General features: G+C 71.3%; 48 protein-coding genes, 2 pseudogenes and 1 riboswitch. Of the genes and pseudogenes, 30 read left to right on the top strand and 20 right to left on the bottom strand.

All coding sequences use genetic code 11. The features are described from left to right. Positions 1 to 299 precede the first annotated feature (299 nt). Entirely contained in the window at positions 300 to 1607 is a 1308-nt protein-coding gene (locus ACWD3I_RS39250) for an ABC transporter substrate-binding protein (RefSeq protein WP_365409702.1), read from the bottom strand. A gap of 135 nt (positions 1608 to 1742) precedes the next feature. Continuing rightward, entirely contained in the window at positions 1743 to 2834 is a 1092-nt protein-coding gene (locus ACWD3I_RS39245) for a substrate-binding domain-containing protein (RefSeq protein WP_365409705.1), read from the bottom strand. Positions 2835 to 3031: 197 nt separating this feature from the next. Here ACWD3I_RS39245 and ACWD3I_RS39240 point away from each other — a divergent pair, with 197 nt between their 5' ends. Together ACWD3I_RS39240 and ACWD3I_RS39235 are read left to right on the top strand one after the other, a co-directional pair. Then, complete coding sequence (locus ACWD3I_RS39240; RefSeq protein ID WP_451084308.1) at positions 3032 to 3733, top strand: TetR family transcriptional regulator; 702 nt, start codon at positions 3032 to 3034, stop codon at positions 3731 to 3733. 152 nt (positions 3734 to 3885) lie between these two features. Then, complete coding sequence (locus ACWD3I_RS39235; protein ID WP_365409708.1) at positions 3886 to 4299, top strand: Zn-ribbon domain-containing OB-fold protein; 414 nt, start codon at positions 3886 to 3888, stop codon at positions 4297 to 4299. A gap of 67 nt (positions 4300 to 4366) precedes the next feature. Here ACWD3I_RS39235 and ACWD3I_RS39230 read toward each other — a convergent pair. Continuing rightward, a pseudogene (locus tag ACWD3I_RS39230) lies at positions 4367 to 5711 on the bottom strand (Gfo/Idh/MocA family oxidoreductase). A gap of 188 nt (positions 5712 to 5899) precedes the next feature. On the opposite strand from ACWD3I_RS39230, the gene ACWD3I_RS39225 reads away from it, so the two are divergent. Then, positions 5900 to 8668, top strand: a complete 2769-nt coding sequence (locus ACWD3I_RS39225) for an alpha/beta hydrolase (protein WP_365409711.1) — start codon at positions 5900 to 5902, stop codon at positions 8666 to 8668. A gap of 69 nt (positions 8669 to 8737) precedes the next feature. Here the strand turns inward: ACWD3I_RS39225 and ACWD3I_RS39220 are convergent, their stop codons facing one another. After that, on the bottom strand, positions 8738 to 9118 hold the full coding sequence (locus ACWD3I_RS39220; protein WP_266884437.1) for a PPOX class F420-dependent oxidoreductase: 381 nt from the start codon (positions 9116 to 9118) through the stop codon (positions 8738 to 8740). Positions 9119 to 9238: 120 nt separating this feature from the next. Here ACWD3I_RS39220 and ACWD3I_RS39215 point away from each other — a divergent pair, with 120 nt between their 5' ends. The 3 genes from ACWD3I_RS39215 (at position 9239) to ACWD3I_RS39205 (ending at position 12608) form a co-directional block, all read left to right on the top strand. Then, positions 9239 to 10249, top strand: a complete 1011-nt coding sequence (locus tag ACWD3I_RS39215) for a hypothetical protein (RefSeq protein ID WP_365409714.1) — start codon at positions 9239 to 9241, stop codon at positions 10247 to 10249. 60 nt (positions 10250 to 10309) lie between these two features. Further along, a complete protein-coding gene (locus ACWD3I_RS39210) occupies positions 10310 to 11128 on the top strand; it encodes an SAM-dependent methyltransferase (RefSeq protein WP_451084307.1) in 819 nt (272 codons plus the stop codon). 97 nt (positions 11129 to 11225) lie between these two features. Then, on the top strand, positions 11226 to 12608 hold the full coding sequence (locus ACWD3I_RS39205; protein ID WP_365413363.1) for a S1 family peptidase: 1383 nt from the start codon (positions 11226 to 11228) through the stop codon (positions 12606 to 12608). Positions 12609 to 12704: 96 nt separating this feature from the next. Here ACWD3I_RS39205 and ACWD3I_RS39200 read toward each other — a convergent pair whose 3' ends face one another. Together ACWD3I_RS39200 and ACWD3I_RS39195 are read right to left on the bottom strand one after the other, a co-directional pair. Next, complete coding sequence (locus tag ACWD3I_RS39200; RefSeq protein ID WP_365413365.1) at positions 12705 to 12869, bottom strand: hypothetical protein; 165 nt, start codon at positions 12867 to 12869, stop codon at positions 12705 to 12707. Positions 12870 to 13006: 137 nt separating this feature from the next. Next, on the bottom strand, positions 13007 to 14170 hold the full coding sequence (locus ACWD3I_RS39195) for an ROK family transcriptional regulator (RefSeq protein ID WP_365413361.1): 1164 nt from the start codon (positions 14168 to 14170) through the stop codon (positions 13007 to 13009). A gap of 170 nt (positions 14171 to 14340) precedes the next feature. On the opposite strand from ACWD3I_RS39195, the gene ACWD3I_RS39190 reads away from it, so the two are divergent. From ACWD3I_RS39190 to ACWD3I_RS39175, 4 genes are read left to right on the top strand one after another with little or no spacing between them, the layout of a single operon-like run. Further along, complete coding sequence (locus ACWD3I_RS39190) at positions 14341 to 15306, top strand: carbohydrate ABC transporter permease (RefSeq protein WP_365413359.1); 966 nt, start codon at positions 14341 to 14343, stop codon at positions 15304 to 15306. 16 nt (positions 15307 to 15322) lie between these two features. Beyond that, positions 15323 to 16255 carry a carbohydrate ABC transporter permease gene (locus ACWD3I_RS39185; protein ID WP_365413357.1) on the top strand — a complete coding sequence of 311 codons (933 nt, stop codon included), beginning with the start codon at positions 15323 to 15325 and terminating at the stop codon, positions 16253 to 16255. 10 nt (positions 16256 to 16265) lie between these two features. After that, positions 16266 to 17609, top strand: a complete 1344-nt coding sequence (locus ACWD3I_RS39180) for an ABC transporter substrate-binding protein (RefSeq protein WP_365413355.1) — start codon at positions 16266 to 16268, stop codon at positions 17607 to 17609. 14 nt (positions 17610 to 17623) lie between these two features. Then, complete coding sequence (locus ACWD3I_RS39175) at positions 17624 to 18826, top strand: Gfo/Idh/MocA family protein (RefSeq protein ID WP_365413353.1); 1203 nt, start codon at positions 17624 to 17626, stop codon at positions 18824 to 18826. A gap of 69 nt (positions 18827 to 18895) precedes the next feature. Here the strand turns inward: ACWD3I_RS39175 and ACWD3I_RS39170 are convergent, their stop codons facing one another. Both ACWD3I_RS39170 and ACWD3I_RS39165 read right to left on the bottom strand, forming a co-directional pair. Next, positions 18896 to 19594, bottom strand: coding sequence for a L,D-transpeptidase family protein (locus ACWD3I_RS39170; protein ID WP_365413351.1), 699 nt, complete (start codon positions 19592 to 19594; stop codon positions 18896 to 18898). An 82-nt stretch (positions 19595 to 19676) separates the two neighbouring features. Continuing rightward, positions 19677 to 21074, bottom strand: a complete 1398-nt coding sequence (locus tag ACWD3I_RS39165) for an aminotransferase-like domain-containing protein (protein ID WP_451084306.1) — start codon at positions 21072 to 21074, stop codon at positions 19677 to 19679. 62 nt (positions 21075 to 21136) lie between these two features. Between ACWD3I_RS39165 and ACWD3I_RS39160 the strand changes: the two genes are divergently transcribed. Further along, on the top strand, positions 21137 to 22522 hold the full coding sequence (locus tag ACWD3I_RS39160) for a pyridoxal phosphate-dependent decarboxylase family protein (protein WP_365413851.1): 1386 nt from the start codon (positions 21137 to 21139) through the stop codon (positions 22520 to 22522). On the opposite strand, the gene ACWD3I_RS39155 is transcribed toward ACWD3I_RS39160, so the two are convergent. Further along, positions 22494 to 23777 carry an MFS transporter gene (locus ACWD3I_RS39155; protein WP_365413853.1) on the bottom strand — a complete coding sequence of 428 codons (1284 nt, stop codon included), beginning with the start codon at positions 23775 to 23777 and terminating at the stop codon, positions 22494 to 22496. The genes ACWD3I_RS39160 and ACWD3I_RS39155 overlap by 29 nt on opposite strands. Before the next feature lie 58 nt (positions 23778 to 23835). Beyond that, the gene (locus ACWD3I_RS39150) at positions 23836 to 24624 is read right to left on the bottom strand and encodes an SDR family NAD(P)-dependent oxidoreductase (protein ID WP_365413855.1); all 789 of its coding nucleotides are present in this window, start codon (positions 24622 to 24624) and stop codon (positions 23836 to 23838) included. Between the two features lie 51 nt (positions 24625 to 24675). Between ACWD3I_RS39150 and ACWD3I_RS39145 the strand changes: the two genes are divergently transcribed. Then, positions 24676 to 25212 (top strand): hypothetical protein, encoded by a 537-nt coding sequence (locus tag ACWD3I_RS39145; protein WP_365413857.1) that lies wholly within the window; start codon positions 24676 to 24678, stop codon positions 25210 to 25212. A 2-nt stretch (positions 25213 to 25214) separates the two neighbouring features. On the opposite strand, the gene ACWD3I_RS39140 is transcribed toward ACWD3I_RS39145, so the two are convergent. The 4 genes from ACWD3I_RS39140 to ACWD3I_RS39125 all read right to left on the bottom strand — a co-directional run bounded on the left by ACWD3I_RS39140 (position 25215) and on the right by ACWD3I_RS39125 (position 28656). Then, positions 25215 to 26129: an SDR family oxidoreductase gene (locus ACWD3I_RS39140; RefSeq protein WP_365413859.1), complete on the bottom strand. Its 915-nt coding sequence runs from the start codon at positions 26127 to 26129 to the stop codon at positions 25215 to 25217. 148 nt (positions 26130 to 26277) lie between these two features. Continuing rightward, on the bottom strand, positions 26278 to 26907 hold the full coding sequence (locus ACWD3I_RS39135) for an MBL fold metallo-hydrolase (protein WP_266884467.1): 630 nt from the start codon (positions 26905 to 26907) through the stop codon (positions 26278 to 26280). Further along, positions 26907 to 27995 (bottom strand): S-(hydroxymethyl)mycothiol dehydrogenase, encoded by a 1089-nt coding sequence (locus ACWD3I_RS39130; RefSeq protein ID WP_451084305.1) that lies wholly within the window; start codon positions 27993 to 27995, stop codon positions 26907 to 26909. The genes ACWD3I_RS39135 and ACWD3I_RS39130 overlap by 1 nt, the downstream gene beginning before the upstream one ends. An 82-nt stretch (positions 27996 to 28077) precedes the next feature. Next, positions 28078 to 28656 (bottom strand): transketolase, encoded by a 579-nt coding sequence (locus ACWD3I_RS39125; protein WP_365411791.1) that lies wholly within the window; start codon positions 28654 to 28656, stop codon positions 28078 to 28080. Between the two features lie 259 nt (positions 28657 to 28915). Here ACWD3I_RS39125 and ACWD3I_RS39120 point away from each other — a divergent pair, with 259 nt between their 5' ends. Genes ACWD3I_RS39120 through ACWD3I_RS39100 form a run of 5 tightly spaced genes read left to right on the top strand, consistent with a single transcriptional unit; the run spans position 28916 to position 35064 of the window. Continuing rightward, positions 28916 to 29695 (top strand): isopentenyl transferase family protein, encoded by a 780-nt coding sequence (locus tag ACWD3I_RS39120; RefSeq protein ID WP_365411788.1) that lies wholly within the window; start codon positions 28916 to 28918, stop codon positions 29693 to 29695. Continuing rightward, positions 29692 to 31026: an FAD-binding protein gene (locus ACWD3I_RS39115; protein ID WP_365411785.1), complete on the top strand. Its 1335-nt coding sequence runs from the start codon at positions 29692 to 29694 to the stop codon at positions 31024 to 31026. Before ACWD3I_RS39120 ends, ACWD3I_RS39115 begins: the two co-directional genes overlap by 4 nt. Continuing rightward, a complete protein-coding gene (locus ACWD3I_RS39110; RefSeq protein WP_365411782.1) occupies positions 31023 to 32525 on the top strand; it encodes a TIGR00730 family Rossman fold protein in 1503 nt (500 codons plus the stop codon). Before ACWD3I_RS39115 ends, ACWD3I_RS39110 begins: the two co-directional genes overlap by 4 nt. A gap of 28 nt (positions 32526 to 32553) precedes the next feature. Beyond that, positions 32554 to 34308, top strand: coding sequence for an ABC transporter ATP-binding protein (locus ACWD3I_RS39105; RefSeq protein ID WP_365411779.1), 1755 nt, complete (start codon positions 32554 to 32556; stop codon positions 34306 to 34308). 39 nt (positions 34309 to 34347) lie between these two features. Then, a complete protein-coding gene (locus ACWD3I_RS39100) occupies positions 34348 to 35064 on the top strand; it encodes an HAD family hydrolase (protein ID WP_365411776.1) in 717 nt (238 codons plus the stop codon). Between the two features lie 25 nt (positions 35065 to 35089). Here the strand turns inward: ACWD3I_RS39100 and ACWD3I_RS39095 are convergent, their stop codons facing one another. Continuing rightward, positions 35090 to 35926 (bottom strand): (2Fe-2S)-binding protein, encoded by an 837-nt coding sequence (locus tag ACWD3I_RS39095; RefSeq protein ID WP_365411773.1) that lies wholly within the window; start codon positions 35924 to 35926, stop codon positions 35090 to 35092. Positions 35927 to 36075: 149 nt separating this feature from the next. Between ACWD3I_RS39095 and ACWD3I_RS39090 the strand changes: the two genes are divergently transcribed. The 9 genes from ACWD3I_RS39090 (at position 36076) to ACWD3I_RS39050 (ending at position 47129) form a co-directional block, all read left to right on the top strand. Further along, positions 36076 to 37107, top strand: a complete 1032-nt coding sequence (locus ACWD3I_RS39090; RefSeq protein WP_451084304.1) for a FecCD family ABC transporter permease — start codon at positions 36076 to 36078, stop codon at positions 37105 to 37107. Further along, positions 37104 to 38117: a FecCD family ABC transporter permease gene (locus ACWD3I_RS39085; RefSeq protein WP_365411770.1), complete on the top strand. Its 1014-nt coding sequence runs from the start codon at positions 37104 to 37106 to the stop codon at positions 38115 to 38117. Before ACWD3I_RS39090 ends, ACWD3I_RS39085 begins: the two co-directional genes overlap by 4 nt. Positions 38118 to 38245: 128 nt before the next feature. After that, a complete protein-coding gene (locus ACWD3I_RS39080; protein WP_365411796.1) occupies positions 38246 to 39061 on the top strand; it encodes an ABC transporter ATP-binding protein in 816 nt (271 codons plus the stop codon). Between the two features lie 30 nt (positions 39062 to 39091). After that, positions 39092 to 40108 carry an ABC transporter substrate-binding protein gene (locus ACWD3I_RS39075; protein WP_365411767.1) on the top strand — a complete coding sequence of 339 codons (1017 nt, stop codon included), beginning with the start codon at positions 39092 to 39094 and terminating at the stop codon, positions 40106 to 40108. An 86-nt stretch (positions 40109 to 40194) separates the two neighbouring features. Next, on the top strand, positions 40195 to 41370 hold the full coding sequence (locus tag ACWD3I_RS39070) for an ATP-grasp domain-containing protein (protein WP_365411764.1): 1176 nt from the start codon (positions 40195 to 40197) through the stop codon (positions 41368 to 41370). Beyond that, a complete protein-coding gene (locus ACWD3I_RS39065; RefSeq protein ID WP_365411761.1) occupies positions 41367 to 43043 on the top strand; it encodes an IucA/IucC family protein in 1677 nt (558 codons plus the stop codon). Before ACWD3I_RS39070 ends, ACWD3I_RS39065 begins: the two co-directional genes overlap by 4 nt. After that, entirely contained in the window at positions 43040 to 44230 is a 1191-nt protein-coding gene (locus ACWD3I_RS39060) for an MFS transporter (RefSeq protein WP_365411758.1), read from the top strand. The genes ACWD3I_RS39065 and ACWD3I_RS39060 overlap by 4 nt, the downstream gene beginning before the upstream one ends. Next, positions 44230 to 45930: an IucA/IucC family protein gene (locus tag ACWD3I_RS39055; protein WP_365411755.1), complete on the top strand. Its 1701-nt coding sequence runs from the start codon at positions 44230 to 44232 to the stop codon at positions 45928 to 45930. Before ACWD3I_RS39060 ends, ACWD3I_RS39055 begins: the two co-directional genes overlap by 1 nt. Continuing rightward, the gene (locus tag ACWD3I_RS39050; protein ID WP_451084303.1) at positions 45927 to 47129 is read left to right on the top strand and encodes a type III PLP-dependent enzyme; all 1203 of its coding nucleotides are present in this window, start codon (positions 45927 to 45929) and stop codon (positions 47127 to 47129) included. Before ACWD3I_RS39055 ends, ACWD3I_RS39050 begins: the two co-directional genes overlap by 4 nt. Here ACWD3I_RS39050 and ACWD3I_RS39045 read toward each other — a convergent pair. Both ACWD3I_RS39045 and ACWD3I_RS39040 read right to left on the bottom strand, forming a co-directional pair. Further along, complete coding sequence (locus tag ACWD3I_RS39045; RefSeq protein WP_365413775.1) at positions 47126 to 48586, bottom strand: aldehyde dehydrogenase family protein; 1461 nt, start codon at positions 48584 to 48586, stop codon at positions 47126 to 47128. The two genes, ACWD3I_RS39050 and ACWD3I_RS39045, sit on opposite strands and share 4 nt — an antisense overlap. 128 nt (positions 48587 to 48714) lie before the next feature. After that, positions 48715 to 49005, bottom strand: coding sequence for a hypothetical protein (locus ACWD3I_RS39040; protein WP_365413777.1), 291 nt, complete (start codon positions 49003 to 49005; stop codon positions 48715 to 48717). 172 nt (positions 49006 to 49177) lie between these two features. On the opposite strand from ACWD3I_RS39040, the gene ACWD3I_RS39035 reads away from it, so the two are divergent. Further along, positions 49178 to 49531 carry a nuclear transport factor 2 family protein gene (locus tag ACWD3I_RS39035; RefSeq protein WP_365413779.1) on the top strand — a complete coding sequence of 118 codons (354 nt, stop codon included), beginning with the start codon at positions 49178 to 49180 and terminating at the stop codon, positions 49529 to 49531. Positions 49532 to 49558: 27 nt separating this feature from the next. On the opposite strand, the gene ACWD3I_RS39030 is transcribed toward ACWD3I_RS39035, so the two are convergent. Next, positions 49559 to 50131, bottom strand: coding sequence for a MarR family winged helix-turn-helix transcriptional regulator (locus tag ACWD3I_RS39030; protein ID WP_365413781.1), 573 nt, complete (start codon positions 50129 to 50131; stop codon positions 49559 to 49561). A 19-nt stretch (positions 50132 to 50150) separates the two neighbouring features. Here ACWD3I_RS39030 and ACWD3I_RS39025 point away from each other — a divergent pair, with 19 nt between their 5' ends. Together ACWD3I_RS39025 and ACWD3I_RS39020 are read left to right on the top strand one after the other, a co-directional pair. Beyond that, positions 50151 to 50987 carry a hypothetical protein gene (locus ACWD3I_RS39025; RefSeq protein ID WP_365413783.1) on the top strand — a complete coding sequence of 279 codons (837 nt, stop codon included), beginning with the start codon at positions 50151 to 50153 and terminating at the stop codon, positions 50985 to 50987. A gap of 51 nt (positions 50988 to 51038) precedes the next feature. Continuing rightward, positions 51039 to 51122, top strand: a riboswitch (ZMP/ZTP riboswitch). A 21-nt stretch (positions 51123 to 51143) separates the two neighbouring features. Beyond that, entirely contained in the window at positions 51144 to 51992 is an 849-nt protein-coding gene (locus tag ACWD3I_RS39020; protein ID WP_365413785.1) for a bifunctional 5,10-methylenetetrahydrofolate dehydrogenase/5,10-methenyltetrahydrofolate cyclohydrolase, read from the top strand. 1 nt (position 51993) lies between these two features. Here ACWD3I_RS39020 and ACWD3I_RS39015 read toward each other — a convergent pair whose 3' ends face one another. Continuing rightward, complete coding sequence (locus tag ACWD3I_RS39015) at positions 51994 to 52884, bottom strand: CU044_5270 family protein (protein WP_365413787.1); 891 nt, start codon at positions 52882 to 52884, stop codon at positions 51994 to 51996. Further along, a complete protein-coding gene (locus tag ACWD3I_RS39010) occupies positions 52877 to 53416 on the bottom strand; it encodes an RNA polymerase sigma factor (RefSeq protein WP_365413789.1) in 540 nt (179 codons plus the stop codon). The genes ACWD3I_RS39015 and ACWD3I_RS39010 overlap by 8 nt, the downstream gene beginning before the upstream one ends. A 9-nt stretch (positions 53417 to 53425) precedes the next feature. On the opposite strand from ACWD3I_RS39010, the pseudogene ACWD3I_RS39005 reads away from it, so the two are divergent. After that, positions 53426 to 53649: pseudogene (locus tag ACWD3I_RS39005) on the top strand (cytochrome ubiquinol oxidase subunit I); the annotation flags it as partial.

Below are 53649 nucleotides of genomic sequence, written 5' to 3'. Positions count from 1 at the left end.
GGGCCAGTGGCCGGAAGGTGAAGCCGGGGCCGGAGACGGCCGGGCCGGTGGCCGGAGTGTTCAGTCGTAATCGGAGGCGGCGGGCCGGTGCAGCCCGTACCTGAAGTGGCCGGGCCGGTGGCCGGAGGCGGCGGGGCCGTGTCGTCGGTGGGGCAGGGCCCCATGCCCGACGGAGGTGCGTGAGGTGGGGAGGGGCGGGTGTATCGGTCCTGGTGCGGATCCGGCCCGTCGCGCGGCGCGTCCGGTGGGTCCGGCCCGTGCGGGACGGCTTCGGGTGCGGCCGCGGTCGCCCCGGTCCGCTACTTCGCGAGCTTGAGGCCGCGCTCCGTGATGCCGGACTCCGCCTTCTCCTGGCCCGCGTCGACGCCCGCCGTGAAGCCGGACCCGGCGGTGGCGTCCTGGACGGCGGTGTAGACGTCCATCTGGTTCGGGCCCCAGGTCCAGCCGGGCACGATGGTGTCGACCTGCTCGGAGGCGAGCGCGTAGAGGTCCTGGCCGTTCAGGTACGCGGTGTCGAACTTGGCGGCCGCCACCTCACGCATCTCCGGGTTGGCCGGCAGGGCGCTGCTGGGCGACTCCAGGTCGGCGAGCCGGGCCTCGACGCCGGCCTTGTCCGTGGTGAGCCAGGTGATGAACTCGGCCGCGGCCTCGGCGTGGTCGCTGCCCTTGAGGACACCGTAGGAGGTGCCGCCGTAGTTGCCGCTGGCGGCGATTCCCCAGTTGGGCATCGGGGCGGCGGCCCACTTGCCGGAGAGATCGGGCATCGAGGTCTTCATGCCGCCCGCGGACCAGGAGGCGCCGAGGAAGGAGAGGGTCCTGCCGGAGGCGCGGGCCTTGGTCTCCTCGGGGCTCCAGCCGGTGAAGGTCTGGACGAGGTCGTCCTTGACCAGACCGTCCCAGTAGGCGGCGACCTTCTTGGTGTCGGCGTCGTTCACGCCGGCCTTCCACGCGTCGCCCTCGGTGCCGAACCACTTGCCGCCGGCCTGCCAGGACAGCGCGGCCAGCAGTGCCGGGTCGCTCTTGGGCATGGAGGCCAGGCGGACGTTCTTGTCCTCCTTCTTGACCTTCTCAGCGACCGTCTTGAACTCGTCCCAGGTCTTGGGAACTTCGATGCCGTACTTCTCGAAGAGGTCGGTGCGGTAGTAGTACAGCTGCGGCGCGGCGTCGTACGGGACGGTCCAGGTCTTGCCGCCGAAGGTCACGAGGCTCTGGATGGACTCCGGGAACTTCGACTTGACCGTTTCACCGGCGTATTCGGTCAGATCGATCAGGTTCCCCTGGCTCGCGAACTCGGGGACCATCTGGTACTCGATCGTGGCCACGTCGGGCGCGTTGCCCGCCTTCACCGCGTTGGCCATCTTGCTGTAGCCCTCGGTGCCGCTCGGTATCTCGGTGAACTTGACCTGGATGTCCTTGTGGGTCCTGTTGAACGCCTCGACGGTCGACTTGGCGCCGAGTGTCCAGGTCCAGTAGTTCAGGGTGACCGGCTTGCCGTCGGACGCGGAGTCGGACGTGTCACCGTCGCCGCCGCAGGCGGTGGCGAACAGGCCCAGGGCTGCGACGGCGGCTACGGCTGCGGTGCGGAACGAACGTGAAGTGCGCGTCATGTACGGCTCCTACGAGACCTCGTACGGAAAGAGGCGGTCGAAGGACATCTTTTGTGCGCACACGATCGGAGTCAAGAGCGTTCGCGCAAGACAATCAAAACGATCGAACAACGCTCATCGATCGATCATTCAGCTTCAACTCGCCGAGGGATCGCCACCGCAGGAGGAGCGGATCCTCAACTCCGGGAGCAGGTCCAGGTGTTGACGCGGACCCGGCCGCTGACCACTCCTGCGCTCCGCGAGCCGCTGGAGCAGCAGCTGAGCGGCGAGTTCCCCGACCGAGCGCTTGGGCGGTGCGACGGCGGTGAGCGGCACGTCGGAGAGGCCGGCCACCTCGTCGTCGTAGGCGATCAGCGCCAGATCGCCCGGCACGCGGATGCCGCACGCCTGGAGTCGGGGCACGAGCACGATCGCGTCCTCGTCGCTGTGCACCAGTGCCGCGGTGACGCCGCGCTTCTTCACCGCTTCGACCAGGTAGTCGACGCTCGCCTCATAGTCGCCGTGCTCACGCACGCTCGGGGCGGCCGTGTCGACGTCGAGCCCCAGGGATTGCACCGCCGCCTGGAATCCCGCCGAGATCTGCACTGCGTGCGGGCCGTCCTGCAGCACGGCGGTGATCTTGCGGTGTCCGAGCGAGGCGAAGTGACTCACGGCGACCGCGGCCCCGTGCGCCCGGTCGGTGCGCACCCGGTCGAGTACCGCCGCCGGGTTCGCGGGCGGCGCGGAGCGCTCCACCAGAACGGCCGGCACATCGCGCTCCAGCAGCCACTTCTCCTGGCCGTCGACGGGGACGCCGCCGAACCAGCTGGGTGCGACCAGCAGCCCCTCGGCTCCGCCCGCCACCAGGTGCTCGGCCTGCACCGCGTCCTCGGCGTCGACATATCCGGTCACCCCGAGCACGAGCCGTGCTCCCTGCGCGGCGACGGCCTCCCGGGCGCCGCGGACGATGTCGGCGAAGATGTAGTTCGTGGTCGGCACGATCATTCCGATCACGACGCCCTCGGAGTCCTCCGCCCGCTCCCGCACCTCGACCGCCCCCTCCCCCGGCCACACCACCGCGCCATGCAGCCGCTGCACCCGCCCCTGCGCCGCCAGCGCCTCCACATCGCGCCGCAGGGTGACCGCGGAGACCCCGAGTTCGGCGGCGAGTTCGGCGACCCGCAGGCTGCCCCGCTGCCGGACAAGTTCGAGTACCCGCTCGTGGCGCTGGTCGACGTGCAGTCGCATGGAATCCCCCTGGGGCGAGGCCGGACGGACGATCTACGGGCCGACGCGGAGCGTGATCCCGAATCGCTCACTCTACGCCCACAATCATATCGATCACTTTCGATCAATACGATCGACCATTACAGCGTGCGGCACTCAGTTCCCCATGAGAGCGCACCGAGTGCTGCCCATGCCGCTCCGGTGCTACGTTCCCGTCCATGAGCGAGAAGACGGAAGCGGCCCCCACCAAGCCGCCCATGCGGGACGCCCTGATCGGAGCGGCTTTCCAGCTGTTCACGGAGCGGGGGTACGAGCAGACCACGGTCGACGACATCGTGTCGCTCGCCGGGGTCGGGCGACGCTCGTTCTTCCGCTACTTCCCCTCCAAGGAGGACGTGGTCTTCCCCGACCACGAGGGCTGCCTGGCCGACGTGACGGCCTTCCTCGCCGCCGGCGACGACGCGGACGAGCCGGTGCAGCGGGTCTGCGACGCGGTCCGGCTGGTGCTGCGGATGTACACGGAGAACCCGGCCTTCTCGGTGCAGCGCTATCGGCTCACCAAGCAGGTCCCCGGGCTGCGCGCGTACGAGCTCTCCGTGGTGTGGCGCTACGAGCGCGCCTTCGCCGACTACCTCCGTGGACGGCTCGCCGGGCGGCGCGACGGGGCCCTGCAGGCCGACGTGGCCGCGGCGGCCGTCGCCGCGGCGCACAACAACGCGCTGCGCTCCTGGCTGCGCTCGGACGGTGAGGGCGATGTGGGTACGGAGATGGACCACGCGCTCGGGTACGTCAGGTCCGCGTTCGGCGCGCCGCCCTCCGACGCCGAGCGCACCGAGGACGTGGTGGTCCTCGTCTCCCGGCGCGGGGCGCCCCTGTGGCGGGTCGTCCAGGAGATCGAGGCGACGCTCGGCGAGGACTGATCCCCCGACCGATCCCCCGACGGGACCGCCGAGAAATTCAGGGTACGCAGTACCTTTACTGGTGGCACTCAGTGCCATACATTGATGGCGTGCACGGTGGCACAGCGAACCGGGCATGTGGGATTCCGCCCGAGCGCAGGGAGTTGACCAGCGTGTACCACCACTCAGCCAGCGTTGCCCGTCAGGGATTCGGCTCCGCAGCGGGCCTGCTCGAACCGTCGGCCCCGGTGTCCGACGCCATGCTCTTCCAGCGCTGCACCTGGTGCGGCACCGCGATGTACCACCGGCTGCTGTGTCCAGTCTGCCAGGGCAGCGACCTGCGCACGGAGCGCAGCGAGGGCATGGGGATCGTCCGTCACTCCTCGGTGGTGCACCGCAACACCCCCGCCGCGCGCAATGTGTCGATGATCGAGATGACCGAGGGGTTCGTCGTGCGCGGCCGCGTCATGGGCCCGCTCATCGGCATCCACAGCGGGGACCGGGTGCGGCTGTCCGCGGCCAAGGACCCGGTGCGCGGCGAGCCCGTCTTCCAGCTGCTCGACGAGCCCTACCGCGCCTGGAGCTGACGGGGCCGGGCCGCTCCACCGCTCCCGGTCGGATCTCCTGGTCACCCGACCCACCCCGCGCATCGGCTCAGTCGTCCCACACCCCACGGATCAGCGCCCGCACGGCCACGGGCCGCCCCGTCTCGAAGCACCGGTTGGCGGCGAGCCCGACGGCCAGTGCGCGGGCGCCGTCGCGCTCCGTGGGGTGTGGGATGTGCCCCCTCCTCCGTCACCACGCCCGCGTCCACGGGCCCGAACAGCGCGTCCAGCATCCGCGGGTCTCCCCCACCGTGCGCCTCGTGCGCGGTGACGAGCGGCACCTCCACCGGCGGCTCCCACAGCGGCCGCAGTACGAGCCGCGCGCCCCCGGCGTGCTCCGCGGCCGTGTCCCCGTGCAGCGCTCCGGTGCCCGAGGTGATCCGCGTCGCCGGCCGCTGCCAGCGGCTCTCCTCGACCTCGAGCTCCAGCCGCCCGGCGCTGCCGTTGAACATGACCCGGTAGCCCTCCCACGGGGAGTAGGCGGTGAGGTGGTACGTCATCGTCGCGCCCCGCGTGTAGCGCACCAGGACCGCCATGTCGTCCTCGATGGTGACGGGCTCGCCGAAGACGTTGCGGTCCCTGACGTATCCGTCGTCCTGCTCGGCGTCCAGGTACAGGGCGCGCAGTGTGTCGTCGGCCGCCAGGTCCAGGGCGAAGGGGTCGTCGGCGGCCGGCTCGGCGCCGTGCGCCCGCTCGTAGTCGCGGCGCAGCCCGTGGCGCTCGCCCGCCGCACTGCCGTAGAAGGCGAGTCGTCCGTAGCCGAAGACCTCGTGCGGTACGTCGGCGAGCCACCAGTTGACCAGGTCGAAGTGGTGGCTCGACTTGTGCACCATCAGCCCGCCGCTGCTGAGCTTGTCGCGGTGCCAGCGGCGGAAGTAGTCGGCGCCGTGGCGGGTGTCGAGGAGCCACTCGAAATGGACGGAGACGACCTCGCCGATCGCGCCCTCGGCGAGCAGGGCGCGCACCTTCTCGTGCACGGGGTTGAACCGGTAGTTGAAGGCGACGGTCAGGGAGTTGCCGGTCTCCCGGACGGTGTTCAGGATGCGGGCGCAGCGGTCCGCGTCGACGGTCATCGGCTTCTCGGTGACCACGCGGCAGCCCGCCTCCAGGGCGGGGACGATGTAGTGGTCGTGGGCGGCGTCGACGGTGGTGACGACGACCTCGTCGATGTCCTTCTTCGCCAGCAGGTCGCTGAAGCGCTCGGGTTCCCACTGCGTGGCGGCGCCTTCACCGGCCTCGGCCAGCAGCCGGTTGTGGAAGGCCATCCGGGTCGGGCTGGGATCGCACAGGGCGGCGACCTGGTGGCCCGGGCGGGCGGCGAGGGCCCGGGTGTACAGCTGGGCGCGGTGGCCGGTGCCGACGACTGCCGCGCGGAGAAAGGGAGTTCGGCTCATTGTGGGGGCCTTTCCCGTCGTACGGCACACCAGTCCTGCGTGCGCTCCGCTGGCTTGATCACATCCCTCGGACCTCACTCGTCCCTCCTCACAGACAACCCACAGACGCTCCGCACCCGTCCTCTGTGACGCGAGAGGCTTTCCGGGACCGACGGGACGCCTGCGCTCTGGGTTTTGAGGAGTGAACCTTGATCCGTGCCCGGCGAATATGTGTGACCGCCGTGGCGGTGCTGGCGGCCCTGGCGGGCTCGCCCGGACCGGTACAGGCTCAACAGCCGCCCGATACGGGGACGTTGAGTGCGAGTGACGAGAACGGACTGCCGCCGGGATGGCGGATCGACGGGGAAGGAGCGGCGCGCGAGCTGGTCTGGCGCGCTCCGAAGCACGTACCCATGGGGGACGCGCGCGTCGAGTTCCGGGCCGGGGAGCGGCTGCTCGGCGTGCCGCAGCCGGCGAAGGACGGCCGGACCTTCCGGCTGAACCTCGCGGAAGCCACCACCAAGGGCCTGACGGACCTTCAAGTGACGGCCGCAGGACGCCGGTTGGACGCCGCCGCCGACGACCAGGGCAAGGCCTCCCGAGTCACCCCGAAGCAGTCCGCCGCGCTGCCCGCGAACTCCGTCGACCCCGGCAAGCCCGGGTCGTACCGCACGGTCAGCGGGGAGTACGAGCTCGACCCGGTGCGCCTGCCCGGCTACAAGACCCCGATCGAGATGCAGGCGGAGGTCATCGCCCCCAAGGGCGCCACGGGCGCCCGTCCGCTCGCGCTGTTCCTGCACGGCCGCCACTCCACCTGCTACAAGCCGGGCGCCGAGGACGACGTGACCGGTGAATGGCCCTGCCCGGATGGCTACAAGTCGATCCCCAGCTACCGGGGTTACGAGCGCGACCAGCAACTCCTGGCCTCCCAGGGCTATGTGACGGTGTCGATCTCGGCGAACGGCATCAACGCCCAGGACGCGGAGGCCGATGACGCCGGCGCCCAGGCGCGTTCCTCGCTGGTGCGGCAGCACCTCGCCCGCTGGGCCGCCTGGACCGCCCGGCCGAGCACCGCCCCGGCCGCCGTACGCCAGGGCGCGAAGGCCGATCTCTCCCGCGTCCTGCTCGTCGGGCACTCCCGCGGCGGCGAGGGCGTCAACCGGGCCGCGATGGACAGCCTGTACCCGCCGCCCGCCGCCCAGGACGGCTACCGGGGCCCGGTGCGCTGGAAGGTGCGCGGCACCGTGCTCATCGGACCGACGATCTTCGGCCAGAATCCGGTGGCGGACGTGCCGTCCGTGACGCTGCTGCCGGGCTGCGACGGCGATGTGTCGGACCTCCAGGGCGAGGTGTACACCGACGGGACGCGCGGGATCAGCCGGGGCGGCGCACTGCACAGCGCGGTCTACATGGTCGGCGCCAACCACAACTACTTCAACAGCGAGTGGACCCCGGGCCAGGCCGAGGCCCCCGCCTGGGACGACTTCTGGAAGGACGAGGAGCGGCCCGACCCGGTGTGCGAGCCGGGCACCGGGACCAGGCTGACCGCCGACCAGCAGCACAAGGCGGGCGCCACCTACATCGCGGCCGCGGCCCGGCTGTTCCTCGCCGGGGACGACCGGGTGCGTCCGCTGCTCGACGGCTCCGGCAAGCGGGCGCCGTCCGCCGACCCGGCCCGGGTGCTGACCCACGCGGTCGGCGGTCGACGCGCCGGCGGCTTCCTGCCGGACGGTCCGGTGAAGGTGACCGGCGCCCGGCTGTGCGAGGCGATCGATCCCGACCCCGCCGTGTCCTGTCTGCCCCCGGAGACGGAGGGCTCCTCTCCGCACTTCGCATGGTGGGAGACCGAACGGGAGACCGGCCGCCGCGCGGTCGACCTGAAGTGGTCGGCGCCCGGTACGGCGGCGCGGATCACCCCGCCGAAACCGCTGTCGATGGCCGGTTCGCAGAAGCTCGCGCTGCGGGTCTTCGTTCCGCCGAACACCACCGGAACCAAGCTCGACGTGTCCGTCACCGACGCCGCCGGCCGCAAGGCCGACCTCGGCCGCGTCCAGGTGGACGGCCTGCCGGGCTCCGACCGCACCTCCTCCTACTGGGCGCGCGAGGTACGCGTACCGCTCACCGCCGCCACCCGCGCGGGGCTCGACCTCAAGCACGTCAAGTCCCTTGACATCACTCCGCGTTCCGGCTCCGGACAGGCCTGGCTGATGGACGCCTGGGGCTGGGCCGCCGGTACCCCGGCGGTCAAGGCGGCGGCGCTGCCGCGCGTCGACGTCGGCCGCACGGTCGTCAAGGAGGGCGACTCGGGCACCGTCACCTACCGGATCCCGGTGCGGGTCTCCGGGCACGGCAGCGGCCAGGTCCGCGTGTACGTCCTCGACCCGGACTCCGGTTCCGGCACCGAGAAGCTGGTCACGGTGAAGCCCGGCAGCAACACCGTCGACGTGCCGGTCGAGGTCAAGGGCGACACCACCTTCGGCTACGACGTGCAGCACGACATCGCGGTGAAGGCGGTGCGGGGCGCCGTCGTGGGAGCCCACCGGGGCGGGATCACCGTCCAGAACGACGACCCCGAGCCGGTGATCACCCTGACCCCGGTCGCCGACCGGGTGAACGAGGGCGAGACGCTCAAGTGGCGGTTGTCGCTGGCCGAGCCCGCGGCCGTGGACATCTGGCAGCCGGTGCGGGTGCTGCCGGTGACGGAGGGGGCCGAGCTGTCCACGAAGGACGTGGATCCGCAGTGGCTGATGGACTACGCCGGTGACGTGCCGGACCCGGAGCGGCCGCTGTCCCAGGCGAACCTGTGGGTGTGGATCAACATCCCGGTCGGGAGCACGAGCGCCGACTTCGATGTCGTGACGATCCAGGACCAGTTGGCGGAGCCCACCGAGTCGCTGCGACTCGCGCTCACCGACTACGACGCCGAGCCGCTGCCGGACCGCCCGGTGCTGACAGGCACGGTGCTGGACGCCTCATAGCCGGCCCGCTCACGGAGTCAGGGGGCACGGACCGACCGGTCCGTGCCCCCTGGCCGTGTTGTGCGTCCGTCACAACGTGACGCGGATACCGACCGTGCCGTTCACTCCTCGGCGCAGCCGGCTGCCGAGGAGGCTCAGCCGGCCGGTGATGCCGTACTTGCGGGCGATGAGCCTGCGGTAGTGGGCACTGGCCTCGGCGTCGCAGATCTCGGCGGTGGCCCGGACCGGGTCGCCGGTCGGGTTGCCGCGCAGGTCGCAGGGGCCGACGAGGACGTCGGCGCGGGCCCGGATCCGCTTGACCTTCCAGGAGTCGGCGACCGTCCACACGCCCAGGGTGTCCCCGTCGCGCACCACCCATACCGGGGTGGGAACCGGGCTGCCGTTCTTGCGGTAGCTGGTGATCAGCAGATACTTCCCGGCACCGAGCCGGTCCAGCGGCGTGTCGCTCATGGCGGGGAGTCTAGGCAGGGATCATCGGGCCGCTGCTCCCAGGGGGCGCGAACAATTCGGTTCACCTCTGGTTTCGTCCGGGGGATGCTGGTGGTGACGCACCGGACAGGGGGCTTCTACGTGACCTGGAAACCTGATGACGGCGTACACGGCACGCTGGAGGTCGTGTGCGACGAGTCGGGGTCGGACGGGGAGAACCTCACCGGCGGCAACACCGACGTGTTCGCGCACGGCAGTGTGTCCATGCCGACGGAGGTCGCCGCCGCGTACGTCCAGGAGGTCCGGGACCGGATCCGCTCGCCCGCCACCGAGTACAAGGCCAACCATCTGCTGCGGGAGAAGCACCGGGACGTCCTGGAGTGGCTGCTCTCGCCCTCGGGACCGATCGACGGGCATGCCCATGTCCATCTCACCGAGAAGGCGTACTTCGTCGTGGACCGGGCCGTCGACCTGCTGCTCGGCGACGGGACGGAGGCGCTCGCCCTGTACCGGCTGGGGCGGCGGGAGTTCGGCGAGGAGCGGTGGCGGGACTTCCTCGAAGCGGCCAACCGGCTGCTGCGGGTCCGGGTCAACGGGGAGGCGGACGGTCCCGTCGACGGGTTCTTCCGCACGGTGGACGACCTGCGGCGCGCGCATCCCCGTACGGAGATCCTGGAGCGGCTCGCGGCGGCCCGGCCCCGCGCCGACGCCTACCGGGCGCGCCTGCTCCAAGGGCCGCCTCTGATCCCCGTACTCAATCCGCTGCTGCCCGCCATCGTGCACACGGTCGCGCACTGGAGCGCGGGCGGGCGCACCGTGCGGGTGGTGCACGACCGGCAGAACATGCTCACCGAGCAGCGCATCGCGTGGATCGAGGAACAGGCGGCGCGGGCCGGGATCGGGTTCGCCGGTCTGGAGCTGGTGCAGGCGCGCTGGGACCCGCGGGTCCTGCTGGCCGACTTCCTCGCCGGCATCGCCCGCAAGCTGGCTTCCGACGAGCTGAACGGGCGCGCTGACCCGGCGCTCATCGCGTTGCTGCGCCCCTTCGTGGGGCCGACGTCGGTGTGGGGTGACGCGCGCAGCCGGGCCTCGCTCACGGAAAACGCGGAAAGTGCCGCAGCCCCCTCACCAAACATCAACTCCGCCGTCTAGATTGCCGGTTGACGTCGTACACCAAGTACTCCACCAGGCATTCCAGGAGACCCGAGCCCTGTGACGGACGCCGAGGACCTCACCGCATCACTGCGCCGGCGGATCAACACGCTGCAGCCGCACACGGCGCGGATCTGGAACTACTGGCTGGGCGGCGGGGACTACTACGAAGTCGATCGCGCGGCGGGTGACCGGATCCGTGAACTGCACCCGGGCATCGCCGAGTACGCGCGCGCCGACCGGCTGTTCCTGGGGCGCGCGGTACGGCATCTCGTCGCGGAGGCCGGGGTCCGCCAGTTCCTCGACATCGGCACCGGGCTCCCCACCGCCGACAACACGCACGAGGTCGCCCAGCGCCTGGCACCGGAGTCGCGGATCGTCTACGTCGACAACGACCCGCTGGTCCTGGCCCATGCCCGCGCCCTGCTCACCAGCACGTCCCAGGGGGCGACCGACCATCTCGACGAGGACCTGCGCAACGTGCAGCAGATCCTCCAACGGGCCTCCGCCACCCTGGACTTCACGCGCCCGATCGCCCTATTGCTGCTCGGCGTGGTCATCTTCATCGACGACGAGGAGGACCCGTACGGCATCGTGCGACGGCTCATGGACGCGTTGCCGTCCGGCAGCCATCTCGTGCTGTCGCACACCGTCGTCCACCCGTCGATGCCGGACGTCGACAAGGCCGTGCGGTTCTGGAACGCGCACGGCACGCCCCGGCTGACCCAGCGCCCGCCCGAGGCGGTGGCCCGGTTCTTCGACGGACTCGACCTGCTGGAGCCTGGAGTGGTGTCGTGCTCGCGCTGGCGTCCCGAGCGCGAGCACGGCGCCGAGCCGCAGCGGGTGGCCCTGTACGGCGGAGTGGGGCGCAAGAGGTGAACGCAGACGCCCCTGGCCCCGTATGACAGGAGGGCGCTCGACTACCGGAGCGCCACGCGGTGTTGATGCCGTGCTGTTCGGGGTTCGGGAGCCATGCATGAGGCACGCACGACGACGGATGGTCCGGCGAGTGACACGGCTGGCCGCCGTCGGCGGACTCCTTCTGGGCTCGGTGATGGTCACACGCGCCATGGCCAGCGAGTCCTCGGACGCCTCCGCCCTGCCGCGTACGACCGCGCAGTCGGCCTCGGCCACGGGCTCCGACCTGGTGTCGCGGCTCGGCACGTCCCGTACGGCGGGCTCCTGGATCGACTCCGAGGGCCGGCCGGTCGTCGCCGTCACCGACAAGGACACCGCCGCCCAGGTTCGCAAGGCGGGCGCCACCGCGAAGGTGGTGCAGCACAGCATGGACGACCTCAAGTCGGCGACCGGCACGCTGCGTTCGGCACCCCGGGTGGCCGGCACGTCCTGGGCCGTGGACTACCGGACCAACGAGGTGGTGGTACGGGCCGACAGCACCGTCTCCGCCGCCGACTGGTCCCGGATGACCGAACTGGCCGAGAACATCGGCGGCTTCGTCCGCATGGAACGCACCGAGGGCACCTTCACGACCCGTGTCAACGGGGCGCAGCCGATCCTGTCGACCGGCGGGCGCTGCTCGGCGGGCTTCAACGTGACCAACGGGCAGAGCGACTTCATCCTCACCGCCGGGCACTGCGGCCCCACGGGCTCCGTCTGGTTCGCGGACAACCGGGGCCGGACGCAGATCGGTAAGACCATCGAGCAGAACTTCCCCGGCGCCGACTTCTCCCTCGTCCAGTACGACGGCGGAAAGGCGGGGAACGGCGCCGACGTCGTGGCGATCGGCAACGGCAACGGTGTACGGATCACGGGCGCCGCCGACCCGACCGTGGGGCAGCGGGTGTTCCGCAGCGGCAGTACGAGCGGACTGCGCGACGGTACGGTCACGGCGCTCAACGCGACGGTGAACTATCCCGAGGGCACGGTCACCGGGCTGATCGAGACGAACGTGTGCGCCGAACCCGGGGACAGCGGTGGGCCGATGTTCTCCGAGGGGATCGCGCTCGGTGTGACGTCCGGCGGGAGCGGTGACTGCACGACGGGCGGGACGACGTTCTTCCAGCCGGTGACGAAGGCGATGAGTGAGCTCGGGGTCCAGATGATCGTGTCGCAGCAGCAGGCGGGGGCCGGGCAGCAGGGTGCCTCGCCGGCGCCGTCCGCGGCGGCCACGCAGGGCGCGATCGCTCCCGGCGCGGCCTCGCCGGGCTCCTCGGCTCCCGCTTCGGGCGTCGGCGCGACCACGCAGACGCTGCTGGCCCGGCTCACGGACACCCGGAACATCGGTCCGGGACTCCTGGTGATCGGGGGCAGTCTGATCGCGCTGGTGGCGACGCGGTACATCCGCGCCGAGCAGGACCGCAAGGCGTATCAGCGGTACTACTCGGCGACCTGGGGCTGAGGAGGCGGCCCCGGCGTCGGCCGGGGCAGGGGAAGCGGGGCATGAAAAAGGCACCCGTGCGAGCGGGTGCCGTCGATGGTCTGCCGAGTGGAGGCGTCAGACCGACTGCGGGGCCGCGGCGGCCCACTCCAGGACGAGCCGCCGGTACTCCTCGCGCTGCTCGCCGCTCAGTGTCCCGCCCGACCGGAGCCACAGGGCCCTGATCTCCTCGTTGACCTCGTCAGCCGTTCTATCGAAGGCGGATTCAACAGTGGTGGACATGGTGTGAAGCATACGGCTCCGGAGGTGAAGGCCACGTGAGTAAGTACGAGTAATTCGGGCATTTCGGACCGTGTTACTGATCACGTACATCTGTCAAGGCAGGTCGGACAGTTCGGGCGCCCCGACCGTGGCGGAACTCACGCTTCCGCCGTGCCCAGCACCAGCACCTGGATCGCCAGGACGGCCGCTCCGCGGGCCCAGTCGTGAAAGTCGGACACCTTGGTCTCCAGGTCAACGGGGGCCGCCAGCGGGTGTCGTCCGGCGCGGACGGCCTCGGCCACGGACTTCCCGGCGACGTCCATCAGACCGACCCCTTCGCCGGCGAGCAGGATCTTCTGCGGCATCGCGAAGTTGGAGATCTGCGCGACCAGGGTGCCGAGAGCACGCGCGGCCTCGTCGATGACCCGGGCGGGCATGGGCTCGCCCGCGGCGGCGAGGGCGAGGATCTCCTCGTAGCTGTGGTCGTGGCCGGTGGCGGCGTGCACCTGGTAGCGGATGTTGGGGATGGTCAGGAACGAGACGGCACTGCCGCGATCCCCCTCCGGGGTGAGCGGACCGTTGGGGTTGACGATCCAGTGCCGTCCGAAGCCGCGGTCCTCCTCGGCGTAGGGCACCCTGCGCCCGCCCAGCACCAGTCCGTAGCCGAGGCCGGCGCCGATGGTGAGGACGACGAAGCGCTCGAGTCCGCGGCCGGCGCCGAACCAGGTCTCGGCCTCGACGAGGGCGGCGACGTCGTTCTCGAGCACCACCGGCAATCCCGTGCGCTCCTCGACCAGTTCGGCGAGCGGGACGTCCCGCCAGTGCAGGAACGGGGACTCCCCCACGACGGCACGCCGCCGGACCAGGCCGCCCACCCCGATCCCGATGCCGGCCAGACGCGAGCCCTGCGCACGGGCGAGTTCGTCGGTCATCTCGGCGAGCAGATCGGCGACTTCGGCCGGGTCATGGGTGGCCAGGGGGCGGTCGTGGCGGGCCACGATGTCACTTCTGAGGGTGGTGACGACGCCGTAGACCATGTCGTCGGTGATCTTGAAGCCGATGAAGGAGCGGGACTCGACGACGACGTCGAGCGGCTGCGAGGGGCGACCGGTACGCACCTCGGCAGGAGCTCCCGCTTCGGGGACCTCGATCAGCAGGCCCGACTCGATGAGGGGTTTGGTGAGCCGCGTGAGACTGCCCGCGGACAGGTCGAGGCTCCGGGCGAGCTCGGTACGCGAGAGCGGTCCGTTGACGAGCACCTCGATCGCCACCGAGCGTTCACCGGGGCTCAGTGGATGCCAGCTGGCGGCTACTGCGGTCATGAAGGTCAGTCTCCCCCATCAGGTTTCTTTCGTTATGAAACCAACATGACCACTCTACGTCGCCAATGATGGCCTGGAAAAGATGTTTGCACACCTCTTGACGTCTGGATTCTTTCGCCACAAAAGTAAGTGACCCGAGGACGAGCCGCCGCAGACGAGGGAGTCTCCCGATGACCATCGCCTCCAGCAGCCCCCCGTCGCGTCTGCCGCTGGGCAGCGCCGAGGGAGCAGCGACGAAACCCAGGACGCGGAAGGCGCGGGCCCGCGAGGGCGGGGGCGACGGACGGCTCGCCGCGGTGTTCATCGCGCCGGCCCTGCTGGGCTTCCTGGTCTTCCTGCTCTGGCCGACGCTGCGGGGCATCTACCTGAGCTTCACCCGCTTCAACCTGCTGACTCCGGCGGAGTGGGTGGGCCTGGACAACTACACGCGGATGGTCCACGACCCCATCTTCTGGGACTCGTTGAAGGTGACCGTCGAGTACGTGTTCATCAACATCGGCATCCAGACGGTCTCGGCGCTCGCGATAGCCGTCCTCCTGCAACGGCTGACGCAGTCGGCGGTACTGCGTGGGATCGTGCTCACGCCGTATCTGATGTCCAACGTGGTCGCGGGCATCGTCTGGCTGTGGATCCTGGACACCCAGCTCGGCATCGGCAACGAGATCATCGCGGGGCTCGGTTTCGACCGCATCCCGTTCCTGGCCGACGAGACCTGGGCGGTCCCGACGATCGCCCTGATCAACGTGTGGCGGCACGTCGGGTACACCGCATTGCTGCTGTTCGCGGGGCTCCAGGCCATTCCGAACGACATGTACGAGGCCGCGAAGGTGGACGGCGCGAGCGAGTGGCGGATGTTCTGGCGGATCACCATACCGCTGCTGCGGCCGGTCCTGGCGGTCGTTCTGATCATGACCGTGATCGGGTCGTTCCAGGTCTTCGACACCGTCGCCGTGACGACCAACGGCGGTCCGGCGAACGCGACCAACGTGCTCCAGTTCTACATCTACGGCGCCGCGTTCGGCCGCTTCCAGTTCGGCTACGCCTCCGCGATGTCGGTGGCCCTGCTGGTCGTCCTGAGCGCCATCACCTTCCTGCAGTACCGGCTCACCCGGGCCAGCCAGACGGATCTCGGCTGAGAGGGGAGACACCGACATGGCTGCTGTGACCGCGCCGACCGCACCTGCGGCGCCCCGTGTACGTCCCGTCCGACGCCGCCCGTCCCTCGGACGGGTCGTGGCCTGGGTGGCGATGGCCGCGATGATCCTCGTGACCCTGCTGCCGTTCTACTGGATCCTGCGCACCGCGCTGTCCTCGAACGCCGCCCTCGCGGCCCACCCCGGCGACCCGCTGCCGGTGGACTTCACCACCGGCGGCTTCGAGCGCGCGCTGGGCCTGCAGTCCACCGAGGAGGCGATCGCCCAGGGCGGCTCCGGCGGCGGACTGAAGTTCTGGCGCTATCTGATCAACTCGGTCGTCGTCTCGACCCTGATCACCGTCTGCCAGATCTTCTTCTCCGCCATGGCCGCCTACGCCTTCGCCCGGCTGCGGTGGCGCGGACGGGACAAGATGTTCGGGCTGTTCCTCGCCGGCCTGATGGTCCCGGCCATCTTCACCCTGCTGCCGAACTTCGTGCTCATCAAACAACTCGGCCTGGTCGACAACCTGTTGGGCATCGCCCTGCCGACGATGTTCATGACGCCGTTCGCGGTGTTCTTCCTGCGCCAGTTCTTCATGAACGTGCCCCGGGAGGTCGAGGAGGCCGCCCTGCTGGACGGCGCCGGCAAGATCAGGATCTTCTTCCGGGTGATGCTGCCGATGGCGTCCACGCCGATCCTCACCCTCGGGGTGCTGACGTACATCACCTCCTGGAACGACTACTTCTGGCCGCTGATGGTGTCCTACAGCGACAGCTCACGCGTGCTCACCGTGGCACTCGCCATCTTCCGGGCGCAGACCCCGCAGACCGGCTACGACTGGTCCGGCCTGATGGCGGCCACGCTCATCGCGGCCCTCCCGATGCTGGTCCTCTTCGGTGCCTTCGCGCGCCGCATCGTCAGCACCATCAGCTTCACCGGCGTCAAGTAAGGGGACTGGGATGCGAATTCGTACCGTAGTGGCGGCGACCGGAGCCCTGGCCCTGTCCCTGGTGTCCGGGTGCGCGCAGGGCGGCGCGGCCGGGTCGGGCGCGAACACCGTGACGTACTGGCTGTGGGACGCCAACCAGCTGCCCGCCTACCAGGCCTGCGCGAAGGGCTTCGAGAAGGAGAACCCAGGACTCGACGTCAAGATCACGCAGATGGGCTGGGCCGACTACTGGACCAAGCTCACCGCGAGCTTCATCGCCGGCACGGAGCCGGACGTGTTCACCGACCACATCCAGAAGTTCGGCCAGTTCGCCGACCTCAAGGTGCTCGAACCGCTGGACGACCTCGGCATCGACGACTCCTCCTACCAGGCCGGCCTGGGCGCCAACTGGACGGGCCAGGACGGCCATCGCTACGGCGCACCCAAGGACTGGGACACCGTCGCGCTCTTCTACAACCAGAAGATGGTCAAGGACGCCGGGCTCACCGCCGACGAGCTCAACACCCTCGCCTGGAACCCGCAGGACGGCGGCACCTTCGAGAAGACGATCGCGCATCTGACCGTCGACAAGAACGGCAAGCGCGGGGACGAGCCCGGCTTCGACAGGAACAACGTCAAGGTGTACGGCCTCGCCACGGGCGGCGCGGGCGACGGCGACGGGCAGACCACCTGGAGCCCGTTCGTCGAATCGGCGGGCTGGCACTACACGGACAAGGCGCGCTGGGGCAGCAAGTACCAGTACGACAGCAAGACCTTCCAGTCGGTGGTCGACTGGTACTTCGGCCTGGCCAAGAAGGGCTACCTCGCCCCCTTCACCGACTACACCGACGGCGCGAACCCGGCCAACGCCCAGGTCGCCTCGGGCAGGGCGGCGGCCTCCTTCGACGGAGCCTGGATGATCTCGACCTACTACGGCACCAAGGGCCTGAAGGTCGGCACCGCCCCCACGCCGACCGGCCCGACCGGCAAGCGGGCCACGATGATGAACGGCCTCGCCGACTCGATCACCAAGAACGCCTCCAACATGGCGGGCGCGAAGAAGTGGGTGAAGTACCTGGCCTCCGACGAGTGCCAGAAGACCGTCGGTGGCTACGGCATCGTCTTCCCGGCCACCCCGTCGGGCACCGAGGCCGCCGTGGCCGCGTACAAGAAGAAGGGCATCGACGTGTCCGCCTTCACCGAACCGGTCACCGACAAGAAGGACTCCGCGACCTTCTCCTTCCCGATCACCGACTACGCGGCGGACGTCTACGCCCTCATGCGCCCGGCCATGCAGGACGTCTTCGCCAACGGGGCCCCCGTGAGCGGCCTGACCGAAACCAACGACCAGATCAACTTCATCCTCGGCCAGTGAAAGGCACTTACTCCATGACGTTCACCCTCGGCATCGTCGGCGCCGGGCAGTTCTCGGGCCAGTTCGCGAAGCTGTTCCTGGCCCATCCCGGCGTCAGCGACGTCTACGTCACCGATCTCCTCCCGGAAAGGGCCGAACAACTCTCCGCCGCCGAAGGCCTGTCGGGCACCTTCCCCTCGTACGAGGCGATGCTGGAGTCGAAGGCGGTCGACGCGGTCGCGATCTTCACCCAGCGCTGGACGCACGGCCCGCTGGTGGTGCAGGGCCTCAACGCCGGCAAGCACGTGTACTCCGCGGTCCCCATGGCCATCACCACGCAGGAGATCGCGGCGATCATCGACGCGGTCCGGGCGACCGGCCTGACGTACATGATGGGCGAGACCAGCCAGTACAACCCGGCGACCGTGCACGCCCGCAACCAGATCGCGGAGGGCTCCTTCGGGCGGATCTTCTACGCCGAGGGCGACTACGTCCACGACATGGACCTGGGGTTCTACGAGGCGTACCAGTACAGCGGCGGCGAGAACTGGAAGGCGACCGCCAGCTATCCCCCGCTGCTGTACCCGACGCACTCGGTGGGCGGTGTGCTCGGCGCCTGGCAGACGCACGCGGTGAGCGTGTCGGCGATCGGCGTGGCCGACGACCGGGGCGACGGCGTCTTCGACAAGGAGGTCAGCCAGTTCGGCAACGACATCTCCAACGCCACCGCGCTGTTCGAGGTGGCGGGCGGCGGATCGTTCCGTACCAACGAGTTCCGGCGGGTGGGCTACCCCTCGCACATCCGTGAGTCCCGTTTCCGCTTCTTCGGCACGGAGGGGAGCATGGAGCAGCTCGCCACCTTCGCGCTGTGGCAGGACAAGAACGGGGTGAAGGACATCAGCGAACTGCTGGAACCCAAGCCCACCCTGTCTCCTGACGATCCGTCACTCCAGCACATCGCGCCGGACCTGCGGGCCGCCTTCACCTCAGGCTCGGCCCCCGTGCACGACCGGTCCCGGCTGCCCCGGGAGTTCGACAACCTGCACAACGGGCACGAGGGCAGCCACCACTTCCTGGTGGACGACTTCGTCACCGCGGTCAACACCCGCACACTGCCGTCGGTGAACGCGTGGGTGGCCGCCCGCTACACCCTGCCGGGCATCGTCGCGCACGACTCCGCGCGGCAGGGCGGGGCGCGGCTGGAGATCCCGGACTTCGGGGACGCGCCGCAGGAGTGAGCGGCCGCCTCCCCGAACAGTCCGCGTCCCGCCCTGCCGCACCGGCCGGGCGGGACGCGGGCGTTCGGCTCAGGTTCCGGGCTTGCGCCCGTAGACGTACACGTCGTCGCCCTTCTTCAGCAGCGACCAGTACTTCTTGGCGGTCGTCTTGGTCATGTTGACGCAGCCGTGGGAGCCCGGCGGGTTCCACATGCTGAGGTTGACCGAGTGGAAGGCCTGGCCACCGTCGAAGAACTGGCTGTAGGGCATGGGCACGTCGTAGATCGACGAGACGTGGTCGATGTCGCGCCAGTAGATCTTCTTCAGGCCGGTGCGGGTCTCGTATCCGTTGCGACCGGTGCGGACGGGCACCGGACCGTACACGAGCGTCTTCCCGTCCTGGATCCAGCTGAGCTGGAGCGTGAGGTTGACGCAGGCGATACGGCCCTTGTTCGTCGGGCACTTGCCGTCCTTGTTGGGATTGTTCCCGACGGCCTTCTGCTTGTTCATCAGGTCCATCACGCCCCAGGTGACGGGGCCCGCGTAGCCGGCGTTGGGCGTGATGCCGTGCTTGTTCTGGAAGGCCTGGATGGCCTTGCAGTCGGCGGCGGACTGCTTGCCGTCGACGGGGCGGCCGAGGAACTTCTCGACCTGCTTCTGGTACGGCCCGGTCTGTGTGGTGCAGGCGGTGGCCGCCTGTGCGGGCGCGGTGCCCAGCGTGAGGGCGAGTGGTGCGATCAGTCCGGTGATTCCGAGGGCGATGGCCCCTCGTCTGCGTATGTCCCCCATGGCGGGCCCCTCCGTTGCACGTGTCCCTGTCCTGCGATCTGCCTGCTAGACCGGTGCGCGGGGCCTGCGGTTGTATGCCGGATCAGGCTGTGACGAAACGGTGAACTTCCTGCTCGGAACAGCGGCGCAACAGGTGCACCGCACGACTGAGGACGTCCGGCGTCGCCGTGAACGGCACGCGCAGGTGATGGGTGAGTGTGCTGCGGTCGGCGGCGAAGTGCGGGCCGGGTGTCACCGCCAGGCCCAGGCGGGCGGCCCGGGCCGCGAGGTCCGTCGCCGACGTGGTCGGGCCGAGGTGCGGCCACAGCGACAGACCGCCCTGCGGGATCGTGTACGTCCATCCCGTGCCGTCGAGGAGTTCGGCGAGATGGTCGCGCTGGGCGCGCAGCCTGGCCCGGCGGTCGGCGAGCATCTCGTCCAGTCCGTCGCCGAGCAGTTCGGCGGCGATGAGCTGTTCCAGGGGTGGTGGCGACAGCTGTGCCTGGAGGGGGCTCTGCCGCAGGTGGCGTACGAGATCGGCGGTGGCGCGGATCCAGCCGACCCGCAGCCCGCTCCACACGGTCTTGCTCGCCGAGCCGATCTGGATCACCCGGGGTCCCGCCAGATGCGGCTCGGTGCCGGGCCGGGTCCTCAGGTCGAGGTCGCGCATGGTCTCGTCGGCGATGACCGTGAGCGGGAGGCGGGCGATCTCGGCACGGGTCGCGGCGTCCATGTGGGCGCCGGTGGGGTTCTGGAAGTCGGGGATCAGGTAGGCGAGCCGGGGGTTGCCGGTGCGTAGGGCGGTCGCGAGGTGGACGGTGTCCCAGCCGGTGTCCGACGTCACGGGGACGGGGAGGAGGCGGGCCTTGCGGGCGCGCAGGACCGCCAGGGCGCCCGGGTAGGACGGGCTCTCCACCGCGACGGGGCGTCTGCGGTCGGTCTGGAGGTGGTCGAGGAGCAGGGTGAGGGCGGCCTGGGCGCCGGAGGTGACGAGGATCTGTTCGGGGCGGGTGGCGAGGCCCTCGCGGGTGTAGCGGTCGGCCAGGAGTTCACGCAGGCGCGGCAACCCTGCGGTGGCGATGCCGGAGTCGACGAGGAGGGCCGCGCTGCGTTCGGCGGCCCGGGCGAGAGCGGCGAGATAGGCCTCGTGGGGTGCGGCGGTGAGGGCGCGGGTGAGGTCGAGGTCCGCGTCGCCCGCTCCGCCGCGGTCCAGGGACCAGGGCGTGGTGCGTTCGGTGAGGCGGGCCGGGAGACGGACGAGGCTGCCGCTGCCGTGCCGGGTGTACAGCCAGCCGTCGTCCCGCAGCAGGGCGAGGGCGGCGACGACCGTGCCGCGGCTGATGTCGAGGACGCGGGCGAGTTCCCGCTCGGACGGCAGTCTGGTCCCGGCGGGGAGCCGGCCGTCGACGACCGCCTCGCGTACGGCCGCTGCCAGCGTCTGGGCGAGTGGGCCGCGCCGGTCGCGCCAGGCGCCGAGTGCGGTGGCGAATCCCGTGGTCATCGGTCCAGTTTGCCCCAAGTGGACCAGCCCGTGGACGGGGACTCCCTCCTACGCTGCCCCTCATGCACCGTTCTCTCGCCGACGACCTCTCCCGGCTCCCCGAACTCCTCCAGTCCGCCCGCGACCTCGCCGCCCGTGAGCTGGCCGGGCTGTCCGAGCGGCCTGTCGTCCACCTCGACAAGGCGCCCGACCGCGAGGCGCTGCCGACCGGGGGTGCCGGGGCGGAGGGCGCTCTCGCGCGGTTCACCGAACGGTGGGCGCCCGGTTTCTCGGGCTCGGCGGGGCCGCGCTACCTCGGTTTCGTCACGGGCGGCGCGACGCCCGCCTCCGTCGCCGGGGACTGGCTGACCAGCGTGTACGACCAGAACGGCTCGGGGTCGGTGGGGTCCTGGGCGACCGCCCTGGAACGGGAGACGGTGAGCTGGCTGCGCGAGCTGTTCGGGCTGGGCGAGGCACACAGCGGGGCGTTCGTCACGGGGGCCACCGCGTCCAACACCGTCGGGCTCGCCATCGCCCGCGAGTGGCTGGGCGAGCGGCTCGGCGTGTCCGTGTCGCGCGACGGGGCGGCCGCCCTCGGCCCTGTCCATGTGCTGTCCGGCAGCCCGCACTCCAGCATCGGCAAGGCTCTGTCCGTACTCGGCATCGGCCGCGACCGGCTGCGGTCCGTGCCAGCGCTGTCCGGCAACCGGGAGGCCGTCGACGTCGCCGCGCTGGACTCCGCGCTGTCCGCGCTGGACGGCCGCCCCGCGATCGTGGTGGCCAACGCCGGCACCGTGAACACCGTCGACTTCGACGATCTGCGGGCCATCGCCGCGCTCCGGGAACGGCACGACTTCTGGCTGCACGTGGACGCCGCGTTCGGTGGCTTCGCCGCGCTCTCCCCGTCGTACGCCGGTCTCGTCGACGGTCTCGACGCCGCCGACTCGGTCTGTGTCGACCTGCACAAGTGGCTCAACGTCCCCTATGACGCGGCAGTCCAGTTCACCCGCCGCCGTGATCTTCAGGTGGCGGTCTTCCACAACGCGTCGCCGTACCTCGGACTCCCGGTCGGCGAGCCCGACTTCGTGCACCTCACTCCCGAGAACTCGCGGCGGCTGCGGGCCCTTCCGGCGTGGTTCTCGCTCCTGGCGTACGGCCGTGACGGGCATCGCGAGATCGTCGAGCGGAACGTGGCACTGGCCCGGGAGCTCGGCGAGCGCGTCGCCGCGACGGACGGGCTGCGGCTGCTCGCCCCGGTCCGGCTGAACGTCGTCTGCTTCACCCTGGCCGACGATCCGACGCAGGAACGGGTCGACGCGCTGGCGCGGGCCGTGGCGGCCACCGGCGAGGCGTTCGTGACACCGACCGTGTACGACGGAACTCCCGGGCTGCGGGCGGCGTTCAGCAACTGGCGTACGTCCGCGGCGGACGTGGACCGGATCAGCGGGGCTGTGGCGCGGGCGCTGTGACCAGGGCGTACCGCGGGAGTTCGCGTCGGGTGCGGACCGGGGAGAGGAAGACCGGCAGGAAGGCCGCCGTCATCAGCGCCCCGCCCACCCACAACGTGGCGCGGACGCCGACGAGTTCGCCGAGCACGCCCGACACGGCGGCGCCGATCGCTAGGGCTCCGGTCAGGACGAAGCGGTAGGTGGCGTTCATACGGCCGAGGAGTTCGTCCGACGTCATCCGCTGGCGCAGGCTTACGCCGAGGACGTTGTCCGTGCCGGTCTTGAACAGGACCAGGGTCCAGCCCAGGCCGGCGATCCACAGCCACGGTCCGCGGTCGATGAGCGGTACGAGCAGGGCGGCGGGCGCCAGGGTCGCGCCGACCACTCCGAGGGTACGGCCGTGGCCCAGGCGTGCGGCGAGAGGGCGGGCGCAGCGGGCGCCGAGCAGCAGACCCAGTCCGCCCGCGGCCCAGAAGAGGCCCAACGCGCTTGCGGGTAAGTCGAGTTCGCGGACGAACAGGACGGGGAGCATGGTGTTCACGACCTGCATGCCCAGGTTGATGAGGGCGGCGGTGAGGGCGAGGGCGCGCAGTTCCGGGTTGCCGAAGACGTGCCGGAGGCCTTCGGCGATCTCCGCCTTCAGCGTGGTCTTCCGGATCCGACGCCGAGGGCTCTCCGCGCCTCGGATCATGGTGAGTTGGAGGGCGGAGGCCAGATAGGTCACCGCGGCGCACACGACGGCCACCGGAGCGGTGAGGAACTGGACCAGGGCGCCGCCCGCGCCGCGGCCCGCGACATTGCCCACCGCCTGCAGGCCGACCAGGGCGGCGTTCGCGGGTACGAGGGCCTCGCGGCCGACCAGGCGGGGCAGGGTGCTCTGGGAGGCGATGTCGAAGAAGACGGTCGCGGCGCCGTTCAGCAGGACGACGGCGTACAGCTGGCCGAGGGTGAGGGTGTCCGTCCACCAGGCGAGCGGGACGGAGGCGTACAGGACCGCGCGGGCCAGGTCCGCCACGATCAGCACCCGGCGGTGCCGCATCCGGTCCACCCAGGCCCCGGCGGGCAGCCCGAGGAGGAGGAACGCCAGCGTGCTGAGGGTGGCCAGCGCTCCGACCTGTCCGGGTCCGGCGTCCAGTGCGGTGACGGCGAGCAGGGGGACGGCGACGTAGGTGACGTTCGTTCCGAGCTGGCTGAGGGTGCTCGCGGCGAAGAGGACGCGGAAGTCGGCGGTACGCCAAGGGGAGTGGGACAGGGTGTCGGGCTGGGTGTCGGGCACACGAGAACGCTGCCCGACACCGTCCAGGAAGGACAAGTGAAAAGATCTACAGCAATTGTTAAGCGTTCCTGCGCAGTTGACGGAAGCCGGAGTCGACCGCGGTGATCCCGCCGTCGACGGGCAGGGTGACTCCGGTGATCCAGGACGCGTCGCGGGAGGCGAGGAAGAGGATGGCGGCAGCGATGTCCTCGGGTTCGCCGACGCGGCCCAGGGGATACAGCCCGCGCGCTCTTGCCAGGTCCTGCTCGCGGCCCTCCCAGGCGCTGGTGCGGACGGTGCCGGGGGCGACCAGGTTGACGCGGACGCCACGGGAGGCGGCGTGTCCGGCGAGGGTGCGGGTCAGGGAGCCGAGTCCGGCCTTCGCGGCACTGTAGGCATGGTTGCCGAAGTCGTTCAGGCCGTTGACGGAGCCGACGTTGACGATCGCGCCGTGACCGGAGGCGGCCAGGTGCGGGAGGGCGGCACGGCAGCAGCGGTAGGCGCCGGTGAGGGTGATGTCGAGGTCGCATGCCCACGCGTCGTCCGGTTCGTCGTCGAAGAGCGGGGCGTCCGGGGTGCAGTGACAGGCGTTGTTGACCAGGACGTCCAGTGAGCCGAAGGAGTCGACGGCATGCGCGACGGCCGCCTCGACATCGGCCCGGTCCCCCACGTCGCACCCGAACGCCTTGGCCACCAGGCCCTGTTCGCGCAGGGTCTCCGCGGACTTCTCCGCCGCGGGCACGTCGATGTCGGTCACCAGCACCCGCGCCCCCTCCTCCGCGAACCGCCGCGCGGTCGCTGCGCCGATGCCGCGGGCCGCACCGGTGATGAGAACCCCGTACCCCTCGAAGCGTGTTGTGTCCGTCATGAGATCGCACCGTAGTGCCCTGTCGATCAACTGGGCAGATACCGTGCGCCCATGTCCGCGTTCATACAGCAACTGCCCGCGCTCATCGGTGTCGTGATCGGGGCACTCGGCTCCTACATGGCGGTCGTCCGCAGCGACGGTGCCCGCTTCCGCCGTGAGCAGACGGCCCGCTGGGAGGAACGGCGGCTCGCGGTGTACTCCGACTACGCGCGCACGCTGAAGCGGACCGTCACCCTGACCTACCGGGTGGCGGCCCATTTCGGCAACGACCCGCATCCGCATCCCCTCTCCCCCGAGGAGGCCGCGCCCCAGCTGGCCGAGGCCACACTCGCCCGGGACCCGTCCGGTGAGGCGCTGCTCATGCTCGGGAGCCCGGAGGCGGTGGAGAAGGCGCGGGTCTGGGTCTCGGTGGTGATGGAGATGGAGCAGTTCCTGCGGGACGAGACGCGTGATCCGGCGGCGTGGCAGGCGTTGATGGAGCGGCAGCGTGCCGGTCGCGCCGGCTATTACACGGCCGTACGCGACGACCTGGCGCTGCCACCGGGCCACTCGGCACGGTGGCAGCTGCCGTCGGTGCATCAGCCCTGATCTCAGCGGTACCCGGTGGTGTCCGCCGGCTTGCCCGCGTCCTGGACCTCGACGACATAGCGCCAGGCGTCCGGGCGACTGCCGTCCAGGTCGGTGAAGCCGTAGGTTCGGGCGAGGCCGCCGCTGGAGAGGGACTGGCCGTTGAAGCGGGCCACGTCGGGGTCGGCGGCGAGGGCGCTGACGGCGCGGCCGACGTAGCGCGGGGTCTCCGAGATGGCGAAGTGGGGGACGCGGTCGAGGGCGTCGCGCCAGTTGTCCTCGCCCACCCCGAAGTGCTCCAGCATCATCTCCGACCGGAGCCAGCCCGGGGTCAGCGCGACGGCGGTGGCCCCGCGCGGACCGAGTTCGTGGCCGAGGGAGAAACCCATTCGCAGGACGGACGTCTTGGCGAGGTCGTAGAAGAAGGAGTTGCGGTAGGTCGCGCCGTTGTACTCGGCGGTGCCGTCCGTCATCTCGACGACCAGTCCCCCCGGGTTGCGCAACAGCAGGGGCAGGGCGTGGTGGCTGGTGATCGCGTGGGTCTCGACCGCGAGCCGCAACAGCCTGAGCCCGTTGTCGAGGTCGTGCTCCCAGACGGGGCTCTCCCACTCGAAGAGGTTCTCGCCGCCCCAGATGTTGTTGACGAGGACGTCCAGACGGCCCTCGGCGTCCGCGATCCGGTCGACGAGCGTGCGGACCTGCGCCGGGTCGAGGTGGTCGGTGGGTACGGCGATGCCCGCACCGCCGGCCTCGCTCACCAGGTCGGCGGTGCCCTCGATGGTCTCGGGGCGGTCGTACTCCGAGCGCCGGCCCCGCGTGCTGCGCCCCGTCACATAGACGGTGGCGCCGGCCGCCCCGAGCTCCACGGCGATCCCTCGCCCGGCTCCTCGGGTCGCTCCGGCGACCAGTGCGACCTTGCCCTTCAGCGGCTGTGACATGTCCGGCCTCCCGTGTTTTCGTCGTCGATTCCACGGTGCCGGGTAAGCCGGACATCTTCTGTCACCATTTTCGCCGGGTCACCCGGATCTTCTCCGGCGTCACCCGGCCGCGCGCGGCTTCACGGCGACGTGCGGCGCCACGGCCTCGTCAGTGGCCGCGCGCGATCCACTCCTCCAGGTGCGGGGCCTCCGCGCCGATGGTCGTGGCGTCGCCGTGGCCGGTGAGGACCTTCGTCTCCGGCGGCAGGCCGAGCAGCCGGTCGCGGATCGAGTCGACGATCGTGGGGAAGTGCGAGAAGGAGCGGCCGGTCGCGCCGGGGCCGCCCTGGAAGAGGGTGTCGCCGGTGAAGACCGTCGCCAGACCGGGGTCGTAGAGGCAGACCGCGCCGGGCGCGTGGCCCGGGGTGTGCAGCACCCGCAGGTCGGCGCCGGCCGCCTCGATCACCTGGCCGTCCTGGAGGTGGGCGTCGGGCTCGCGGTCGGGGTGGGTCTGCTTCCACAGCGGCAGATCGTCGGGGTGCAGCCAGATGGTGGCACCGGTGAGGTCGGCCAGGGCGGGCGCGGCGTCGATGTGGTCGTTGTGGGCGTGCGTGCACACGATGGCGGTCACCCGGCGCTCCCCCACGGCGGCGGCGATCGCCTCGGCGTCGTGCGCGGCGTCGATGACGATCACCTCGTGGTCGTCGCCGACGATCCACACGTTGTTGTCGACGTCCCAGGTACCGCCGTCGAGGCTGAACTGTCCGGACGTCACCAGGCGTTCGATGCGGGCGGTCATCAGAACACCACCACCGAACGCAGGACGTCGCCGCCGTGCATCCGCTCGAAGGCCTTCTCGACCTCGTCGAGTCCGATCGTCTCGGTCACGAACGCCCCGAGGTCCAGGCGGCCTTGCAGGTGGAGGTCGATCAGCATCGGGAAGTCGCGGGAGGGCAGGCAGTCGCCGTACCAGGAGGACTTCAGCGAACCGCCGCGGCCGAAGACGTCCAGCAGCGGCAGCTCCAGCTTCATCTCCGGGGTCGGCACACCCACCAGGACGACGGTGCCGGCGAGGTCGCGGGCGTAGAAGGCCTGCTTGTACGTCTCGGGGCGGCCGACCGCCTCGATGACGACGTCGGCGCCGAAGCCGCCGGTCAGCTCACGGATCGCCTCGACCGGGTCGGAGTTCTTCGAGTTCACGGTGTGGGTGGCGCCCATCGAGCGCGCCTTGTCCAGCTTGCGGTCGTCGATGTCGACGGCGATGATCCGCGCCGCGCCCGCCAGCCGGGAACCGGCGATCGCCGCGTCTCCCACGCCACCGCAGCCGATCACCGCGACGGTGTCCCCCCGGCCCACGTTGCCGGTGTTGATGGCGGCGCCGATCCCGGCCATCACCCCGCACCCCAGCAGCCCGGCCACCTGCGGCGCCACACTCGGGTCCACCTTGGTGCACTGCCCGGCCGCGACCAGCGTCTTCTCCGCGAACGACCCGATTCCCAGCGCGGGCGAGAGCTCCTGTCCGGTCGCGGCGAGCGTCATCCTCTGCGAGGCGTTGTGGGTGTTGAAGCAGTACCACGGGCGCCCCCGTAGACAGGCCCGGCAATTCCCGCACACGGCCCGCCAGTTGAGGATCACGAAGTCACCGGGGGCGACATCGGTGACGCCCTCGCCGACCGCCTCCACGACTCCCGCCGCCTCATGACCGAGCAGGAACGGGAAGTCGTCCGAGATCCCGCCCTGCTTGTAGTGCAGGTCGGTATGACACACCCCGCAGGCCTGCACCTGTACGACCGCTTCCCCCGGGCCGGGGTCGGGCACCAGGATCGTCTCCACCCGGACCGGCTCGTCCTTGCCCGGTGCGATCACGCCGCGAACTTCCTGCGCCATGGTGGTGAACCTTTCCTTCCGCCGGTGTCCGTCTCCTCGACCCTACGTGCAACTGATCAGTAACGGCACGGGAGCGGATCCGTCACCGCAGGAAGCCCCGGACGGCCCGGCCCAGCGCCTCCTCGTCCCGGGTCTCCGCGCCGCCCAGGGCCAGCAGCCGGTGCGGCACATGGACCAGTGTCTCGGCGACCTGCCGGGCCGAGGTCCCCGGAAGGCCCGGCTCGACCAGCACCAGGTCCGCCCGGTCGGCGGCGAGGGCGGCCGTGCGCAGGCCGATCTCGTCGAAGGGCCGGACGGTGGTCGCGTAGAGGACCGCCAGGTCGAGGCCCGCGGTGGCGCGCAGCACCGGGTCGAGGGTGGAGCCGACCGCGAGGACCACGCCGTCGAGGCCTTCCCGGACGAGTTCGAACCCTTCCGTCGCTCCGCGCGGCTCGGTGTTGGAGTCGGCACAGACATGGACGTACGCCCGTTCGCCGCCCGCCACCGCGGCCAGCACGGCTCGGCGCACTTCGGCGGGGTGGCCCGGGACATGCACGGTCCAGCCGGGAGTGGCGGCGAACCTGGTCAGTTCCTCCACCGCTCCGTAGCCGACGAGGACCGTACCGCTCGTCGTGGAGTCCGGAAGGGATTCGGCGGCGGCGATCAGCATGTCGGAGTGCACAGGACGACCTCCTGGTGAGGATATTCATTCGACGCGTCAAGAATTCGTCAGGAAACAGGCTCGACGGTCACTCATATCGCTCTGGATTCCCCGCACTTGAGTCACCCACCCCGGAAATTCAACACCTTTAACAGGCTCACAGGAATGTAGACGTCTCTTTGCCCGGTCCAGATGTCCGCCTGGTTCTTGACGACGGACCGCCGCGTTTACCTTGATGCTCGTCTCTCCTTGTAGACGAAGCGGAAGGGGACATCCCGCCATGGCCCAGAGCGACACATGTCCGGCGACCGGTCCGTCGGTCCATCTCATCGCCGGACCGACCGGTGTCGGCAAGAGCGCGGCGGCCACGCGACTGGCCCGGGCGACCGGTGCCCCGATCGTGGTCGCCGATCGCCTCCAGTGCTTCACCGACCTCGCCACCACGAGCGCCCGCGCGGGTGCCGATGTGCCGGGTGTGCGCCGGTACTGGCTCGGGGACCGCACCTTCGCCGACGGTGACCTGTGCGCGACGGAGGCGACGGACACCTTAATCGCGCTGGTGGAGCGGCTCGGCGCGGGGCAGGGGTCGGTGATCGTCGAGGGTGGCTCGATCTCCCTGCTGCGGGAGCTGGCCGCCCGGCGGGCCGAGCTGTCCTGGCGGCTGTCGGTCCGCCTTCTGTCCCCGCCCGGCAGGGACGAGTACGTCGCCGCGCTCGCCCGCCGGGCACGCGGGATGCTCGCCCCGCAGGCTCCGGGGCACAGCCTCCTCGAAGAACTGGCCGCGCTGTGGCGCGAGCCGCGGCAGCGGCTGTTCGCGGCCTCCGTCAACGGCTTCGAGGCGGTCCTCGAATGCTGCGCCAAGTACGCCCTGGATGTGGAGTCCGTCGACCGGCAGCCTCTTTCGGAACACGTAACGGATCGGATGGCCGCGCTGATCGCCGAACGGCATGCCGAACATGGATTTCTCCAGCACCGCGTGTTCTCCGAAATTTTCGACAGTCGAATAGCGGGCTCGGGGTTCGACGGATTCGACGGCCACCTCCTGGAGGGTGCCGCGTGAATGCGATCCGGGAGGACATGGCACTCGCCTCGCACGATTTCGGCCACATCGTCGAATCCCGCCCGCTCGCAGTCGTGACGCCGCGTTCCGGTGGCGCGGTCCGGGAAATCGTCTCCTTCGCCGGTGCGCAGGGGTTGCCCGTCGCCGCCCGCGGCTGCGGACAAGCCCCGTACGGGCAGGGCCAGGCGCACGGCGGATACGTCGTCGACATGGGCGGACTCGACGAGGTGCGCTGCGTGCCGGGCGACCGGACGCTGGTCGCCGGGGCCGGCGCGACCTGGGGCGAGGTCGTGCGGGTCGCGCTCGCCGAGGGGCTGGTGCCGCCGGTGCTCCCCGACCATCTGGGTGCCAGCGTCGGCGGGGTGCTGAGCACCGGCGGGTTCGGCGGGTCGAGCCACCGCCGCGGTCTGGTCGCCGACTGGGTGCGGGAGCTGGAGGTGGTCACCGGCGCCGGCGAGCGACTGGTCTGCTCGCCCGAGCGGCATCCGGACCTGTTCGGCGCGGTCCTGGCCGGACTCGGCCAGTGCGCCCTGATCGTGCGGGCCACGCTCCGGCTGGTGCCCGCCCCGGTACGCGTCCGCCGCTACCGCCTCTATCACGAGGATCCCGCCGGCTTCTTCACGGACCAGCGCAGGCTGGCCCGCGACGGCCGGTTCAGCCATGTCGCGGGCCAGGCACGCCCGGCGCTCGGCGGCACCTGGCGGTACATGATCGAGGCGGTGGCTCCGTACGACGGTGGACTCCCCCGCGTCGACGACCTGTCGACCGGTGACGACCTGTTGATCGGTGACCTGGACCACGACCGGGACACCGAGGAGATCGAGGATCTGTCGTACGCCGAGTACCTGCACCGCCTGGACCGCGACGAGCGGCTGCTGCGTGCCACGGGCGAGTGGGACCGCCCGCATCCCTGGCTCACGCTGCTGCTCCCGGAGGCGGCGGCCGTGGCCTTCGTCCCGGCGGTGCTGGCCGAGGCCGATCAACAGGGCCTCAGGTGCTGCGGCGTGGTGCAGTTGCGTCCGCTCTCCGGGCGCGTGCTCCGCGCGCCGCTGCTGCGCAGGCCGCCCGGCGAACTCCTGTGCCTGCTCTCCCTGATGCGCACCGCACCGCCCACCGATCCGGGCACCGTACAGCGCATGGTCGCCGCCAATCGCGGCCTGTACGAGCGAGCCGGAGCGGTGGGCGGGGTCCTCCATCCCGTCAGCGCGCTGCCGATGGCGCCCGAGGACTGGCGGGCCCATTTCGGTCCCGACTGGGCCGGCTTCGCCGGTGCCAAGGACCAGTACGACCCGCGGCACATCCTGACCAGGGGGTACGGGCTGTGGGCGTGAGCGCCGTGACCGTCTTCTGCGGTGCGTCCGCCGGGCACCGCCCCGCCCCTCTGCACGCCGCAGCCGACCTGGGCCGTGCCCTGGGCAAGGCCGGGATACGTCTGGTCTACGGCGGGGCCCGCACCGGTCTGATGGGCGCCGTCGCGGACGGGGCGCTGGGCGCGGGAGGCTCGGTGACCGGGGTGGTGCCGCGCGCGATGCTGCCGTACGAGATCACCCACACAGGGCTCACCGAGCTCGAAGTGGTCGCCGACCTCCACGAACGCAAGGCACGGATGGCCGAGTCGGGCGACGCGTTCGTGGCACTGCCGGGCGGTCTGGGCACGGCGGAGGAGCTCCTGGAGGTTTTGGCCTGGGCCCAGTTGGGCCTGCACCGCAAACCGTGCCTCCTGCTCGACCCGTCCGGTTTCTACCGTCCGCTGCTGTCCTTCCTGGAGCACGCCAGGGACGAGGGTTTCCTGCATCCCGGGGATCTGGAGCGGATCGTGGTGTGCCGGTCGGCCGAGGAGGTGCTCGCGCGGCTGGCGAGCCCGCCGATGGCCGACGCTCCGGTGCCGGTGCCGCGGGGCCGGACCGCGTTCCTGTTCTCGGCGGCCGGCTCGCAGCAGCCGGGGATGGGACGCGAACTCCACGCCACGTCACCGGTGTTCGCCGAGACCCTCGACGAGGTGTGCGGCCTGCTCACCCCCTACCTGGACCTGCCGCTGCGGGACGTGATGTTCGCCCAGGCCGGGACGCGCACCGCGGCGCTGCTCGACCGGGTGGCGTACGGCTTTCCGGCGATCTTCGCGCTCCAGGTCGCCCAGTACCGGCTGCTGGAGAGCCAGGGGCTGCGCCCGGACGTGCTGTTCGGGTACTCGGCCGGGAACATGGCGGCGGCGCACGCGGCGGGGGTGTTCTCGCTCGCGGACGCCTGTCGTGCGGTCGGCACGCTGTCGCGGCTGGTACGGACCCTGCCGGAGGGCGGATGCATGGCCGCGGTGGAGGCGGGGCCGCAGGAGCTGCACCTGGGGCCGGGCGCGGTGGTCGCGGCGGTCAACGGGCCCCGGTCCGTCGTCGTGTCCGGGGACCGCGAGGCGGTGACGGCCCTGTGCGCGCAGTGGTCGGCCCGCGGCCGCCGCACCCATGTGCTGCGCGTGGACGCTGCTCCCCACTCCCCGCTCTTCGAGCCCCTCCTCGCCGACTACCACCGCACCCTGCTCACGATGGAGCTCCACGTCCCCCGCATCCCCCTGGTGTCCGACACCACGGCCGAACCGGTCACCAGGGCGGCCACCGAACCCGGCTACTGGGTACGCGCCCTGCGTCGACCCGTCCGCTTCGCGGACGCGGTCGCCCAGCTGCACGCCGAGGGCACGACCACCTTCGTCGAGCTGGGACCGGGCGAGGTCCTGACCGGCATGCTCGACGCCTGTCTGCCCCGCGGGGCCGGCCGTCCCCTGCTCCTCTCCGTGACACGGAACTGGCGGGCCCTGCGCAAGGAGACGGACGTAGCCTGAAGGCTCCGCCCGACCCGCAAGGAGCGCCGTGAGCATCGCCGCGACCGAGCAGGCCCCGCCCACCTGGCGGCTGCTCCTCGGATACGTCCGACCCCACCGCTGGGCCCTGCTGGCGGGCGCCCTGCTCTCGCTGGTCACGGGCGCCACCGGGCTGCTGCTGCCGCTCGTGGCACGGGAGTTGATCGACGACCTCTCCCACGACCGCACCATCACGGGCGCGTTGCTCGTCATGTCCGGCCTGGTGGTGACCAACGCGGCGGTGGGCGCGCTGGGTTCGTACGTGCTGCGGCGCACCGCCGAGTCGGTCGTGCTCGGCGCACGGCGCTCGTTGTCGTCGTACCTGCTGCGGCTGCGCATCACGGCCGTGGACCGCAGTGAACCGGGCGACCTGATGGCCCGCATCACCTCGGACACCACGCTGCTGCGCGAGGTCACCACCGACTCCCTCGTCGGCCTCGGCACCGGCGGGCTCACCCTGGTGGCGACGGTGGTCATGATGGGGCTGGTCGATCCGGTGCTGCTGGCCGTCACCCTGGCCGTCATCGCGGGCGCGGGCACGATCCTCGGCGTGATCGTCCCGCGCATCAACAAGGCCAGCAGACAGGCTCAGGACGCGGTCGGCGTGATGGGGGCCTCGCTGGAACGGATCCTCGGCGCGCTGCGCACGGTGAAGGCGTCCGGCGCGGAGCACCGGGAGGAACGGACACTGCACGCGGCCGCGGAGGAGTCGTGGCGGCAGAGCGTGCGGGCCGCCAAGTGGTCGGCGGCCGCGGGCAACACGGCGGGGCTGGCGATGCAGATCGCCTTCATCACGGTGCTCGCGGTGGGCGGGGCGCGGGTGGCGACCGGGTCGATCGACGTCGGCACGCTGGTGGCGTTCCTGCTGTACGTCTTCTACCTGATGTCGCCGATCCAGCAGGTCGTCGGCGCGATCACCCAGTACCAGACGGGCGCCGCGGCCCTCGCCCGTATCCAGGAAGCCCTGCGACTGCCCGCCGAACCCGCCGGTGAGCCCGCCCCGTTGCCCGCCGTCGGCGCGGAGCCCGCCGCCGTCGGCTTCACCGACGTACGGTTCCGCTACGCCGACGACCTCCCCTACGTCCACCACGGTGTGACCTTCTCGGTGCCCGCCCAGGGCATGACGGCGTTCGTCGGCCCCTCCGGTGCCGGGAAGACGACGGTCTTCTCGCTCATCGAGCGGTTCTACGACCCGGAGTCCGGGGCGATCACGCTGGACGGCCGCGATCTCGCCGACTGGGAGTTGCCGCAGCTGCGTTCGGCGATCGGCTATGTCGAGCAGGACGCCCCGGTGCTGTCGGGCTCGCTGCGCGACAATCTGCTGCTGGGCAACCCGGACGCGGACGACGCGGCGTTGGCACGGGTCCTGAAGACAACCCGTCTGGACGGCCTGGTGGCCCGTCTTCCCGGCGGAGTCGACACGCTCGTCGGTCACCGCGGCACCAGGCTCTCCGGCGGCGAACGCCAACGTGTCGCCATCGCCCGCGCCCTGCTGCGCCGTCCCCGTCTGCTCCTCCTCGACGAGGCCACCTCGCAGCTGGACGCGGTGAACGAGGCCGCGCTGCGCGACACGGTCGCCGACGTCGCCCGTACGACGACCGTGCTCGTCGTCGCCCACAGGCTGTCCACGGTGACGATGGCCGACCGGATCGTGGTCATGGACGCGGGCCGGGTGCGGGCGGTGGGGACGCATCGGGAACTGGTGGCCGCGGACCCGCTGTACGCGGAGCTGGCGGCCACGCAGTTCCTCGCGACGGCGGGCTGAACGCGGCATGCCGCTCAGGGCATCTGGCAGGATCCTCGGATGATCCCGCGCCGTCCCACGCACCTTCTGTTCGACTTCTTCGGCACGCTCGTCGACTATTCGCCGAGCCGGACGGAACAGGGCTATCGGCGCTCCCACGCGTTGTTGCGCGAGTTCGGCGGGCAGTGGGGTTACGAGCGGTTCCTGGACGCCTGGTCCGCCGCCTCCGCCCGGTTCGACCAGCACAGCGCGGTCGACGACCGTGAGTTCTCCATGGCCGACGTCACGACCGCGTTCCTGCGCGAGGCACTGCCTCGGGAACCGTCACCCGGACAGGTGGAGGCCTTCGTCGCGGCCTACCTCGCCGAGTGGAGTGCCGCGGTGCGCCACCCCGCCGGTATCGACGTCCTGCTCAAGGCGTTGAGCTCGGAGTTCCGTCTGGCGGTGGTGTCGAACACGCACAGCCCGACCATGGTGCCCGAGCAGCTGGCCGCGATGGGGGTGCTCGACGCCATGGACGCCGTCGTGCTCTCCGTGGACGTGGGCAGACGCAAGCCCCACGCGGACATCTATCAGGCGGCGATGCGCCAACTCGGGGCCCCCGCCCAGGACGTGTGGTTCATCGGCGACTCCTACGAGGCCGACTACGTCGGTCCGCGCCGCATGGGTATGGAGGCACTCCTGATCGATCCGGGGGACACGGCGTCCGTCCCGCCGCATCATCGGCTGGACACGGTCTTCGACCTGCCGGACCGGCTCGCCCGCGTGAACGGTTGATCCTTCACCGCGAGAAGCCGGACGCCTATGAGGTCTCCAGCCTGCGCAGCCGCTCCGCATCACCCGTGCGCGGACACGTGGAGCAGGCCTCGGCCGGGCGGATCGCGTAGAACATGCAGCAGCCGGTGCGGGTACGCGTGGCGTGGCGGGTGCCGTCGTCGCCCACCAGACAGCGGAAGTCGGCGCCGCTGGGGTACGGGGGCACGGGGATCGGCAGCACCTCGGTGGCGGCCCTGATCGCGGCGCCCTCCTGGCCCAGCATCCGGCCCAGGTACCAGAGGGCGGAGACGAGGTCGTCGGAGACCATCCCCCACAGGGCGCGTGACCGACGGCGCGCGACAGGGCCGAGGGCCGCGAGCAGGGGGCGCATGTGCTCGGCGAGGGACATGCGCAACTGGGCGCGCAACTGGTCCTCCTGAGGAAGCGTCAGCACGCCGGGGAGTGCGGCCACCGGGTCGCCGGGCAGACAGGCGAGTTCGGTGCCGGGGGTGATCTCGTACGTCCCTGAGGCGAGGTCGAGACGCAGGTCCTCGGGGCGGATGCGGGGCACCCTCCGTTCGAGGTACCAGGTGCCGCCCATGAGCACACCGACGGACCAGGCGTAGTCGTGCAGGGCGCGGGAGGCGGCGACGTCCGGGCGTACGGCGACTCCGTAGCGGTCGCGGATGCGGGCCGCCTCGGCCTCGACGAACGCGTCCAGCACAGAGCGGTCCGACGCCAACCGGTCGGCCGTCACACCCCCTTGGTCACCCTCGGCGACTCTCGCGTCCAGCGCTTCGCAGATGCCGGCCAGCCGTCGGTAGACGTCACCGAGGGCTCGGGAGACGGCACCGTCCGGCGTGGTCTTGAGGGCCAGGGACATCGACGTGCTCCAGGTGCGGGGAGTTTCAGCAGAGGATCAATAGGCAAGCCTTACCTTACCTTGATCAAGGGAGCCGCACGTCAAGCCACCTCAAAGGAATCGCACAGTCAGTTGAAAACTAAAGCAAGCCTCACCTAAGCTCACGCCTCGTGACTGCGACCCACCGGGACGCACCCCCCACAGGTGTGTCCTTTCGTGCCTTCAGGCACATACCGCTCTTCCTGACCGGCCTCGCGGCCCTGACCCTCTGCACCGCTCTCAGCCTCGCCCTCGGCGCCCGCTCGGTGCCCCTGTCCACCGTGACCGACGCCCTGTTCGGCCACGCCCACGGGCGCGACGCCCTCGTCGTGACCGGGCTAAGGCTCCCGCGCACCGTCATCGGCCTCGCGGTCGGTGCCGCGCTCGGTGCCGCCGGGGCCGTCGCGCAGGGCATCACCCGCAACCCGCTCGCCTCCCCCACGACCCTCGGCATCAACGCGGGCGCGGGCTTCGCGGTCGTCGTCGCGATCTACGCGCTGAAGCTCAACGACCCGGTCGAGTACGTGTGGTTCGCGTTCGCCGGAGCCGCGGCCGCGGCAGTCTTCGCACAGGCGCTGGCCCGCCGCGCCGGTGACATCGATCCCGTACGGCTCGCCCTCGGCGGCACCGTGCTCCAACTCGTGCTGCTGTCCTGGACGTCCGCGGTGATGCTGCTGAACCAGCGCACGCTCGACGAGGCCCGCTTCTGGCTCGCCGGCTCCCTGTCCGGACGCACCCTCGACACCCTGTGGCCGGTCCTGCCGACCCTGCTGCTCGGCATCGTCATCGCGCTGGCCGTCTCCCCCGCCCTCAACGCCCTTGCCCTGGGCGACGATTCGGCGCAGGCCCTCGGTGTCCCGGTGGCCCGGATCCGGCTGGCCGGCGGCGTCGCGGTCGTCCTGCTCGCCGGATCGGCGGTCGCGGTGGCCGGACCGATCGCCTTCATCGGGCTCGCCGCACCCCATCTCGTACGTCCGCTGCTCGGCGGCGACCACCGGCTGCTGGTGCCCGGCTGTCTGATCGCCGGTCCGCTGCTGCTGCTCGCGGCCGATGTGCTCGGCCGGATGGTGATCCGCCCCTCGGAGCTGGAGGTCGGCATCGTGACCGCGTTCCTGGGCGCGCCGCTGCTGGCGCTGCTGGCCCGGAAGGTGGCGACCCGGTGAACCGCTCCAGGACCCGTACGCGCGTGCTCGTCCTCGCCACCTCCGGTCTCGTCGCGCTGTCCGTGCTGCTCACCGTCTCCCTGACGACCGGTGAGATGCGGATCCCCGCCGTCACGGCGCTGCGTGCCCTGGTCGGGGTGGGCGACGCGGGAGACGTCCTCGTGGTGCAGCAGTTCCGGACGCCCCGGTCCATGGCGGCCATCGTCGGCGGCGCCGGGCTCGGCGTGGCGGGCTGTGTGCTGCAACGGCTGTTCCGCAACCCCCTGGCCTCCCCGGACGTCATGGGGGTGACCGGCGGGGCCTCGCTCGGCGCGGTCGCGCTGATCGCCGCCGGGGCCTCCCAGACGCTGGTCCCGCTCGGAGCACTCGCCGGAGGCCTCCTCTCGGCCCTGCTGCTGGGCGTGTTCGCCTGGGGATCCGGGCTCGCCGTCACCCGCCTGGTGCTCACCGGGCTCGCCGTCCAGGCGGGGCTCGCCGCCGCCGTGAACCTGATGATCGTGCGCTTCCCGGCCGAACTGGCCGGATCGGCGCTGCAGTGGACCACGGGCTCGGTGTACGGGCGGACGTGGACGGAGGTGTGGGGAGCGGGCGGTGCCATGGTCCTCGCGCTCGCCGCCGCCTTCGTACTGCATCGCCGGCTGGCCGTGCTCGACCTCGGGGACGACTCCGCGGGCGCCCTCGGCCTCAACACCTCCACGGCACGCCTCCAACTGCTCGTCCTCGCGGTCGTGCTGGCCTCGTTCGCCGCCGCGCTCGCCGGTCCGGTGACGTTCGTGGCGCTCGCGGTGCCGCACATCGTGCGGTTCGTCACCGGACCGCCCACCGCCGTCTCGCTCGCGCTGGCCGGACTCACCGGAGCGGTGCTGCTGCTCGCCTCCGACCTGGTGGTGCAGCACCTGCTGCCGATCGAGGGGCTGCCGGTGGGCGCGGTCACCGCCACGCTCGGCGCGCCCTGGCTGCTGGTGCTGATGTTCCGCCAGAGCTCGCCCGTGAAGAGGAGCCACGCATGACCGGCGCACGGAGCACGGGCCGGATGCCGCTCAAGACCGGCGTACAGAGGACGGGCCAGGAGCCGCCCGAGACCGGCGTACAGAAGACGGCCCAGGACCCCCTCAAGACCGCCGTACAGGAGCCGCGCATGACCACCGCCAACCAGCTCTCGACGCAGCGCCTCGACCTCCGGTACGGCGACCGGCTGATCGTCGGCGGCCTCGACCTCACCCTCCCCGGCGGCGCCGTCACCGCGATCGTCGGCCCCAACGCCTGCGGCAAGTCCACATTGCTGCGCGGACTGAGCCGGCTGCTGGCCCCGGCCGCCGGCACCGTCACCCTCGACGGCTCCGACATCCACCGCATGTCGGCGAAGTCCCTGGCGCTGCGCATGGGTCTGCTGCCGCAGCAGCCGGTCACGCCCGAGGCGATCACCGTCGAGGCGCTCGTACGGCTGGGCCGCTATCCGCACCAACGGCTGCTGAGCCCCTGGTCGGCCGCCGATCAGAAGGCGGTGGACGAGGCCCTGGAGCGCACCGGGACCGCGTCCCTGCGCGACCAGCCGGTGGACCAGCTCTCCGGCGGTCAGCGGCAACGTGCCTGGATCGCCCTGGCGTTGGCCCAGGACACCGAGCTGCTCCTGCTCGACGAGCCCACGACCTTCCTCGATCTGCGGCACCAGCTCGACGTACTCGACCTGGTGGCCGCCCTGCACGCCGAGGCGGGCCGCACCGTGGTGATGGTGCTGCACGACCTCGGACAGGCCGCCCGTTACGCGGACCACATGGTGGTCCTCAAGGACGGCCGGCTCGCCGCCGCCGGAGCCCCGGCGGACGTCCTCGACGCGGAGCTGGTGAAGTCCGTGTTCGACGTGGACTGCCGGGTCATCCCCGACCCAGAGACCGGCACCCCGCTGGTCGTCCCGAAGAGCAGCGGGGTGCGGCACTCCGCCGCGACCGCCTGATCCACTCCTACCAGGAAGAACCAACCCCCCATGTCCCACCGCTCCGCCATGCCCGGAATCCGCCGGATTCTGGCCTCTCTGCTGGCCGTGACACTCGGTACCGCCGTTCTGGCCGCGTGCGGCTCGGAGTCCGAGGACTCCGCCTCCGCGAAGCCCGCCGCCGATTCGGGCGGCGCGTTCCCGCGCACCCTCAAGACCGCCATGGGCGACGTCAAGATCCCCTCCCAGCCGAAGCGGGTCGTCGTGCTCGACACCGGTGAGCTGGACGACGTGACGCTGCTCGGCATCGACCCGGTCGGCGCGGTCGCCCCGCACTTCAAGACGGAGGGCGGCTTCCCGACGTACCTGAAGGGCGAGTTGAAGAACACCGCCGACGTCGGCCCGCTCCTGGAGCCCAACCTGGAGAAGATCGCGTCGCTCAAGCCCGATCTGATCCTGTCCTCCAAGGTCCGGCACGAGAAGGTCTACGACAAGCTCGGCGCCATCGCCCCGACCGTCTTCACCGAGACCACCGGCGGTGTCTGGAAGGAGAACCTGAAGGTCCACGCCGAGGCGCTGGGTCTGGAGAAGGAGGCCGCGGCCAAGCTGAAGGAGTACGAGACGCGGGCCAAGGCGCTGGGTGAGGCCATCAGGAAGAAGGACGGCGGCACCATGCCGACCGCGTCCGTGGTCCGCTTCATCGCCGGTCCGACCCGGCTGTACCAGTCCAACTCCTACAGCGGTGTGGTCCTGGACGACATCGGCTTCAAGCGGCCGTCCTCGCAGGTCTCGAACGACCCCGAGGTCACCATGAAGGACGTCAGCCCGGAGCAGATCGACCAGGCCGACGCCGACCTGGTCTTCGTCACCTCCGCGGACGTGGACGACAAGACGCAGAAGAAGCAGGTCACTTCGAACCCGGTGTGGAAGTCCCTGCCCGCCGTGAAGGACGGCAAGGTCTTCGAGGTCCCGGACGAGACGTGGATGTCCGGCATCGGCGTCCAGGCCGCCGAGCAGATGCTCGCGGACGTGGCCAAGGCCACCGGCGTGCCGCTTCCCGCCGAGTAACTCCCGCTGAATCGGGGCGGGCCGCAGCCACGGCCCAGGCCCGCCCCTTCAACCCCCCACCCGCTAGCGGAAGTTCTCCTCCACCCATGCGTCTGTACCTGCTCGCCCTCAACCCGACCGACTCCGTCACCGAGGGCTTTCTGCCCGCGGCCGCCCGCCTGGGCCTGGACGTCACCGTCCTCACCGACCAGCCCGACGCCCACCGCACGACCTACCCGGACATCGAGATCCTTCAGTGCGACGTCCGCGACTTCCGGGCCGTCGTCACCCGCGTCTCCACCCACCACCGCCCCGACGCGGTCTTCACCAACAGCGACCACCTCCAGACGCAAGCCGCCCTGACCGCCGCCTACTTCGGGCTCCCCGGCAAGGACTGGCGGGCCACCCTGCGCTGCAAGGACAAGGCCGAGATGCGCCGCCGCCTCGCCGACACGGGCGTGGACACGGTCTGGTCGACCGAGCTCACCGGACCGACCGCGCTGCCGGACGCCCCGTACCCCTGTGTCGTCAAGCCGCGCGAGGGGGTGGCCAGCGAGGACGTCGTCCTCGTCGACAACGCCGAGGACCTGGTGACACGGTCCGAGGAGATCTTCGACCGGCGCCCCGGCACCGTACTGGTCGTCGAGGAGTACCTCCCCGGCGAGCTCTACACCCTGGAGACGCTGGGCGACGGGCAGACCCGGCACGTCCTGGGCGGCTTCCACACCGAGCTGTCGCCGCCGCCGTACTTCATCGAGGAACGCCTCACCTTCGTGCCGTCCCACCCCGGGCCGGTCGTCGATCAGGTCCTCGCCCAACTGGACGCGCTGGGCGTCGGGTTCGGCGCCTGTCACACCGAGTTCGTCGTGCACGAGGGCCGGGCGAGGATCATCGAGGTCAACTACCGCGCCATCGGCGACCAGTGCGACCTGCTGCTGGCGCGGCTGCTGGAGATCCCGCTCTTCGAGCACATCCTCCGCGCCCACCTGGGTGAGCCGCTCCCCGCGGACCTGGGCGCCCGCCACGACGGCGCCGCCCGCCTGGACTACCCCTGCGCCGAACGCCCCGGCACCCTCACCGACGCCCCCGCGGCAACGGAACTGACCGTCGAAGGCGTCCACTTGACATACCGTCCGCTGCGCGCGGCGGGCGAGCGGCACGAGCTGTACGGCACCAACCGCGACTACCTCGGCGTGCTGCGCGCCGCGGGCACCGACCAGCCGACGGTGGACCGGGTGGCGACCGACTTCCTGGCCGGGCTGCGCTGGGAGATCCAGCCGTGACGGCCGCGCCGACCGCGACGACCGACACCTGCGAGGAGGAACTGCTCACGCGCGTGCTCAGCGCCCTGCTCCGCGAGGACGTGGTGGGGCTGCGCACCGGCAGTACGCTCGTGCACCGGCCGGACGGCCCCTGGCTGCGGCTGCCGACCGAGGACGACGCGCTGCTCCTGCCCGTCGCCGAGGACGGCTTCCAGTGCGAGTACGCCGCCCGGCTGCCCCTGCTCGTCCGTGAGTCGGACGGCACCGAGCTCACCTCGTACGGCACCGTCCTCGCCGCACTGCGCGCACTCGCCGACCCCGTGGACCGAGGCGGCTACGACGCCTTCGCCGAGGAGTGCCGGCAGACCCTGGCCACCCTGCGACTGCACACGGCCACCCGGTCCGAGGTCGAGGGGAGGCTCGGCGGCGACTCGGCGCGGTGGCCCCCGCTGGCGTACGACACACTCGCCGCCCGGCTCGACCATCCGGTGTATCCGACCGCGCGCGGCCGCTCCGGCCTCGGTGAGCCGCAACTGCGGGCCCACGCGCCGGAGTTCCACCCGCGGTTCGCGCTGCGCTGGGTCGCCCTGCGCCGGGAGTCCGTCACCCTGGCCGGCACGCTCCCCGACTTCTGGCCCACACCCCGCCGGCTCGGTCTCGCCGGGGTGGAGGGCACGCATGTGGTCCTGCCGGTGCATCCGTTGACGGTCGACGCCCTGCGGGACGCCGGGCTCCCGGACGGGGCGGTGTTCGCCGACCGGGCCCACCTGGAGGTCGTGCCGACGCTGTCGATGCGCACGGTGGCCGTGAACCCGTCGGTGCATCTCAAACTCCCGCTGGCCACGGCGACGTTGGGTCTGCGCAACAAGCGGACCGTCAAGCCCGGCACGCTCGTGGACGGCGCCGCGGGACAGCGGCTGCTGGAGGCCGTGATCGTCCGGGAGCCCCGGTTCCACGGCACGATCCTGCACGCCGACGAGGCGACGTACGCCCATGCGGGGCACGAGCTGCTGGCCGTCCTGTGCCGGCGCTTCCCGGCCGACCTGGACGGCGCCGACGTCGTACCGCTGGCCGCCCTGCTCGCCGACGCCCCGGACGGGCGGCTGGTCGTCGACCACCTGGCCGACCGCTTCTACGGTGGCGACCCGCTGGCCCTGTTCGACGCGTTCCTGACCCTGCTGTTCGACTGGCAGACCACACTGTTCGGGTACGGCATCGCGCTGGAGTCGCATCAGCAGAACGTCTCGCTGGTCCTGCGGCCCGGCAGTCTGCGGCTGCTGTTCAAGGACAACGACGGGCCCCGCGTCAACGCGAAGCGGCTCGGCGCGGTGCTTCCCGGCCCGTGGGGCTTCGACGACGCACGGACCTATGTCTCCGGATACGGGCCGGTCGCCGACCTGTTCGCCACCATCACGGTCCATCTGTGCGCGGGCTCCTACGCGTTCGGACTCCCCCGGCACCGGCGGGCTCTGCTCGATCTCGTCCGCGACCGGCTGGCCGAAGCCGTGGACCGGCTCGGTGGGGACGCGGCCGCCGCCCTGCGCGAGCGGGTGCTGGACGCGCCGCGGCTGCCGGTGAAGGCGATGGTCACGGCCGGCTCGCTGCTGTCCAAGGAGCGGTCCGGCGCGGCCGACATCAACAAGCACTACACCTCCGGACCCAACTACCTGCTGCGACAGGGGGGTTCGGCATGAGCGCCGGGGCCCTGCGGATCCCGCGGTCCGCCTCCGGGCGCGGTCAGGTGCACGCGGTGGCCGCCTGCTATTTCGTGGCGTCCTTCGCGGCCCTGGGCCTGCCGCCGTACCTCACCGAGATCCTGCCGGCGCTGGGCGACCGCGACGCCCGTTGGGCGGGGGTGCTCTATGTCGTCCCGACCGTGTTCGGGGGCCTCGCGGCCCCGATGTGGGGGCGGCTCGCCGACCGCTACGGCCGCAAACGGCTGCTGCTGCGCGCCCAGTTGGGGCTCGCGGTGGCCTTCCTGCTCGCCGGGTGGGCCGACTCGCTGGCCACCTTCACGGTCGCGCTCGTCCTCCAGGGGATCCTGGGCGGCACCTTCGCCGCCTCCAACGGATATCTGGGCGCGGCCCTGGAGGGCCCGGCCCTGTCCAAGGCGCTGACCCTGATGCAGGGCAGCGCCCGAGCGGCCCTGGTCTTCGCACCGATCGTGGTCGGCGCGCTGTCCGGCTGGCTGTCCCCGCACCGGCAGTACGCGCTCCTCGCCATACTCCCCCTCACGGCCGCGCTGCTGCTGGCGGCCCTGCCCGAACCGGAGCCGGTCGCCCGCACCACGAGCGAGACCGCCACCGCGGATCACACATCTGCGGTGATGTCGCTCAAGGCGCTCTACGCACTCGAGTTCGCCTTCGTCTTCTCCACCGTCATCTCCTTCCCCTATCTCATCGCCCTGGTCGACGACCGGCTCCCGGGCACCTCGCCAACCCTGTCAGGAGTGCTCTTCGCCCTCCCCCACCTGTGCTATCTGGTGGCGGCGCTGGCCGTGCACTCCAGGTTCCGCGGCCGTCCCAGGACCGGGATCGTGCTCGGTTTCGTCCTCATCGCGCTCGGCCTCGCCGGACACGGCGTCGTCGACTCGCTGCCCGCGCTGATCGCCGTACGGCTGCTGCTCGGCGCGGGCCTCACGCTCGGCCTGGTGTGTCTGCAGGTGCTCGCGGCGGACTGCGCCAAGGGCCGCGCGCCCGGCGGGCTGTTCGGCTCGCTGGAGTTCTTCTCCAAGGCCGGCGCGGTCGCCGCCGGTCTCGCCGCGGCCGCCGGCAGCGTCCGCTTCGGCCCCACCGCCCCCGTGCTGACCGGTGCCGCAGCTGCCGCCGTCACCGCCGTGGCGACCCTCCTCCCCTCCATGACCCCCCGCTGGAGCCGCTGATGCCCTCCCTCACCGATACGCCCGCGCGCACCGACCTGCCCACCGCCGACGACGTGGTGGCCCACACTCTCCTGAACTGTCTGCTGCGCGAGGTCTCCGGCCCCGAGCACCAGAGCGTGGTCACCGACGGCCGGCTCCTGCTGCGGCTGCCCCGCCGCGGTGTGCTGCTCCGCGTGACCCTGCGCCGCACCTCGCTGCTCGGCGCGCACCGGTTCACCGGTCCCGTGCAGGAACAGCGCGGCGGCGACTGGGCGGAGCTGGACTGGCGCCGCCTCGCGGAGTACACGCACGACGAGCTGTCGCTGCGGACCGGGGTGCGCAACGAGGAGTTCCTGGAGCAGATCGCCTCCAGCCACGAGGCCGTGACGACAGCTCTCACCGCGACCGGCGGCTCGCGGGGCGGCGATCCCTACCTCGTCTCCGAGCAGTCCCTGTTCTTCGGCCACCGCTTCCATCCCACGCCCAAGGCGCGCACCGGCGACCCGCGCGCCTGGTCGGCGTACGCGCCGGAGGCGGGGGCCGCCTTCCCGCTGCGGCACCTCGCCGTTCGGGAGCATCTGATCGCCGAGGAGGCCGCGGAGCCGTCGGCCACCGCCGCCCTGGACCGGCTGCGCGCCGACGTGCCGACCGGATACCGGCTGCTGCCCGCCCACCCCTGGCAGTACGACACACTCCGCGAGCACCCGGCGCTGAGCGCGGCGCTCGAGAACGGCGATGTCCTCGACCTCGGTCCGGGCGGGCGGCCCTTCGCGGCGACCGCGTCCGTGCGCACGCTCTACGACGGAGAGACCTTCCTCAAGTTCAGCTTGAACGTCCGGATCACCAACTGCCTGCGCAAGAACAGCAGTTACGAGCTGTCCGGTGCCGTCGCCCTGACCCGGGTCCTGGCCCCGGCCCTGGCCGACCTCGCCGAGCGCTTCCCGGGCAGCGCGGTGCTCCGCGAACCCGCCTACCGCACGCTCGCCCTGCCAGGGCCCGACGGCGGTCCGGACCAGGCGCTGTTCGAGGGCTTCGGCGTGATCGTCCGCGAAGGCCTTCCCGAGAGGCTCGCGCCCGGCACCACCGCCCTGCTGGCCGCCGCCGTCGCCGACGAGTACCCGAGCAGCGGCGCCCACATCTCCCGTCTGCTCGACGGGGCCGACGCACAGGCGGCCCTCGACTGGTGGTCGGCGTACCTCGATCTGCTCGTCCCGCCGGTCCTGGCCGCCTACTTCGACCACGGTCTGGTCCTCGAACCGCACCTCCAGAACGTCCTGGTGTGCGTGGACGGCGACGGCATGCCCGCCCAGGTGCTCTTCCGTGATCTGGAGGGCACCAAGCTCGTCCCCGAGCACCACGCCGACACCCTCGCGGCGCTGCCGCCCGAGGTCGCGGGCCCGATGACGTACGACGCGCAGCGCGGCTGGGACCGGGTCGTGTACTGCCTTCTGGTCAACCACGTCGCGGAGCTGCTCGCCGCCCTGGCCGATCTGCACCCGGCGGCGGAGGCCGAGCTGTGGGGCCGCGTCCGCTCGGCGCTCCGCTCGTACGCCGACCGGCTCGGCTGCCCGCCCCGCCTCTCCGCCCTGCTCGCCGGCGTACCGCTGCCCGCGAAGGCGAACCTGCTGACCCGCTGGGAGCGCAAGGCCGACCGCGAGGCCGGATACGTCCGTCTGCCGTCCCCGCTCGCCGAGGACATCCTGACCGGGAGCACCCGATGACCCCTGCCGTCCACGACCGCGCCCTCGCCCTCACGTCGTCCGAACTGCCCGCGTATCTCTACGACTTGGCCGCGCTGCGCACACACGCGGCCGCCGTACGGTCCGCCCTCCCCGAGCGGGTCGAGCTGTACTACGCCGCCAAGGCCAACCCGGAGCCGGAGATCCTCGCCGCGCTCGGTCCGTACGTGGACGGCTACGAGGTCTCCTCGGGTGGTGAACTCGCCCATGTGGCCAAGGCGGTGCCGGGGCGTCCGCTGGCTTTCGGCGGCCCCGGCAAGACGCCGGACGAGGTGACGGCCGCGCTGGAGCAGGGGGTCGAGCGCTTTCACGTCGAGAGCGTGTACGAGCTGCGGATGCTGGGCGAGCTGGCGCGGCGGGCGGGGCGGCGTGTCGCGGTGCTGGCGCGGGTCAACCTCGCCCTGTCCGACGGTTCGCTGGCGGGCAGTTCGCTGGCGATGGGCGGGCGTCCGACACCGTTCGGCATGGACCCGGACCAGGCTCTGGAGGTAATCCGCGCGCTCACGGACGACCCCTGTCCGCACCTCGAGCTGCGGGGTGTCCACGCCCACTTGGCCAGCGGTCTCGAAGCCCCGGAACAGCTCGCGGTGGCCGAGGCGATCGTGGCCTGGGCCACCGGACTCGGGGTCCCGGTCGCGGAGGTCAACGTCGGTGGCGGTATGCACGTCGACTATGCGGACCCGGACCGGCGCTTCGACTGGGCCGCGTACGGCGAGGGACTCGCCCGACTCACCGCGGCGCACCCGGAGGTGACGCTGCGCATCGAGCCGGGGCGGGCGATGACGGCGTACTGCGGCTGGTACGCCACGGAGGTGCTGGACGTGAAGCGCAGCCACGGTGAGGAGTTCGGTGTGGTCCGGGGCGGCACCCATCATCTGCGGACCCCGGCGACGAAGGGCCACGACCAGCCCTGCTCGGTCCTGAAGGTGGACGGCTGGCCGCACCCCTGGCCGCGACCGGCGGCAGAGGACGAACATGTCACGCTGGCGGGGCAGTTGTGCACACCGAAGGACGTACTCGCCCGCCGGGTCCCCGCATCCGGGCTGCGGGCCGGTGACCGGGTGGTGTTCGCGGTGGCGGGTGCCTACGCGTGGAACATCTCCCACCACGACTTCCTGATGCACCCCCGGCCCGGCTTCCACTTCCTGGACGCCGGGCCGGAGGTCACCGCACGGTCCTAGAACGGGTAGTGCGCCTGCTGGGTGGCGATGGTCACCCAGCGGGTGTTGGAGAAGGCCTCGATGCCCCAGCGTCCGCCGAAGCGGCCGTATCCGGAAGCCTTGAAGCCACCGAAGGGGGCCTGCGGCTCGTCGGCCACCGACTGGTCGTTGATGTGCACGATGCCGGTACGGACACCGCGGGCGACGGCCAGTCCGTGGGTGGCGTTCTCGGTGATGATGCCGCAGGTCAGACCGTTCTCCGTGTCGTTGGCGACGGCCACGGCGGCGGCGTCGTCGGAGAACGTCTCGACCACGCACACCGGACCGAACGCCTCGGCGTGGTAGATCTCGGCGTCCTTCGGCACATCGGTGAGCACGGTCGCCGGGTGCACCGCTCCGTCGGGCTTCCCGCCGCCGGTGAGGACCTTCGCGCCCTTGGCGACGGCGTCCTCGACCAGAGCGGCCACGCGCTGCGCGGCGGAGGCGGCGACGAGCGGCCCGACCACGGTGTGCGGGTGGTTCGGGTCGCCGGCCTGGAGCGAGGCCGTCTTGGCGGTGAACTTCCGGGTGAACTCCTCGGCCAGCGACTCGTGGACGAGGATCCGGTCGCCGGACATGCAGATCTGCCCGGCGTTCATGAACACGCTGAAGGTGACGGCGTCCACGGCGTAGTCGACGTCCGCGTCGTCGAGCACGATGACGGAGTTCTTGCCGCCCAACTCCAGTACGGCGGGCTTGAGATGACGGGCCGCGTGCTCGCCGATGATCCGGCCCACGTTGGTGGAGCCGGTGAAGTTCACCGCACGGACGCGCGGGTCGGCGATCAGCGCCTCGGCGATCTCGGCCGCGTCCTCACGGGCGTTGGTGACGACGTTGAGCACCCCGTCCGGCAACCCCGCCTCGCGCAGCACGTCGGCCACGAACAGGCCGCAGGCGATCGGCGCGTCCTCGCTCGCCTTGACGACGACCGTGTTGCCGGCGGCCAGCGGCGCCGCGACCGCCCGTACGCCGAGGATGACGGGCGCGTTCCACGGCGCGAACGCCGCGACGACGCCCACCGGTTCACGGACCGCGAGGCCCAGCGCGCCCTGCTCCTGGGCGGTGAGGACCTCGCCGCGCGGGGCCGTCACGGCGGCGGCGGCCTCGCGCAGCATGTTCGCGGCGAGGTAGACGTTGAAGTGCGCCCACGGCCGGGTTCCGCCTGCCTCGTGGGCCATCAGTTCGGCGACCTGGTCGCCCTTGCCGTCGAGGAGGTCGGCGGCCTTCAGGAGAATCGCGCGCCGGGCGAACGGGGCCAGCGCGGCCCACTCGGGGAACGCCGCGTCGGCCGCGTCCACGGCCCGCCGTACGTCCTCGGTGCCCGCGGCGGCGACGGTCGCATACACCTCGCCCGTGTAGGGGTTGACGTCCTCCGCCCTACGGCCGGAGGCGGCGGGCTCGTCCTTGCCGCCGATGAACAGTTCGCGGGTGATGGGCATGATGCGGACCTCTTTGTTCGCCACGTGAACCAAGATTCATTTCTAAGCGCATGCTCTGTTCACCCGGCAACAATGTCAAGGGCCGCCCGGAATCCCGGGCGGCCCTCGTTGTGGACGTACGTGTGTGGCTACTGGATTCCTGGCAGCACCTGGGTGACAGGGGCGGCCAGGTCGGTCACCTGGCTCAGCTGGTTGAGGTCGTTCAGCTTGTTGAGCTCCGCCAGCTGCGCCGAGGGCCGCGGGAGCGCGTCCTTGTACTCCGCGGGCAGGTCGCTCACGGTGAGCGAGTCGAGCGTGGCCATCGGGCTCAGGGGGGCGGCGCCCTTGTCCTCGGGAGCCGCGCTCGCCAGCGGGGCGGCGAGACCGGTGACGCCGACGGCGAGACCGACGACGGCGGCGATACGTCGAGTGGAGATCATGTTTTCAGCAACGCCGACGGGCCCGCGCCGGACACGGGCACCGGGCGTCGCTCACCCGTCAGGCGGAGTGTCGCCGCTGCGCTTGCCGAGCCCGCCGGGGCGGAGGAGTCTCGAAGGAGAGGCCCTCGCGGCCCGCTCCCCTTCGACCGCGGGCCTTCACCGGAGGTCAACCATGGGCACCGCGTTCAACACCGAGACACTGCGCCAGAGCATCGAGGGAAACACGGCGACGAATCTGCTGTCGCTCTACGCGGACGACGCGGAACTGCGCGTCGTGGACCGCAACACCCAGCCCAGCAGTCCACGGGTCCTGCACGGTCGCGAGGAGATCGGCGAACTCCTCGAGGACGTCTACAACCGCGACATGACGCACAAGCTGGAGCGCTGTGTCGTGGACGGCGACACCGTCGCGTTCAGCGAGAGCTGCCTGTACGCGGACGGGGTGCGTGTCCTCGCCGAGTCGATGATCACGCTGCGCGACGGCAAGATCGCCGAACAGATCATGATCCAGGCATGGGACGAGTAGGAAGGCGGCTGCCGAAGGTCCAGATCACTACTCGCTTGACCTGGACCTTCGCGGTGCGGGCCCGTCCGGTCCACTCTCCGCGGCGACGACCAGTTTCCGCAGCAGGTCGGCTAGCGTCCGTTGCTCTTCTGCGGTCAGTACTGCGAGCAGCGCGACCTCGTCCGCTTCCTCCGCCGCCGCATGCTGTTCGAAGGCGGCGTATCCGGCGTCGGTGAGCCGGACCAGCACCCTTCGCCGGTCGGCGCTCTCGTGCGTGCGGACGATCCACCCGGCCTCCTCCAGCGGCGCCAACCGTGCCGACAGGGCACCCCGCGTCAGCCCGAGCCGGTCGGCGAGCTCGGAGGGGCTCGCGGTGTAGGGCGGACCGTGCCGGCGCAGCGTCAGCAGCACCTTGAACTGCCAGTGCCGCAGCCCGTCGGAGTCGAGGGTGTCGCGACGCGCCTGGGATGCGTGCCGGGCGAGTTTCGCCAGCCGCACGTAGATCGCCTCCTTGACCGGGTCCATCCAGGCGAGTTCCTTCGACCACTCCGCGACGTGCCGGTCGACCGAGTCCTCCGTCGTCTGCTCCCCGCAGTGGTTTTCTTGTGGATGGTTTTCCATCTCACTACCTTCCCCTGTCATGACGAACACCACGAGCACATTCGTCGAACTCGACGAACTCCTCGCCTCCGCAAGGGACTTGTCGTTGGCGGGACGGTGGGACCGGGCGCTGCGCCTGATGGACGCGACGACGTCCGACGCTCCCGAGGACCGCGTCCGCCTCGCCCTGGCGGCGGCCGAAGTCGCCCTGGAGAGCGACTGGTTCGGCGGTACGCGGCTCACCGCCGCCCGCGTCGAGCAGGCGGAGAAGGAGTCACCGGGCGGCGACTGGGACCTGGACTTCGTACGGCTGCGCCACGACTACCTGCGGCTGTTCCGCCCCGACGGCACGTCCCGGCACGGCGCCGAGGGCAAGGACCCGGAAGCACTCGTGGCGATCCGGCGCCGCGGACACGACCTGCGCGAGGCCGCCCCCGACGAGGTGCGGCGGGGCTGGGCCTCGATGTACCTGGGGCTGATCGCCGACAACCTCTTCGGTGAGCGCAGCGTGGCACCCGCCCACTACGAGGCCGCTCTGCGCGCCGGCGGATCGGGCGACGACCTGCTCGTCCGCGAAGCGCTGCGGCACCTCGGTGACCACGACCACGACGCCGGCGAACACGAGCGGGCCCGGGAGCGCTGGGAGCGGGCCACCGCGCTGGGCGCACGCGCGGGCATGATCCCCGGTGTGCTCACCCAGCAGATGCTGCTGGCGGTGCTGGCCCGCGACACGGGTGACGAGGGCGGCGCGACAGCGCTGGCGACGGAGATCGCCCGCTGGGCCGAGGCGATCGGCGCCGACCACCTCCACGCCCAGGCGACCGGGTTCCTGGCCGGAGTCGATCCGACGGCACCGCCGCAGGAGAGCGGGTCCTGACCGTCGTAGGGCATGGAGGGTCCCGGCCCAAGGACCGGCTCGGTTAGGCTGGCGGCGGGCCGTGACTGGCGCTGAGGTGGAGCACCACCGGGGAGCGGTCCGCAGAACCTGATGCCGTGCGCCTGGGCGAACCGACTACCAGCCCAGGAGTGGATCATGTCTCAGGCCCGGCTCATGGACGGCACGGCACTCGCCCGGCGGATCGTGGAGGAGACCGGCGAGCGCGCCGCCGCCCTCACCGAACGCACCGGCAGCACACCGTGTCTGGCGACCGTACTGGTCGGCGAGGACCCCGCCTCCGTGACGTACGTCCGGATGAAGCAGAACCGCTGCCGCAAGGCCGGTATCGCCTCCCGCCACGTGGAGCTGCCCGCGGCGACCACGACCGAGGAACTGGTGGGCACGCTCAAGGCGCTCTCCGCCGACCCCGCCGTGCACGGCATCCTGCTCCAGCACCCGATGGGCGAGCACATCGACGAGCGGGCCGCGTTCGAGGCGATCGCGCCCGAGAAGGACGTCGACGGCGTCACCTTCGCCTCGTTCGCGACGATGAGCTTCGGCCTGCCGGGCTTCGTGTCGTGCACGCCCGGCGGCATCATGCGGCTGCTCGACGAGTACGGCGTCGACCCGTCCGGCAAGCGGGCCGTGGTCGTCGGCCGCAGCGCGATCCTCGGCAAGCCGGCCGGCATGCTGCTGCTCGCGCGCGACGCGACGGTGACGTACTGCCACTCGCGGACGGTGGACCTGTCCGCGGCCGTCCGCGAGGCGGACATCGTCGTCGCCGCCGTGGGCCGGGCGCGGCTCATCAAGGGCCAGGACATCAAGCCCGGCGCCGTCGTGCTCGACGCCGGCTACAACGAGGGGAACATCGGTGACGTCGACTTCGACTCCGCCGCGGAGCGGGCCTCGCTGATCACCCCGGTGCCGGGCGGCGTCGGTCCGATGACGATCGCCACGCTGCTGGAGCAGACGGTCGACGCGGCCGCCCGGCAGCTCGGGGTCTGAATCAGCGCATCCAGGCGCTGTAGTCCATGACGTCACCGGCCTGGACGCCGTACTCGGGATCCGCCTCGGTGAAGGTGGTCTCCAGGCCGAGTACGGCGCCGCTGGCCGGGTCCATGATCAGCATCCGGCGGGTGGCCGACTGCTGGTACACATACGCCTGTCCGCGCCGCCCGAGCCGGTCGGTGACCTGTCCGAGGGGCTTGAGCCCTTCGGCGTCCGCCAGCATCTCGGCCACCGTCGCGGACTCACGGGCACCGAGGTGCCAGGTGTCGAGGAGCACCCGGACGCCGTCGAGGAGCTGCCCGGTGTCCGGTGCGGTGTCGGTGTACGTGGCTTCCTGGAGGTAGGCGCGCAGCCGGGTGACGTCGTGCGGGGGCTCAGACTGCGGCGGGGCGTCGCTCCAACTGGGCGGATAGGTCCGCGTGGTGCGGTCGTGGCCGTCGTCGACGGTCACCGTGTGGCTGTCGTCGGCGTTCCACCGCACGATGCGCTCCTCCGGGTAGGTGATCGGAGGCTTGTCCTCGCTCATGCCCAGGCTCCACGACTTCACATGGGTGCCCTTGCGGAGCTCGGGCGAACCACCGGCCGCTCGGGCCCGCGCTGCCAGGGTCTCCAGGGATACGGGGGTGGAGTCGGCCCGCACGACGAGCGGGCGGGGCGCGGCGACCGCCGGCGCGGTGGTCTGGTCGGTGAACAGCAGGGCCGCGACCAGCGCGCCGACGACGGCCGTGGCCGCCAGGCCCCAGAGCAGCCGGGGGCGGCGGGAGGTCCGTTGCCGCATGAGCCGGTTCAGCTGCCGCTCGGCGTGGTGGTCGAGGGGGCCCTCGCCGAAGTGGGGGCCGTCGGTCGGCACCGGGTTGGCGCGGCGCAGGAGTTCGAGTTCGTCAGCCATGACCGTTCTCCTTCAGGGCGGCGGCGGTCGTCGGGCCCATGCGGTCGATCTCGGCTCTCAGCCGGCGCCGGGCGCGGTGCAGCCGCATCGACGCGGCCCGTCGGCCACAGCCGAGGGCGACCGCCACCTCATCGGTGTCCAGTTCCTCCCAGGCCGTCAGCCGCAGCACCTCCTGGTCGGCCGGGGAGAGCCGGGCCAGCGCGTCGTGCACCCACGCGCCGGGGCTCTCCGCGTCGGGACCGGCCTCGATGTGCCGCCCGTGTGCCGAGTCGTCGTTGCCCAGCCGGTCCACCAGTCGTCGTCGGCGCCCCTGTCCGCGCACCGCGTTGGCCAGGCAGTTCCGTGCCACCCCGTACAGCCAGGGCAGGAGGGAGTCCGGGAGGTCGGTCCGGCGGCGCCAGGCGACGGTGAAGACCTCCGCCACCACTTCCTCCACGTCACTCGTACGCCCGTCCAGTCGCCGCGCGACATAGCGGCTGACCGCCCAGTAGTGCTCGCGATAGGCAGCGGCGAAGTTGTCGTCGTCGCTCATGTTCCGTTCGTGTCCGGCACCCTCGGGATCGTCACAGCCGTTTCCGTGATTCTCGTCGCGTCCCTGAAGTGTGACGTCCGGGCCGGGCGCGGACACAGGCGGGGCATGAGGCACCTGAAGTGGCTGACGACCACGGATCACAAGACGATCGGAACGCTGTATCTGGTCACGTCGTTCGCGTTCTTCTGCATCGGTGGTCTGCTGGCGCTGTTCATGCGCGCCGAGCTGGCCCG

The sequence above is a fragment of the Streptomyces sp. NPDC002817 genome (genome assembly GCF_053592055.1).
The sequence above is the reverse complement of the archived record's forward strand: the minus strand, read 5'-3'. Positions and strand labels throughout refer to the sequence as shown.

Excerpts from the sequence above, each read along its gene's own strand:
- ACWD3I_RS39250 (WP_365409702.1), bottom strand. The coding sequence starts at position 1,607 with ATGACGCGCACTTCACGTTCGTTCCGCACCGCAGCCGTAGCCGCCGTC.
- ACWD3I_RS39245 (WP_365409705.1), bottom strand. The coding sequence starts at position 2,834 with ATGCGACTGCACGTCGACCAGCGCCACGAGCGGGTACTCGAACTTGTC.
- ACWD3I_RS39240 (WP_451084308.1), top strand. The coding sequence starts at position 3,032 with ATGAGCGAGAAGACGGAAGCGGCCCCCACCAAGCCGCCCATGCGGGAC.
- ACWD3I_RS39220 (WP_266884437.1), bottom strand. The coding sequence starts at position 9,118 with ATGAGCGACACGCCGCTGGACCGGCTCGGTGCCGGGAAGTATCTGCTG.
- ACWD3I_RS39205 (WP_365413363.1), top strand. The coding sequence starts at position 11,226 with ATGAGGCACGCACGACGACGGATGGTCCGGCGAGTGACACGGCTGGCC.
- ACWD3I_RS39200 (WP_365413365.1), bottom strand. The coding sequence starts at position 12,869 with ATGTCCACCACTGTTGAATCCGCCTTCGATAGAACGGCTGACGAGGTC.
- ACWD3I_RS39195 (WP_365413361.1), bottom strand. The coding sequence starts at position 14,170 with ATGACCGCAGTAGCCGCCAGCTGGCATCCACTGAGCCCCGGTGAACGC.
- ACWD3I_RS39190 (WP_365413359.1), top strand. The coding sequence starts at position 14,341 with ATGACCATCGCCTCCAGCAGCCCCCCGTCGCGTCTGCCGCTGGGCAGC.
- ACWD3I_RS39185 (WP_365413357.1), top strand. The coding sequence starts at position 15,323 with ATGGCTGCTGTGACCGCGCCGACCGCACCTGCGGCGCCCCGTGTACGT.
- ACWD3I_RS39180 (WP_365413355.1), top strand. The coding sequence starts at position 16,266 with ATGCGAATTCGTACCGTAGTGGCGGCGACCGGAGCCCTGGCCCTGTCC.
- ACWD3I_RS39175 (WP_365413353.1), top strand. The coding sequence starts at position 17,624 with ATGACGTTCACCCTCGGCATCGTCGGCGCCGGGCAGTTCTCGGGCCAG.
- ACWD3I_RS39170 (WP_365413351.1), bottom strand. The coding sequence starts at position 19,594 with ATGGGGGACATACGCAGACGAGGGGCCATCGCCCTCGGAATCACCGGA.
- ACWD3I_RS39165 (WP_451084306.1), bottom strand. The coding sequence starts at position 21,074 with ATGACCACGGGATTCGCCACCGCACTCGGCGCCTGGCGCGACCGGCGC.
- ACWD3I_RS39160 (WP_365413851.1), top strand. The coding sequence starts at position 21,137 with ATGCACCGTTCTCTCGCCGACGACCTCTCCCGGCTCCCCGAACTCCTC.
- ACWD3I_RS39150 (WP_365413855.1), bottom strand. The coding sequence starts at position 24,624 with ATGACGGACACAACACGCTTCGAGGGGTACGGGGTTCTCATCACCGGT.
- ACWD3I_RS39145 (WP_365413857.1), top strand. The coding sequence starts at position 24,676 with ATGTCCGCGTTCATACAGCAACTGCCCGCGCTCATCGGTGTCGTGATC.
- ACWD3I_RS39140 (WP_365413859.1), bottom strand. The coding sequence starts at position 26,129 with ATGTCACAGCCGCTGAAGGGCAAGGTCGCACTGGTCGCCGGAGCGACC.
- ACWD3I_RS39135 (WP_266884467.1), bottom strand. The coding sequence starts at position 26,907 with ATGACCGCCCGCATCGAACGCCTGGTGACGTCCGGACAGTTCAGCCTC.
- ACWD3I_RS39130 (WP_451084305.1), bottom strand. The coding sequence starts at position 27,995 with ATGGCGCAGGAAGTTCGCGGCGTGATCGCACCGGGCAAGGACGAGCCG.
- ACWD3I_RS39120 (WP_365411788.1), top strand. The coding sequence starts at position 28,916 with ATGGCCCAGAGCGACACATGTCCGGCGACCGGTCCGTCGGTCCATCTC.
- ACWD3I_RS39100 (WP_365411776.1), top strand. The coding sequence starts at position 34,348 with ATGATCCCGCGCCGTCCCACGCACCTTCTGTTCGACTTCTTCGGCACG.
- ACWD3I_RS39095 (WP_365411773.1), bottom strand. The coding sequence starts at position 35,926 with ATGTCCCTGGCCCTCAAGACCACGCCGGACGGTGCCGTCTCCCGAGCC.
- ACWD3I_RS39080 (WP_365411796.1), top strand. The coding sequence starts at position 38,246 with ATGACCACCGCCAACCAGCTCTCGACGCAGCGCCTCGACCTCCGGTAC.
- ACWD3I_RS39075 (WP_365411767.1), top strand. The coding sequence starts at position 39,092 with ATGTCCCACCGCTCCGCCATGCCCGGAATCCGCCGGATTCTGGCCTCT.
- ACWD3I_RS39070 (WP_365411764.1), top strand. The coding sequence starts at position 40,195 with ATGCGTCTGTACCTGCTCGCCCTCAACCCGACCGACTCCGTCACCGAG.
- ACWD3I_RS39060 (WP_365411758.1), top strand. The coding sequence starts at position 43,040 with ATGAGCGCCGGGGCCCTGCGGATCCCGCGGTCCGCCTCCGGGCGCGGT.
- ACWD3I_RS39055 (WP_365411755.1), top strand. The coding sequence starts at position 44,230 with ATGCCCTCCCTCACCGATACGCCCGCGCGCACCGACCTGCCCACCGCC.
- ACWD3I_RS39050 (WP_451084303.1), top strand. The coding sequence starts at position 45,927 with ATGACCCCTGCCGTCCACGACCGCGCCCTCGCCCTCACGTCGTCCGAA.
- ACWD3I_RS39045 (WP_365413775.1), bottom strand. The coding sequence starts at position 48,586 with ATGCCCATCACCCGCGAACTGTTCATCGGCGGCAAGGACGAGCCCGCC.
- ACWD3I_RS39040 (WP_365413777.1), bottom strand. The coding sequence starts at position 49,005 with ATGATCTCCACTCGACGTATCGCCGCCGTCGTCGGTCTCGCCGTCGGC.
- ACWD3I_RS39035 (WP_365413779.1), top strand. The coding sequence starts at position 49,178 with ATGGGCACCGCGTTCAACACCGAGACACTGCGCCAGAGCATCGAGGGA.
- ACWD3I_RS39030 (WP_365413781.1), bottom strand. The coding sequence starts at position 50,131 with ATGGAAAACCATCCACAAGAAAACCACTGCGGGGAGCAGACGACGGAG.
- ACWD3I_RS39025 (WP_365413783.1), top strand. The coding sequence starts at position 50,151 with ATGACGAACACCACGAGCACATTCGTCGAACTCGACGAACTCCTCGCC.
- ACWD3I_RS39020 (WP_365413785.1), top strand. The coding sequence starts at position 51,144 with ATGTCTCAGGCCCGGCTCATGGACGGCACGGCACTCGCCCGGCGGATC.
- ACWD3I_RS39015 (WP_365413787.1), bottom strand. The coding sequence starts at position 52,884 with ATGGCTGACGAACTCGAACTCCTGCGCCGCGCCAACCCGGTGCCGACC.
- ACWD3I_RS39010 (WP_365413789.1), bottom strand. The coding sequence starts at position 53,416 with ATGAGCGACGACGACAACTTCGCCGCTGCCTATCGCGAGCACTACTGG.